The sequence below is a fragment of the Candidatus Merdisoma sp. JLR.KK006 genome, from assembly GCF_036941035.1.
Lineage (GTDB): Bacteria > Bacillota > Clostridia > Lachnospirales > Lachnospiraceae > Laedolimicola.
Map to the genome: position 1 here is coordinate 1 of NZ_JAYMNS010000025.1, position 57671 is coordinate 57671.

Annotated in this window: 53 protein-coding genes (1 of these 53 running past the window's edge); 5 read left to right on the forward strand and 48 right to left on the reverse strand. The window is 41.2% G+C overall.

Annotated features, from left to right (window positions below):
• Positions 1-39: 39 nt before the first annotated feature.
• The 3 genes from VSQ61_RS16605 to VSQ61_RS16615 all read right to left on the reverse strand — a co-directional run bounded on the left by VSQ61_RS16605 (position 40) and on the right by VSQ61_RS16615 (position 3370).
• Positions 40-564 (reverse strand): VanZ family protein, encoded by a 525-nt coding sequence (locus tag VSQ61_RS16605; protein WP_334345510.1) that lies wholly within the window; start codon positions 562-564, stop codon positions 40-42.
• 369 nt (positions 565-933) lie between these two features.
• The gene (locus VSQ61_RS16610; RefSeq protein ID WP_334345565.1) at positions 934-2049 is read right to left on the reverse strand and encodes a slipin family protein; all 1116 of its coding nucleotides are present in this window, start codon (positions 2047-2049) and stop codon (positions 934-936) included.
• A gap of 1138 nt (positions 2050-3187) precedes the next feature.
• Positions 3188-3370 (reverse strand): hypothetical protein, encoded by a 183-nt coding sequence (locus tag VSQ61_RS16615; RefSeq protein WP_334345511.1) that lies wholly within the window; start codon positions 3368-3370, stop codon positions 3188-3190.
• A gap of 156 nt (positions 3371-3526) precedes the next feature.
• Here VSQ61_RS16615 and VSQ61_RS16620 point away from each other — a divergent pair, with 156 nt between their 5' ends.
• A complete protein-coding gene (locus VSQ61_RS16620; RefSeq protein WP_334345512.1) occupies positions 3527-5233 on the forward strand; it encodes a methyl-accepting chemotaxis protein in 1707 nt (568 codons plus the stop codon).
• A 204-nt stretch (positions 5234-5437) separates the two neighbouring features.
• Here VSQ61_RS16620 and VSQ61_RS16625 read toward each other — a convergent pair whose 3' ends face one another.
• From VSQ61_RS16625 to VSQ61_RS16805, 37 genes are all read right to left on the reverse strand, one after another.
• Positions 5438-7684, reverse strand: coding sequence for a peptidoglycan D,D-transpeptidase FtsI family protein (locus tag VSQ61_RS16625; protein ID WP_334345513.1), 2247 nt, complete (start codon positions 7682-7684; stop codon positions 5438-5440).
• Positions 7685-7733: 49 nt separating this feature from the next.
• Positions 7734-8273, reverse strand: a complete 540-nt coding sequence (locus VSQ61_RS16630; RefSeq protein WP_334345514.1) for a cell division protein FtsL — start codon at positions 8271-8273, stop codon at positions 7734-7736.
• Positions 8274-8293: 20 nt separating this feature from the next.
• On the reverse strand, positions 8294-9229 hold the full coding sequence (rsmH, locus tag VSQ61_RS16635) for a 16S rRNA (cytosine(1402)-N(4))-methyltransferase RsmH (RefSeq protein WP_334345515.1): 936 nt from the start codon (positions 9227-9229) through the stop codon (positions 8294-8296).
• 61 nt (positions 9230-9290) lie between these two features.
• Positions 9291-9728 carry a division/cell wall cluster transcriptional repressor MraZ gene (gene mraZ / locus VSQ61_RS16640; RefSeq protein ID WP_334345516.1) on the reverse strand — a complete coding sequence of 146 codons (438 nt, stop codon included), beginning with the start codon at positions 9726-9728 and terminating at the stop codon, positions 9291-9293.
• A gap of 322 nt (positions 9729-10050) precedes the next feature.
• Entirely contained in the window at positions 10051-10683 is a 633-nt protein-coding gene (locus VSQ61_RS16645; RefSeq protein WP_334345517.1) for a DedA family protein, read from the reverse strand.
• A 103-nt stretch (positions 10684-10786) separates the two neighbouring features.
• Positions 10787-11884, reverse strand: coding sequence for a redox-regulated ATPase YchF (ychF, locus tag VSQ61_RS16650; protein ID WP_334345518.1), 1098 nt, complete (start codon positions 11882-11884; stop codon positions 10787-10789).
• 639 nt (positions 11885-12523) lie between these two features.
• Positions 12524-12982 carry a hypothetical protein gene (locus VSQ61_RS16655; protein ID WP_334345519.1) on the reverse strand — a complete coding sequence of 153 codons (459 nt, stop codon included), beginning with the start codon at positions 12980-12982 and terminating at the stop codon, positions 12524-12526.
• A 485-nt stretch (positions 12983-13467) separates the two neighbouring features.
• Positions 13468-13680: a hypothetical protein gene (locus VSQ61_RS16660; protein WP_334345520.1), complete on the reverse strand. Its 213-nt coding sequence runs from the start codon at positions 13678-13680 to the stop codon at positions 13468-13470.
• A gap of 208 nt (positions 13681-13888) precedes the next feature.
• Complete coding sequence (locus VSQ61_RS16665; RefSeq protein WP_334345521.1) at positions 13889-15625, reverse strand: hypothetical protein; 1737 nt, start codon at positions 15623-15625, stop codon at positions 13889-13891.
• A 46-nt stretch (positions 15626-15671) separates the two neighbouring features.
• Entirely contained in the window at positions 15672-16814 is a 1143-nt protein-coding gene (gene wecB / locus VSQ61_RS16670) for a non-hydrolyzing UDP-N-acetylglucosamine 2-epimerase (RefSeq protein WP_334345522.1), read from the reverse strand.
• 9 nt (positions 16815-16823) lie between these two features.
• Complete coding sequence (locus VSQ61_RS16675) at positions 16824-18014, reverse strand: capsular polysaccharide biosynthesis protein CapF (protein WP_334345523.1); 1191 nt, start codon at positions 18012-18014, stop codon at positions 16824-16826.
• Positions 18011-19054, reverse strand: a complete 1044-nt coding sequence (locus VSQ61_RS16680) for a polysaccharide biosynthesis protein (protein WP_334345524.1) — start codon at positions 19052-19054, stop codon at positions 18011-18013. The genes VSQ61_RS16675 and VSQ61_RS16680 overlap by 4 nt, the downstream gene beginning before the upstream one ends.
• A 70-nt stretch (positions 19055-19124) precedes the next feature.
• Positions 19125-19841 carry a formyltransferase family protein gene (locus VSQ61_RS16685; protein WP_334345525.1) on the reverse strand — a complete coding sequence of 239 codons (717 nt, stop codon included), beginning with the start codon at positions 19839-19841 and terminating at the stop codon, positions 19125-19127.
• Complete coding sequence (locus VSQ61_RS16690; RefSeq protein ID WP_334345526.1) at positions 19807-20484, reverse strand: hypothetical protein; 678 nt, start codon at positions 20482-20484, stop codon at positions 19807-19809. The genes VSQ61_RS16685 and VSQ61_RS16690 overlap by 35 nt, the downstream gene beginning before the upstream one ends.
• 42 nt (positions 20485-20526) lie before the next feature.
• A complete protein-coding gene (locus VSQ61_RS16695) occupies positions 20527-21594 on the reverse strand; it encodes a DegT/DnrJ/EryC1/StrS family aminotransferase (RefSeq protein ID WP_334345527.1) in 1068 nt (355 codons plus the stop codon).
• Complete coding sequence (gene wecB, locus VSQ61_RS16700) at positions 21578-22693, reverse strand: non-hydrolyzing UDP-N-acetylglucosamine 2-epimerase (RefSeq protein ID WP_334345528.1); 1116 nt, start codon at positions 22691-22693, stop codon at positions 21578-21580. The genes VSQ61_RS16695 and wecB (VSQ61_RS16700) overlap by 17 nt, the downstream gene beginning before the upstream one ends.
• 19 nt (positions 22694-22712) lie before the next feature.
• Positions 22713-24167, reverse strand: a complete 1455-nt coding sequence (locus VSQ61_RS16705) for a lipopolysaccharide biosynthesis protein (protein ID WP_334345529.1) — start codon at positions 24165-24167, stop codon at positions 22713-22715.
• Positions 24168-24196: 29 nt separating this feature from the next.
• On the reverse strand, positions 24197-25297 hold the full coding sequence (locus VSQ61_RS16710) for a DegT/DnrJ/EryC1/StrS family aminotransferase (RefSeq protein ID WP_334345530.1): 1101 nt from the start codon (positions 25295-25297) through the stop codon (positions 24197-24199).
• A gap of 23 nt (positions 25298-25320) precedes the next feature.
• On the reverse strand, positions 25321-26250 hold the full coding sequence (locus VSQ61_RS16715; protein WP_334345531.1) for a glycosyltransferase family 2 protein: 930 nt from the start codon (positions 26248-26250) through the stop codon (positions 25321-25323).
• Complete coding sequence (locus tag VSQ61_RS16720) at positions 26237-27352, reverse strand: glycosyltransferase family 4 protein (RefSeq protein WP_334345532.1); 1116 nt, start codon at positions 27350-27352, stop codon at positions 26237-26239. Before VSQ61_RS16720 ends, VSQ61_RS16715 begins: the two co-directional genes overlap by 14 nt.
• On the reverse strand, positions 27349-28560 hold the full coding sequence (locus tag VSQ61_RS16725; RefSeq protein ID WP_334345533.1) for an O-antigen ligase family protein: 1212 nt from the start codon (positions 28558-28560) through the stop codon (positions 27349-27351). The genes VSQ61_RS16720 and VSQ61_RS16725 overlap by 4 nt, the downstream gene beginning before the upstream one ends.
• A 5-nt stretch (positions 28561-28565) precedes the next feature.
• The gene (locus VSQ61_RS16730; RefSeq protein ID WP_334345534.1) at positions 28566-29720 is read right to left on the reverse strand and encodes a glycosyltransferase family 4 protein; all 1155 of its coding nucleotides are present in this window, start codon (positions 29718-29720) and stop codon (positions 28566-28568) included.
• A gap of 41 nt (positions 29721-29761) precedes the next feature.
• Entirely contained in the window at positions 29762-30922 is a 1161-nt protein-coding gene (locus VSQ61_RS16735; RefSeq protein ID WP_334345535.1) for a glycosyltransferase, read from the reverse strand.
• Positions 30923-30942: 20 nt separating this feature from the next.
• Entirely contained in the window at positions 30943-31512 is a 570-nt protein-coding gene (locus VSQ61_RS16740; protein WP_334345536.1) for a serine acetyltransferase, read from the reverse strand.
• A 12-nt stretch (positions 31513-31524) separates the two neighbouring features.
• On the reverse strand, positions 31525-32301 hold the full coding sequence (locus tag VSQ61_RS16745) for an AglZ/HisF2 family acetamidino modification protein (RefSeq protein ID WP_334345537.1): 777 nt from the start codon (positions 32299-32301) through the stop codon (positions 31525-31527).
• Positions 32301-32927 (reverse strand): imidazole glycerol phosphate synthase subunit HisH, encoded by a 627-nt coding sequence (gene hisH, locus VSQ61_RS16750; RefSeq protein ID WP_334345538.1) that lies wholly within the window; start codon positions 32925-32927, stop codon positions 32301-32303. Before hisH (VSQ61_RS16750) ends, VSQ61_RS16745 begins: the two co-directional genes overlap by 1 nt.
• The gene (locus VSQ61_RS16755) at positions 32924-34078 is read right to left on the reverse strand and encodes an N-acetyl sugar amidotransferase (RefSeq protein WP_334345566.1); all 1155 of its coding nucleotides are present in this window, start codon (positions 34076-34078) and stop codon (positions 32924-32926) included. The genes hisH (VSQ61_RS16750) and VSQ61_RS16755 overlap by 4 nt, the downstream gene beginning before the upstream one ends.
• 18 nt (positions 34079-34096) lie before the next feature.
• Positions 34097-37126: a sugar transferase gene (locus tag VSQ61_RS16760; protein ID WP_334345539.1), complete on the reverse strand. Its 3030-nt coding sequence runs from the start codon at positions 37124-37126 to the stop codon at positions 34097-34099.
• A gap of 85 nt (positions 37127-37211) precedes the next feature.
• A complete protein-coding gene (gene loaP, locus VSQ61_RS16765; protein ID WP_334345540.1) occupies positions 37212-37736 on the reverse strand; it encodes an antiterminator LoaP in 525 nt (174 codons plus the stop codon).
• A 236-nt stretch (positions 37737-37972) separates the two neighbouring features.
• Entirely contained in the window at positions 37973-38479 is a 507-nt protein-coding gene (gene loaP / locus VSQ61_RS16770) for an antiterminator LoaP (RefSeq protein ID WP_334345567.1), read from the reverse strand.
• Positions 38480-38943: 464 nt separating this feature from the next.
• Positions 38944-39684 (reverse strand): RNA polymerase sporulation sigma factor SigE, encoded by a 741-nt coding sequence (gene sigE / locus VSQ61_RS16775; protein WP_334345541.1) that lies wholly within the window; start codon positions 39682-39684, stop codon positions 38944-38946.
• A gap of 46 nt (positions 39685-39730) precedes the next feature.
• Positions 39731-40522, reverse strand: coding sequence for a sigma-E processing peptidase SpoIIGA (locus VSQ61_RS16780; RefSeq protein ID WP_334345542.1), 792 nt, complete (start codon positions 40520-40522; stop codon positions 39731-39733).
• A gap of 177 nt (positions 40523-40699) precedes the next feature.
• Complete coding sequence (locus tag VSQ61_RS16785; protein ID WP_334345543.1) at positions 40700-42412, reverse strand: glycosyltransferase family protein; 1713 nt, start codon at positions 42410-42412, stop codon at positions 40700-40702.
• Positions 42372-43046: a uracil-DNA glycosylase gene (locus tag VSQ61_RS16790; RefSeq protein ID WP_334345544.1), complete on the reverse strand. Its 675-nt coding sequence runs from the start codon at positions 43044-43046 to the stop codon at positions 42372-42374. The genes VSQ61_RS16785 and VSQ61_RS16790 overlap by 41 nt, the downstream gene beginning before the upstream one ends.
• A 108-nt stretch (positions 43047-43154) precedes the next feature.
• Complete coding sequence (gene hisF / locus VSQ61_RS16795; protein WP_334345545.1) at positions 43155-43916, reverse strand: imidazole glycerol phosphate synthase subunit HisF; 762 nt, start codon at positions 43914-43916, stop codon at positions 43155-43157.
• Between the two features lie 3 nt (positions 43917-43919).
• Positions 43920-44537, reverse strand: coding sequence for an imidazole glycerol phosphate synthase subunit HisH (hisH, locus tag VSQ61_RS16800; RefSeq protein WP_334345546.1), 618 nt, complete (start codon positions 44535-44537; stop codon positions 43920-43922).
• Between the two features lie 133 nt (positions 44538-44670).
• Complete coding sequence (locus VSQ61_RS16805) at positions 44671-45225, reverse strand: hypothetical protein (RefSeq protein ID WP_334345547.1); 555 nt, start codon at positions 45223-45225, stop codon at positions 44671-44673.
• Between the two features lie 407 nt (positions 45226-45632).
• Between VSQ61_RS16805 and VSQ61_RS16810 the strand changes: the two genes are divergently transcribed.
• Both VSQ61_RS16810 and VSQ61_RS16815 read left to right on the forward strand, forming a co-directional pair.
• Positions 45633-46736 carry a YcxB family protein gene (locus VSQ61_RS16810; RefSeq protein WP_334345548.1) on the forward strand — a complete coding sequence of 368 codons (1104 nt, stop codon included), beginning with the start codon at positions 45633-45635 and terminating at the stop codon, positions 46734-46736.
• A gap of 78 nt (positions 46737-46814) precedes the next feature.
• Complete coding sequence (locus VSQ61_RS16815; RefSeq protein ID WP_334345549.1) at positions 46815-47777, forward strand: CPBP family intramembrane glutamic endopeptidase; 963 nt, start codon at positions 46815-46817, stop codon at positions 47775-47777.
• A gap of 104 nt (positions 47778-47881) precedes the next feature.
• Here the strand turns inward: VSQ61_RS16815 and VSQ61_RS16820 are convergent, their stop codons facing one another.
• From VSQ61_RS16820 to VSQ61_RS16855, 8 genes are all read right to left on the reverse strand, one after another.
• A complete protein-coding gene (locus VSQ61_RS16820) occupies positions 47882-48526 on the reverse strand; it encodes a cobalamin B12-binding domain-containing protein (RefSeq protein WP_334345550.1) in 645 nt (214 codons plus the stop codon).
• 159 nt (positions 48527-48685) lie between these two features.
• Positions 48686-49519, reverse strand: a complete 834-nt coding sequence (locus VSQ61_RS16825) for a dihydropteroate synthase (protein ID WP_334345551.1) — start codon at positions 49517-49519, stop codon at positions 48686-48688.
• Between the two features lie 45 nt (positions 49520-49564).
• Positions 49565-50041 carry a hypothetical protein gene (locus VSQ61_RS16830; RefSeq protein WP_334345552.1) on the reverse strand — a complete coding sequence of 159 codons (477 nt, stop codon included), beginning with the start codon at positions 50039-50041 and terminating at the stop codon, positions 49565-49567.
• On the reverse strand, positions 50041-51075 hold the full coding sequence (locus VSQ61_RS16835; protein WP_334345553.1) for a uroporphyrinogen decarboxylase family protein: 1035 nt from the start codon (positions 51073-51075) through the stop codon (positions 50041-50043). The genes VSQ61_RS16830 and VSQ61_RS16835 overlap by 1 nt, the downstream gene beginning before the upstream one ends.
• Before the next feature lie 13 nt (positions 51076-51088).
• Positions 51089-51388, reverse strand: a complete 300-nt coding sequence (locus VSQ61_RS16840) for a PTS sugar transporter subunit IIB (protein WP_334345554.1) — start codon at positions 51386-51388, stop codon at positions 51089-51091.
• Between the two features lie 249 nt (positions 51389-51637).
• A complete protein-coding gene (locus VSQ61_RS16845; protein WP_334345555.1) occupies positions 51638-52987 on the reverse strand; it encodes a PTS transporter subunit IIC in 1350 nt (449 codons plus the stop codon).
• Positions 52988-53074: 87 nt separating this feature from the next.
• Positions 53075-55285 carry an ASKHA domain-containing protein gene (locus VSQ61_RS16850; RefSeq protein WP_334345556.1) on the reverse strand — a complete coding sequence of 737 codons (2211 nt, stop codon included), beginning with the start codon at positions 55283-55285 and terminating at the stop codon, positions 53075-53077.
• Positions 55248-55931, reverse strand: coding sequence for a cobalamin B12-binding domain-containing protein (locus VSQ61_RS16855; protein WP_334345557.1), 684 nt, complete (start codon positions 55929-55931; stop codon positions 55248-55250). The genes VSQ61_RS16850 and VSQ61_RS16855 overlap by 38 nt, the downstream gene beginning before the upstream one ends.
• A 196-nt stretch (positions 55932-56127) precedes the next feature.
• On the opposite strand from VSQ61_RS16855, the gene VSQ61_RS16860 reads away from it, so the two are divergent.
• Positions 56128-57393 (forward strand): PocR ligand-binding domain-containing protein, encoded by a 1266-nt coding sequence (locus tag VSQ61_RS16860; RefSeq protein WP_334345558.1) that lies wholly within the window; start codon positions 56128-56130, stop codon positions 57391-57393.
• Positions 57394-57566: 173 nt separating this feature from the next.
• Positions 57567-57671: the 5' portion of a creatininase family protein gene (locus VSQ61_RS16865; RefSeq protein ID WP_334345559.1), read on the forward strand. The gene runs 621 nt beyond the window's last position; only the first 105 of its 726 coding nucleotides appear in the window; it begins with the start codon at positions 57567-57569; the stop codon falls past the right edge of the window.

Consider the following 57671-nt stretch of genomic DNA (forward strand, 5'->3'; position numbering starts at 1 on the left):
ATATTTATTATAAACGATAATTTACCGCAAAACAGCCTGTCATCTGGTTTTCAAACGCTCCAAGACCCAAAAGGTGACTGGCTTAAATATAGCATAAAGACCATAACCCAACACTCCGCCGATCACATTCGTGATCAGATCCGTGATATCCGATGACCGGTCAAAGAACGGCTGTAACAGTTCGATGCCTAAGCTCATCAAAAAGCAGAAAAACACCGTCACGCCAAATCTGGTCCTTTTGCCCCCTGTCAGCGGAAGCAGGAACCCGAAGGGCAGGGTCATGATAACATTCAAGAACACCTGCCTGAAAAAGTCCCCTCTCCCCAAAGAAACGTCGATAAACGGCACCAGATTCATGGGTTTATAGGGATGGTCCAGCATAAATGGTATGGCTACGACTACCGGCATCATAGTAAAATAGAGTACCAGCGAGAGGTAAGCATACATGAGAGTGTTGACAAGCAGTCTATCTCTGCCCTGGGTCCTCCACTTCCTGAAAAAGACGAAAACATACAGGAAAACCAACACTGTAAAATCTATGAAATATTTTATCAGGTACTTCATTGCATCACTTCTTTCCGCTTAACGCCCTATCCAAATTTCCATTTATATGCCCAGCCATTTGGAATTAATCTGTTGCCTGCCATAGCTTCTCCTTAAAGCCAACATTAGATTGTAATTGAAGCCGCAAAAATATAACTATCATATTCATTTTTTGCAAACGCCTTAACAATTGCAGATAACGCTTTCTTTTAAACATAAATTATAATATAAAACCGCATTTTTTCAATCCCTTTTCCATATCCTCTCACCAAACATCTTACAAGAATGTATAATTACACATCCGATCTAAAGAAAATATTTACAAAACCATTCCACCAACTACCTTCAACAACGTAAAAACGGGACTGGCACAAAATAGGCCGGGAAACCTCACGCATTTTTCCTTTCAGGCACCACCATCCCAGCCAACTGTTCCAAAATATTCCCACCCCCATTCACCGAGATCGATCCCACCTTATCACAGATCCTCTCCAAATACTCCAACTCCTTCAACCGATACAACACCGGATTCTCCTCCATCAGCTTCGCCGTATTCAAAAGACTTCTGGTGGAAGCCACCTCCTCCCGACGCATAATCACATTGGCCTGTGCTTTCTTCTCCGCCACCAGAACCGTATTCATAATATCCCGAATCTCCCCCGGCAGAATGATGTCTTTGATCCCCACATCCAGAACCTCCACACAGTATTCCTCCTGCACCTCCAAAAGCCTCTGCCCCAGCACACGTCCAATCTCCTCCTTCTGAGCCAAAAGCTCATCCAGACGAAACTGTCCCACATACTCTCTTGCCGCAAGCTGAACCCGGGTATACAAAAGCTTGGAAGCTCCCTCCATCTTCTTCACCAGCTCCAAAGGCTTCGTAATCCGATAGCTGCACAAAATATTGAGCCTGATTCCCACCTTATCCGCCGTCAAAATCTCCTGGCCGGAAATATCCAGCTGCTGCACTTTCAGATTAAAGATCTTACAGGACACCTCATGAGCATAATTCCAGTAATAATAAGTTCCGCAGGCAAGCTCCCTGTCAAAATGCCCGTCTATGTACAAAAGCCCTGTCTCCCCCTCGCCAATGACCACCTTCTTATAGAGCCGTGTAGGAATCAAATGGCGGTACATTCCGGGCACCTGCTCTTCCGTCATTTCCGTACCGGTCACATCCACCAGCCGAACCTCATTTTCCTCAAACACATTCCAATAGAGGGCCTCCCCGTCCATCAAAACCTGCTTGTAAATACCGTCCACCATATGAATCCCGATACAATGATCTGGAATACGCACCCGCACCACACGCTTTGCAAACTCCGGCTGCCGCATCAAAAGCTCCACGGGAAGCTTCTTCGTATCCACCTTGCCCATCATAGATACAATCCGAAGCTCATATCCAAGGAAAGAAAAAATCTGATGCTTTCCGGCAAACAAAAGTCCCTCCAAAATTCCATTCTTCAGCAGATATCCGCATTCCTGCTCCTTAATCAAATACTTCATTTCTATCCCCTCTTTCTCACATTTTTCTAAACCAAATGCATACATCTTAAAACGCATTTGCCTTACATTCTTCATAGGGAAGTGCGTCTGCTTTTCCCACCGCCGAAATGGGGATGGCTCCTTAAGAAAGAGTTCTGCCGGGAGGATCCAACCCCTGAGAGGCAGATTGTCCCTTTTGATCTGCTTTCGGTATCCAAAGCCATACTGCCTTTCTGCGGCCGGAAGTCCTGTTCTATCCGAAGAAATGGAAATCTCCAAATCTTTGATATCCCAGGCTCCCCGGGAAAAGCCAAACACCTTCTTCCGTCTTCTGGTTTTGCAATTGACAGTTGCAAATAAATTTTACGATCGCTTTAACCACTTAGCCACCCATTCTCACATGGGGGAGGATTCGAACCTCCGAACATCGTTTTTTTGCATCCATTCCGGAATGCCATCGGCTTAGAAAGCCGCCGCACCGCTCAGGCTAAAGCCTGAAAGCCATGGGATATGGACACACTCTATATCAAACCGGCCTTTGCCGGTAGATATCAATCTTGAAAGCTTTGAATTCTCTTTCCTGTTACAACCATATCATACAAAAAAAGGAAGCCTGAATCATATAAAAAAAGTTGCGAACTTTAAAAATCTTTTTTATTACTTCTAGGGGATGATTGCGAATGTCTAAATATCGCTGAATATCTGATATTTTTCTTGACAGAACTAATTAGATTTGTATTTATGGCATTTCTTATTCGCCAGGCACGGTATAGAAGTGAATAAATGTTTTGCTATGCAGTAATCGACACAAACGTCCTTGTTTCCGCATTGCTTTCAAGTCACGATGATACTGCTACTGTTCTGGTGATCAAAAAACTATTCTCCGGAGAGGTGATTCTGCTTTTCAATGATGAAATTCAATCATATAATCACCCTCCGTTTCCTGTTCGGCATAGGTTAGTTTATGCCAACCGCCATCTTCAATAAATGCGGCCGCTTTTTGTCAGCCGCTGCCAACTGATTTTAAGTATATCTATCCGGTATTCCATTGTCAATAGGATATGGATTCAGCGATCTTTCGCACATTAGCATTCTTATTTTCTTTTTGTTGTAATATTTCATTTTCTTATATCATCCCTGATAAAAATAACAGCATCATCTATTTACTGACACGCATTATGCCGTCTCCTGCATTTACCTCATCAGCGCCGATCCTTTCCGCAGCAGCAAACTGATCCGTATTGGTAACTGCCATAATCACTGTTGCCGGATGGCCTGGCCCTGCTTCGCCATAGCCCAAAAGCCCTCTTTGTTCATCTCCGTCGTATCCACGCCTATGCAAAGCACCTCCACTGTCATTTTTTTTGTCTATTTTCTAATTTTACTTATCAAACAAGCAAAAAATGTCGATATATTTTGGAAAAGCCATATGAAAAATAACAATTATTTTTCGAATCCGGCAATTATGAGCAGCAGAAAATAAAAGGAGATTAGAGACATGATTAACTACATACGAAATTTAAAAATCAGACTAAAGCTTTATATCCTTATAGGAGTTGCGCTGGCTGGCATGCTTATTATCGGCGGTATGTCATTTTATCTTATGGGCCGAATGAATGATATGACAAATGATATATCAACAAGCTGGCTTCCCAGTGTTGATACGGCAAGAGATTTGACCGCTACCCTTTCTAATATTCGTCTTAATGAACTAGGATATCTTACCGCAATTTCGGATGAAGTGGAGGAATCCAGCCTTCGCTACCTTGAAAGTGAAAAACAAGAGATGGAGACCCTCTTAGCTGCATATAAGGGATTAATTGACGAAGAAGAACAAAATTTCTATAATAATGCAAATAATCTCTGGACACAGTACAATGAAGCGGACGAAGAAATGATGGCATTAGCCAAACAGGGCCGCACGGAGGACGCCCGTGCTATCCTGGAGGGCGAATGTGTAGGGCTCTATGATTCTTTAAACAGCGCCTTTAATGATATTATCACCTACAATACGGAAGGCAGTGATGCCGCAACAGAAGAAAGCCTTTTCCTCTACAGAACTGCCACCGGCCTTATGGCAGCGGTAATCATTGTTATAATCCTTGTGGGCGTTTTCTTCTCATTTGTGATTATACGCCTGATTAAGACTCCTATTTCCGAGATTGAGGATGCTGCCATAAAAATGGCAGAGGGTAATTTGGATGTAGAGATTTCCTATACCTCAAAAGATGAATTGGGTGTTCTCGCTGCACAGGTACGCAGATTAATCCGTAAGCTTCAGGTAATTATTGATGATGAGAATAAATTCCTTGCTAAGATGGCTGCCGGAGATTTTACGGTGGATTCTATCTGCGAACAAGAATATACGGGAGGCTTCTATCCTCTGCTTGTCTCTTTCCGGGGCATTGCGGAAAAGCTCAACGACACAATGCAGCAGATTAGCCAAAGCTCCTCTCAGGTTGCAAGCGGCTCAGAACAGGTATCCAACGGAGCACAGGCCCTTTCCCAGGGAGCAACCGAGCAGGCAAGCTCCGTGCAGGAACTGGCCGCCACCATTAATGAAATCTCCAACAAGGTAAATCAGAATGCGGACAGCGCACAGCAGGCAAATGTAACCGCAGGCAGCGTCAGCACGGAAATGAATGTGAGCAACGAAAAAATGCAGCAGATGATACAGGCAATGGATGATATCAGTAACTGTTCCAATGAGATCGGAAAAATCATTAAGACAATTGAAGATATTGCTTTCCAGACCAACATTCTTGCCCTTAACGCTGCCGTGGAAGCCGCCCGGGCAGGCACTGCCGGAAAAGGCTTTGCTGTAGTGGCCGATGAAGTCCGCAATCTGGCAAGCAAAAGTGCGGAAGCCTCTAAGAACACCTCTGTTTTGATTGAAAATTCATTAAAGGCCGTAGAAAATGGAACTCAGATAGTCAATGAGACAGCCCAGTCTCTGCTCCAGGCATTAAATGCCGTAAGTGAAATGACAGAGATTATCGGACAGATTTCAGAGGCCAGCAGCACTCAGGCTGATGCGATCTCTCAGATTACAATGGGAATTGATCAGATTTCCAGTGTTGTACAGACAAACTCCGCAACTGCGGAAGAAAGCGCAGCTGCAAGCGAAGAGCTTTCCAGCCAGTCACAGCTTATGAAGAGCCTTGTGGGAAGGTTTAAACTGAAAGGCAGTCCTCAAATGTTTTAAGCAGAATATCGCCTGAATCAAAAGAAATATATTGCAGTATACAAAGAAATGCTGCAAAAACTCTCTCCTGCCTTTCCGTTTTTCTTATCATAACGAAAACGAGACTTCATTAGAAGTCTCGTTTTGTTCATCATTTATATCTTCAGTCCCGCAGGGTATGCATTAGGATGCCCTGTATCTGTGGTTTCTGCTGCCTGGCCAGTCTTACGGTTCTTCGGGACTCTCTGGGCTTTCCGGGCTCTGCTCTCCACTTTCCTCATTTCCCAAAAGAGGGCTCTCGATACCACCAAGGACGCCTTCATCCTCCTGCCCCTCTAAATCTTTTTCTGTAGGCATCTTAACCTGCTCTCCTGTATTCGGATCTGTAAGCACGCCTTCCGGAGCCGGCTCATCTCCTCCCATATCTTCTTCTCCTTCCTCGCCGCCTTCTTCCCCCTCCTGTTCTGCTTTCTGCTGAGCTTTGGCAGCATTTTCCGCATCTACCTCATCCTGCATGTCCGCCGGAATCTCTTCCGTGGGGTATATATTCAAGTAAGGCATAGCTTCTTTCATAATATTCTTAAAAATCTCCTGAGCAAAAGAACTGCTTGCCTGGGTCTCTGAACTTGCCGCATTGGGCTCATCCACCACCACATAACAGACCACCTGGGGATTATCCACCGGTGCAAACCCAATAAAGGATACTAAATACTTTCTTGCAGAACGGGGAATCTTCTCAGCCGTTCCCGTCTTGCCGCCCATGGCGTAGCCTGCCACTCTTGCCTTTTTTCCCGTAGCATTATTTCCGTTGCCGTCTGCCTCTCCGTACATGGTGTGATACAGGTACTGGCGAATCAGGGAAGAGGTTTTCGCCGACACGGTCTGCTTTACCAAAACCGGGTTGATATTTTCCACCGTACCGCCATTGGAATCCAAAATCTTCTTTACCACATGAGGTTTATAATAGTATCCGCCATTGATTACGGAAGAAAAAGCACTGGCCACCTGAATCATGGTCATATTATAGCCCTGGCCAAAGGAGCTGGTTGCAAGCTCCGTAGGACCAATGGTATCTTTGCTGAATACGGTAGACGCATTGTTCGTCTCACCGGGAAGATCAATATTCGTCTTCAATCCAATATTAAAGATCTGCTGGTATTTTAAGAAGTTATCATATCCTTCCATAGCAGCAATCTGCATCAATGCATCATTGCAGGAAAACATAAGGCTTCCTTCCAGCGTAATGATTCCATGTCCTGCTTTCTTTGCACATGTGATCGGCTTCTGTCCTTCCACAATCACCTGTTTGCCATCGCAGAGGAAAGTCATAGAATCATTAATTGTTCCCGTCTCCAATGCTCCCGCCACCGTAAGAGGTTTTACGGTAGAGCCCGGCTCAAAGCCGTCACTGATACAGAAATTCCGCCACATCTGGTTTTGGAGAAACAGAACCAGATTTTCCTTATCCAGCTTACCATTCGTTTCTAACTGCTGATATTCCCGCTCCAGCATATATCCCTGATCTACAAGAATATGAGGATTGCTTTCAATTGCATCATAAATTTCCTGAGGTATGTAGCCATTCTCCACCAGATCGTGAGGATCATTCAAATCAAAATCCACATCTCCTGCCATGGCAAGGATTTCCCCTGTCTGGGGATCCATCATAATGACACCAATATTTTTAGCCGCTGGTCCTTCTATATTTTTATTCGTATAGTCCTCTATAAACTTGTCAATGTACTTTTCTACAATTCCCTGAAGAGTTATATCTATGGCAGATACCACACTATTGCCGTCCGTAGCAGCTTTCACCGACTTTGATTGCTCCAAATCCTCATTTAAATAATTGTAGCTTCTGCCGTTGGTTCCATTTAGAATATTGCTGTACTCTTCCTCGATTCCTGTCTGTCCCTGATTGCCCGTTACCGTATAGCCTACCACATGACAGGCCAGAGAATTGTTAGGATAACGGCGAATATAGGAATCCTCAAACCAGACTCCTTTGATCTTCGTCCCCCGTTCTTTATCCTCCTGAATCTCCCGAAATGCTGCTGTCTCATCCTTGGTCAACTGACGCAGAAGGGGTACATAGCTGCTGTCCTTCTTCTCACTTAAGGTTGTGCGAAGCTCTGCCTCGTCAAGCTCAAAGCATTCCGTCAAAGCCTGTATGGTTGGTTCCACGCAGTCTTTTTCTGCATCCTCATCCTTATTTTGCAACAGTACTTTGGGATCCAGTATCAGGTTGTAAACCTTCTCACTGGTAGCCAGAATTGTGCCGTTCCGATCCAGAATGTCACCCCGTCGATAGGGAAGCAGCGTGCTGGCCGTGTCCTGCTGGGCCAAAACCTTCTTCGTGTACTTATCTCCATTTGTCCGGTTGATATAGGCCAGCCTGACATTTACACCAATTAAAGTAAGCACTATTATGGTAAATAATAGTGCCAGCTTTCCTTTCATGCGATGTTCCATTACGGCTTTTCTGCTCTGCCGCCTTTTTTGTACTGATTTTCTCACATTCTCACCTGTCTTTGGAACCAAGAATCCCCTTCAGTCCATTGTCTGCCTTGGGAATCTCTCCATATTGTCTTACATAGTCACTGCCCTGGCCGTCATACAGTATCACCTGATCAGCTCCCGCATATACCATGCCCAACTCATTGATCGCAATTTCCCGAATCTCCTCCAGATCCACGGAGGAAGTGACCCGGTTGTATTCATCATCATTTTCTGCTTTCAGCTCTGACAGTTGTGCTTCCAATGTTGCAATGTTTTTCATTCTGGCCGAATTATCCGCCTGAAGCTGTAGATAACCAGCACATACCCAAAGGGCTACTATTGATGCAGCGGTCAGAAACAGGGAATATCCAATGCTTAGATACCGCACCTTTTCCCGTCTGTAATGATGTACCCGGGGGCGATGCGCCTGCCTGTCTCTGGAACCTTTTCTTGGCTCTTCTACAACTTGAAGCTTACGGGCTGCTGTGCCATTAACATAAGTCTGTCTGCTTTTATTGGAAGCTTTTCTTTTGTCTGTATACATGCTTCTAATTTCTGCCATTTGCTTCTCACAATTCTCACTCAGATCCGCTCAAAAACTCGAAGCTTTGAGCTCTTAGATCTTTTATTTTTTATCAATTCCTCCTCACTTGGAACAATTGGCTTTTTAACAGCTAACCTGCCCTTCGGTTTGTTACCACACACACACACAGGAAAATTAGAAGGGCAGGTGCAGGGATTTTCATTTGTCTTAAAAATGGTCTTTACAATCCGATCTTCCAGGGAATGGAAGGTTATAACACAAATTCTCCCCCCCGGCTTCAGCAGATCGATCATATCATCCAATGTACTTTTCAGAACTTCAAGTTCTCCATTCAATTCTATCCGAATAGCCTGAAAGGTCTTTTTCGCCGGATGGCCGCCGTTCATGCGCACCTTTGCAGGAATGGCGCCCCTGATAATCTCCGTAAGTTCTCCGGTAGTCTCGATGGGTTTCTTCTCTCTGGCCGCCGCAATATGCTTGGCAATGTTCTTTGCAAACTTGTCCTCGCCATAATCCCGAATGATGCGGAATAATTCCGGCTCCGTATATCCGTTCACAATGTCTCTTGCCGTTCTTAGCTGCCTTTGATCCATCCGCATATCCAGAGGCGCATCTTCCCGATATGTAAAACCGCGCTCGGCAGAATCCAACTGGTAGGAGGAAACCCCCAAATCCAGTACAATTCCGTCTACTCTGTCTATGCCAAGCTTCTGTAATTCCTGACGCATATTGCAGTAATTGCTGCGGACAATGGCAACTTGATCTCCAAACTCCCGAAGGCGCTCTCCTGCTGCCTTAATGGCATCGGCATCCTGATCGATTCCTATCAGCCTGCCCTTTTCCCCGAGACGCTTACACACCTCATAAGCGTGTCCGCCTCCGCCCAGGGTCCCGTCCACATAGATCCCGTCCGGTTGAATATTCAGCTGTTCGATGGTCTCTTCTAAGAGAACCGACACATGTGCAAATTCCATTTAAGCCTCCCGCCTGCCTCGTCCGCTGCCGGATGAGGCTTGTCCATCAAAGCCAAACGAATTAAATATCCAACCCCAGATCTGTCAACTGACCTGCAATCTCATCCATATCAATCTCTTCGTAATTGTTATTCTGATTCCACTTCTCCTCGCTCCAGATCTCGATCCGGTTCAGAAGTCCTGCCAAAACTACATCCTTCTCAATCTCCGCAAACTTGCGAAGGGTTGCAGGAATCAGAATCCTCCCCTGCTTGTCAAATTCGCAGGAAGTGGCGCCTGCAGTAAGAAATCTTACGAAAGAACGGGCGTTCTTGTTAGTCGTGGGAAGCTTCCTCAGCTTCTCCTCGTATTCCTCCCACTCTTTCATGGGAAACACAAAGAGACAGCCGTCCAGTCCTCTGGTTACAATAAATTCTTCCCCTAACTGCTCCCGAAACTTGGAAGGAATGATGAGCCTGCCCTTGGTGTCCACCGAATGGTTGTATTCGCCGCGGAACATAGCGCTCACCCCTCTTTCGTTCTATTTTAGGTTTGATTCTCCACTATTTTATACCTAAAAACCACTTTCCACCACTTTTCACCACTTATGAATTAATAGTATCTCACTTTTTTGCAAAAATCAAGCATTTTTGGAGGTAATTTTAGAGGAATTTTTAAGAAATTTCCCCGAAAAAAAGAGGACTTCTATATCTTGTGGCGGCATCTGACGTGATACCTAGATATAGAAGTCCTCTTTCTAAGTTGTGATTTATGTTTTTCTGCCAGCTTTCTGTCAGCGGCAGTTTCTGGTATAATGTACTATCGTCAGGAACTGCTCAACCTTATTTTATGCTTGTATGCCTGCCGTCCTTTGGGTGCGTCCGATAAAACCAGATAATTCCGCTTACAGTGCTGATAGAGATTACAATCAGCATAATATGGGAATATTCCCCCACCAGATAAGCAATTCTCCCCCACGATTCCCCTAAGACGGCTCCTAAGGAGACTAATGCCGTATTCCAGAGAATGGTTCCCACTGTGGTATATGCCAGAAAGATTCCCATAGGCATCCGGCTCATACCGGCCGGTATGGAAATCAAGCTGCGTACAATCGGGATAAAACGGCAGAAAAATACGGTTTTTGTCCCCTTCTTAAGAAACCAGCCATCTGCCTTTGCCACATCCACAGGCTTTAAACAGAGCACTTTTCCCACCGGGCCTGCCACTAGCCGCATCAGACGCTCCCGATTAAGAAGCCATCCCACACCATAAAGAACCAGGGCTCCTGCCAGAGAACCTAAGGTGGAATAAAAAACCACTCCAAAAACGGAGAGCCTGGTATATGTAGTCAAAAAACCTCCGAAAGGCAGGATGATCTCTGACGGAATAGGGGGAAAGATATTCTCCACTGCAATCAGAAAGAAGATACCCGGATAGCCGTATTGTTCCATAAGGGCCATAATCAGTTCTCGCAATTGCCACCTCCGCAAATGCTTTATATTCTGTTTACAGCCTATGCAGAAAAAGGGCAGAAAATGCTTTTCTGCCCCTTTCTTCTATCACAATATCCTCTGTATATTATACATTAAACCGGAAAAGAATTACATCCCCATCCTTCACTACATACTCCTTGCCTTCCAGTCCAACCAGCCCCTTTTCCTTGGCGGCCGAATAAGAGCCGCAGTCTAAGAGATCCTGATAGTTCACCACCTCGGCCCGGATAAATCCCCTCTCAAAGTCAGAATGAATCTTTCCTGCCGCCTGAGGAGCCTTGGTTCCCTTTTTAATTGTCCATGCCCTGGTCTCTGTCTCTCCGGCTGTCAGATAGCTGATTAAGCCAAGAAGGCTGTAGCTTGCACGGATCAGCTTCTCAAGTCCTGATTCCTTTAATCCCAAATCCTCCAGGAACATGGTCTTTTCCTCATCATCCAGCTCCGCAATCTCCTGCTCTATCTGAGCACAGATGACAAACACTTCATTCCCATATTCCTCTGCAAAGCTGCGTACCTCCTGTACATATGTGTTAGCTGCTCCGTCATCTGCCAGATCATCCTCTGCCACATTTGCCGCAAAAATCACCGGCTTGGCAGTCAGGAGATTATATCCTGCCATCCACTCCTGCTCGTCCTCATCCTCAATCTCAAAGCCTGCTGCCATCTTTCCCTCTTCCAGCCATGCTTTGATACGTTCCAGAAGATCTAGCTCTTTTGCCAGTGTCTTATCATTGCGTGCTCCCCGAACGGTCTTGGAGATTCTCCGCTCCAGAATCTCAATATCGGAAAAAATCAGCTCCAGATTGATAGTCTCAATATCACGCAAGGGAGCTATACTGCCATCCACATGGACTACATTGGAATCCTCGAAGCAGCGAACCACATGAACAATGGCATCCACTTCACGGATATTTGCCAGAAATTGATTGCCCAGCCCCTCTCCTTTGGAGGCTCCTTTTACCAGACCTGCAATGTCCACAAATTCAATAACTGCAGGGGTAATCTTGGCCGAATCGTACAGAGCCGCCAGAAGTCCCAGACGCTCGTCCGGCACTGCCACCACGCCTACATTGGGGTCAATGGTACAAAAAGGGTAATTGGCAGATTCCGCGCCTGCCTTGGTCAGTGAATTGAAAAGGGTGCTTTTTCCCACGTTGGGGAGCCCTACGATGCCTAGTTTCATAGTGGTCTATTCTCCTTTGTTCTATTCTTTTTTATATCATTCTTCTAAATTTCAATGATATTATAATTCATTTTCGGAATAGACACAATAGATCTTTTTTGTGTGTTTTTACTCATATCTTTTAGTAAAACGAAATATGGAATATGATATATGGATTTAAGAAAAAAATATGAATTTTGAATAATTTCTTCACTGAAAAGAAATAACAGAAATGTTTTTCAATGATGGAACAGGGCTCTTTTCCATCAGATGATTCGGCCGTTTTCCTTATACAAGTACTGGAAGTTTATTTTTTATTGTCTCATCATACTCTAACTCTGTAAATGATTTTCTGCTGCTTACTTCTATGTTCCATACCGTATAACAATGCTCCCAAAATATACCTTGCACTTATGTATAGCCTTAATACACTTATCAAGGGAAGTTTCAGGTATTCCTCCCTTTTCTCTTTTGTTGAACTCCAATAGCATTTATAACCCTTCTGCCGGAAAAGAGTCCCTAATCTTTTTACCCTAAAAGGACATAAATTATGGTATACCTGTAGGATATAACCAGACGGAACAAGATCTGAGGATGAATTCATCATACAACTGCCTTAGGTAATCTTGCAAACTCCACTCCTTCCCCAAAAAGCTCTTGTTAAAAGAGTGCGTCATAATCATAAGTTGTATAAAATTTATAAACATTATCACAATATTCCTCATAATTCTCTATAAGCAAATGCTCCTTATGGCACATCCTTAAAAGAATTTGAGAATTTATATTTTCTCCATAATGTCTTACATCTTTATAATTATTCAAATCGCAAATCATATTATATTCATCTAAAAAGGCAAACAAATACACATTGTCATAAGCTAATAAAGTCTTAATAGCCTCTTTTTCTAATTCAAACTGTCTATTTAACATTCCATTTTGATTTAAATTCTCCTGTAAATTCCGACAATCCTCATCTGTCATCTTTGCTGTTATATCTAATTTTTCGCATCTTGCATATAAAGCATCTAACACATCTTTCCCCAAAATATAAGATGCATTCCAATTACTATAGGAATCAAAATCTGTTGTTTTATTGCCTGCCTTTGTATATTCAAACACAGAATAGGTGTCATTCAATAAAATTGCTTTATTAAAGATATACTTCACATCATTATACAACTGTGGGTGCAAATTTCTTCATTTTTTCATATGTATTTTCAAAACCCAGAATCAGTAAAAATGCCAGTATCAAGAATCCAGCCAGAAAAATCACCCAGGTGACATTTATAAATGAAAATGTGATAAGCCAGTTTAATGCTGGATGCAACCTTTCAATCTGTGTTTTATATCGCCGTGTTATTACAGAGAAAACACCATGGCAGGCCCCCTAAAATAAAAGTCCAATTTGCTCCATGCCATAACCCACTCAAAAGAAATACAACCATCACATTCACATAAGTCTGTATTGCCCCCATTACCTCCAAGGGGTATATATTAGAAAATCCCCAATTAGCAGCATTTCCAAAAGTATCAGCCAGCAGTACTTTTTTAGAAAGGCCAAAGGTAAATATATAAATACCCTCTGCGAAATTGTCCTGTGAAAATCATTTTTTAGATTCATCCATAAACTTCGGAATCAGTTCATCATGAGTTACAATCGGGCCTGCTATCAGTTGTGGAAAGAAGGTTACAAAAGAAGCATAATTGATAAATCCATAATTCGGTATTTCCCCCTTATACGTATCTATCACAAAGGGAATCTGCTGAAATGTAAAAAAGCTGACGCCAAGAGGCAGTAGAATTGTCTTTAAGGGCAAATCCTGTTTCCATATTGCATTTATATTTTCAAGTAAAAAATTATAATACTTAAAATAAAACAAGATGCCAGCATTTTCTGTCTCAAATGATTCAGTGAGAAGTATCCCTAAATACATACTGGCAAAAAAAGAAAAACAAATATATATGAATTAAAAAGCATAGCCCAGCCTTTCTATAAATCTATTTTGAAGAAATATAAAGCAGCATTCATATCCTATTCTTCTTACAAAAGTAATTTAGCAAAATAACAGGCATTACTATAGAAATGCACCATGAATACCTATACGAAGACCACCCTAATGCAATGAAACAAAATAAAACATGAGCTGCTACAGGAAGAAAAGCTACCATGTTCTTCCTGTCCCTTATACTTAGAACTAAAATGATAAATATTATCTGAAAGCTTAGTCCTACCCTCCAAAAAAAACCTTTAAACACAGGCAGCATGGTAAGCCCGCCAATTTTATCAAGCACTAGCTCCCCATTATTGTACTTATGTATTGGAATAAATTCTTCCAGTGCTAGTTCTGTCGGATTCTCATATTTGACAGGCAAATGACTAAGTGCCTCAACTCCCTCCATACCCACATATATATCCCAAATAGAATCATTTCGGCAAAGAACTAATTTTACCATCATTGCCGGATTCTTAATAGCTGTTTTTATATACATAGATAAGAAATCGCTAACCTTCATATTATCCATTCTTTCTGTTAATGTATATTCCCAGTCCACTGCATGGTAAGGTGTATATTCTGCACGTAATTTATCATCTGCCACTTCATCAATCAGATCAGAGACTTCCTTATCCAAATTCCCTCCATTATGATAAACCCCATACAAATCTTGAAATAATCCTACATATTTATATCCATTAGGTGTAGGAATATACTCTGCTTCCGTTAAAATATTAGCCATAATGCCAATGACTATAAAGGATATTATATAGGTTTTTAATACGTTTTTATCTTTTAATAAAAATAATGAACATATGAAAACAAATGGTACAACAACAAGCCCATTTTGTCTAATCAATGCAACCAGAACTATTGATATGGAAAATTCAACATAGATTGATTTTTTTATCAATATCTCCTTGTCTGATAAAATGCATAGGCAGACTGTCATCCAGGTAATTGCCAAGGCGTATGGCACATCTTTTGAAACAAATGTCAGCATTATTGATATATTGGGGGATAACAGAATTACCAGATATAGCACAATCAGCCATTTAATAGATACTTTGGTTTTTAGGTATACATAATATAATATTTCTGCAAAAATATATGCAAAGAATATATATTGCAGATATGATACTACAACAATATTTGAAAATAAAAGATAAACTATTCTTAAAAAATAAATATAAAACAATCCAAAATACGCTTCTACATCTAGTAATCCCATGGCCTCAGCACTCTGTCTGTATGCGTCATAAGATACATTAGTTGGATTATATATAACCACATATAAACTACAGACAATTAATGCAGATAAAGTACAAAACAATACAAAATCTGCCTTTCTATACCTCAATAGCCTTACCTTATTAACAGATTCAAAAATATTCTCTTTCAAAATAAACACAGATAGATTTTCAATCAGATATACTAATGTTCTTACCAACGGCAGAAAAAATAAAACATCTATTAAATATTTTACTAAATTTCCTAATTTTATGCCCTGAACAACAGGCCAAATAAACAATGCATTCCCTATAAAACCAAAAGAAAATATCAAAGTACATATTATTGTGCAGCGATCATATTTTAGTTTCCTGGTATAAACTATAACATTTGAAATTAAAACAAGGATTGCCCAAAACAAAAAAAGCTGAAAGTCCCATACATGTTTTGACACATATAGACTATATCCTCCAGCAAGATATACTGCTGCATTACCCCCCAGTATTATTTTCTCCTTTTTTTGTTCAATTAATAACATTGTTTCATCCACCTGACATCCCTTTAATTTTTGAACCTTTCTGCTTTCAATCCTTCCGCCATACTACCTTATTTATAATCCCCGTATAGCTCTGTATTAACTTTACGACTTTTACACTGACATTTTCATCTGTATAGCATGGAACTTTTGTCCCGTTATCTCCATTTTTAATCATTTCAACTGCCGCGCCCACAGCCTGCAGCACCTGTTTGGAAGAAATTCCTGCAAGGACAAAATTACCCTTGTCTAAAGCTTCCGGCCGTTCCGTACTTGTCCGAATACACACTGCCGGGAACGAACATCCATGAGCATTAAAAAAGCTGATCTCTTCCGGCAATGTTCCACTGTCACTGACTACTGCAAATGCATTCAACTGAAGGTGATTGTAATCGTGAAATCCCAATGGTTCATGCATTCTCACTCTCTCATCCAGTAAAAAGTTTCTTTTCTCTATAAAATATCTGCTTCTTGGATGGCATGAATAAAGTACCGGAATATTATATTCTTCTGTCAAAGCATTCACCGCCGTAAATAAGCTTATAAAATTCTTCTCTGTATCAATATTTTCTTCCCTGTGAGCTGATAATAAAATATACTTTCCTTTTTCTAATCCCAGTCTGTTCAAAATATCACTGGACATAATTTTATCCCAATTCGCCTGCAATACTTCTGCCATAGGAGACCCCGTCACATAGGTTCTCTCTTTTGCTGTTCCCTCTGCATTAAGATATCGCCTTGCATGCTCACTGTAACACATATTTACATCCGCTATATGATCTACAATCCTGCGGTTCGTTTCTTCCGGAAGACATTCATCAAAGCACCTGTTTCCTGCCTCCATATGGAAAATAGGTATATGCAGACGTTTTGCACTAATTGCACTCAGGCAGCTATTGGTGTCACCTAATATCAGTAAGGCTTCTGGTTTTATCTCTGACATAAGCCTGTAACTTTTAGCAATGATATTTCCAATGGTTTCCCCAAGATCTGCTCCAACTGCATCCAAATAATAATCCGGTGCCCGAAGTCCTAAATTTTCAAAAAATATCTGATTTAAATTATAGTCATAGTTCTGGCCGGTATGAACCAGAATCTGTTCAAAATAAATATCACATTTTTTAATCACTTCAGAAAGACGGATAATCTCTGGTCTTGTCCCTATAATAGTCATTAATTTTAGTTTACCCATTCTCTTATACTACTCCTCTACCTTTAGTCTATAGGTATCCAGTCTTTCCGGATCAAAGCATTCACTGCTCCACATAAATGTCACCAGGTCGCATTCTCCTTCGTTAATAATGTTATGTGTATAACCTGTTGGAATATCCACCAATTCCAGTGTTTCACCGCTGACATGATATTCTATAACCGGATATTTATCTTTTGTGACTGGATCGATTCCCACTTTTCTTAAACGTATCAGGGCCTTCCCACTTACTACTAGAAACTTTTCATGCTTTGTATGATGCCAGTGCTCTCCTTTTACAACACCAGGTTTTGAGATATTAACAGAAAACTGGCCTTTGTCCATAGTACGCAGAATTTCTGTAAAGGAACCTCTTTCATCTGTATGCATGTTCAGGCATGTAGAAAATTTATCCTCTGGCAGATAGCTGATATAAGTTGCATACAGTTTTTTGGAAAGACTTCCTTCCGTCATATCTGCCACAATTCCTTTTTCTCTGCACTCTTGAAAAGAATAAATCATATCCACAAGCTCTCCTAATGCGGCATGATGCTCCACTGGTACATAGCAGTAGCCTTTTTCATCCATTGTGGCGTTTCCATACAGCGCCCGGATTAACTCTTCCACCACATCATCAATATATACCAAAGTCATTTTTACATTTCTGTCATGCACACAAATCGGTTCCCCACATGCAATATTATGGCAAAACGTTGCTATTGCACTATTATAATTCGGTCTGCACCATTTTCCGAAAACATTGGGAAAACGATAAATATAAATAGAAGCTCCTGTTTCTTTTCCATAAGAAAGCACTAAATCTTCCCCTGCTTTTTTGCTTTTACCATATTCACTGTCTGCATACCTCCCCTCAAGACCAGCTTGTATAGAAGACGAAAGCATTATCGGACATGTATTATGATACTTTTTTAATGTATCAAGCAACACTGAGGTAAATCCAAAATTCCCTTCCATATATTCGGATTGATTATGCGGTCTGTTTACCCCTGCAAGATGAAAGACAAAGTCTGCCGATTTGCAATATATCTCCAGCAGTTTTTTATCTGTATCCTGATCAAACTCAAAAATATGAAAGTCTATATCTGTCTGATCCCGTTTACCCTGTATATCACGAATATTCTGAAGCGTTAAAACTAAATTCTTTCCAATAAATCCCTTTGCCCCAGTGACAAGTATATTCACGCTCTTTCCTCCCACTTCATCAATTCACTGCGGATATAATCTAATGATAACAGCTTTTGTTTTACCTGTTCTACCGTTAACAGCTCTGTATTGTTTGAATTAAACTCTGTCAACAGATTGCGGCCAGTATCGCCATGCTTAAAATACTTATCATAGTTTAAGTCTCTCTTGTCCGCCGGTACACGATAGAAATCTCCCAAATCAACTGCATGCGCACATTCTTCATTTGTTAACAGCGTTTCATACATTTTTTCGCCATGACGAATACCGATTACCTTCATTTCACACTCAGAATGAAACAGTTCTTTTACTGCCTGTGCAAGAATTTCTATGGTGCAGGCCGGCGCTTTTTGGACCATTATATCCCCCGATTCTGCATTCCGGAATGCAAAAACCACTAACTCCACAGCTTCCTCTAAACTCATAATAAATCTTGTCATTGATGGTTCTGTTATGGTCAGCGGCTTCCCATCCTTCAGCTGATTGATAAATAATGGAATTACGGAGCCACGGGAACACATTACATTTCCATAGCGTGTACAGCAAATAGCCGTTTTCTCCGGTGCTACGGTACGTGCTTTTGCCACAATTACTTTTTCCATCATAGCCTTGCTGGTTCCCATGGCATTCACTGGATAGGCCGCCTTATCTGTTGATAAGCAGATTACTTTTTTAACTCCCATTTCGATAGCAGCAGACAAGACGTTTTCAGTGCCCAGCACATTTGTCTTTACCGCCTCTACCGGAAAAAATTCACATGACGGAACCTGTTTTAATGCTGCTGCATGAAAAATATAATCCACTTCATGCATAGCATTACGAACACTTTGAATATCACGTACATCGCCAATATAGAATTTTAACTTATCACTATATTCTGGATATTCTTTCTGATAAAAATGCCGCATATCGTCCTGTTTTAATTCATCACGGGAAAATATGCGGATTTCCTGAATATCAGTCTTTAAGAAACGATTCAGGACAGCATTTCCAAAGGATCCTGTCCCTCCTGTAATTAAAAGCGTCTTCCCTCGAAACATACAAAACCTCTCTTCCCAAATTCTGTACAAAATATAAGCCTCTCATATATGAGAGGTTATTCCAGCGTTCTTATAAGCTTTCAGAAAATTCTACTTCCTTAAAATAAAGTCTGTTTCCTGCATGATCTTCTATATAAATATTAGGATATGGGTCCGTCAACGCACGTATTAAATTGTATACCTTCTTCAAATCCATAGTACTCAGCAATTCCCAGGTCACCTTACTGTCTTCCGGTTTTCTTCTTTCATAATAGCTCCCTTCCTTCAAGTTTTGCGGTACAGGAGACAAGTCATAAAAGTTATCAAAAAAATTCTTTAGCAGTTTTACCGAACTGTCTTTGAGATGTTCAAATATCACTTTCATGGTATTCCCTGTCATATCCCATTCCTCCTTTGCCCAGATGTCTCCAATATCCACACCATTTTCTGAAATCGTCATCAGAGAAATTTTTGTCGTTTCCAGACCATTTATGATTTGATGCTGAATAGGGCTTCCCCCTCTAAACATGGGTAAGTCAGATGGATGAATTCCTACACATAAAAAACGTTTTAATATATCTTCTGTGATAATCCAACTCCACCCCAGCAAAACAATGCAGTCCACATACCCGTCTTTATATTGAAGAACCTTTTTTTGATACTCTTCATTGCTTTCAATAAGATCTACAACCTCTATTCTGCAAATCTGACAAACCTCTTTTATAGCTGTAAGCGCCCAAGAACGATAACCCAGAAATGTAACTCTTATTTTTTTATTGTCCTTTCTTCTTATATCTGACTCTTTCAATATATAAACATCCTTTCTCATCCTCTATATATCCGTTGGGATATGGAGCTTCTAAACATCTGAAAAAATTGTATAATTCTTCTGTGTCCATATTCGCCAAATCTTCTTTACTCAAACAGCTGTCTTTTGGGCTTCTTTTGGGACGGATTATGTCCTCTTCCGGCCAGCTTCTCCATACATTATTCGGATATTCATCCAAATATTGATTAAATAAAACCTTACTTGTAGCTGTAAGCTGCTCACAAATATCTGACATATTCCCCGACAAATCCAGCACCACTTCATTTGCATATAACCTGTTGTGCGTATGTGCCCTTTTTGACTCTTCATCGTAAGTGAAACTGAAAATTCTATGTTTTGTATATTTTATCCCGTCTAATATCTGCAGTTGGATGGGTGTGCCATAAGAATATCTGTCTAACTCTGCACAATGAACTCCTATAGCAGTAATTCTGGATACAATTTCTTCACCAAGTTCTTCACTTAATCCGCAAGTCAGCAGCAAATCAAAATCTTCCAACGGAAGTTCAAGTACCTGTTCCCTCTTCTTACAAAAAACAGCTTTTTCTATTCTTGGATGACGTTCAACTGTTTCATACACATCAATTCCCCACTGGCGGTATGCCCAAAAAATCACTTTCATAGCTTCCTCCATTCTGCCAGTATATCTGGCCTTATCTTTTTATTAGATCTTTTTATATTCGTCTATCCACCATCCACACGGCAGCGCAACAAAATGCTTATAAAACTCTTGTACCCCCGGCAATGTTTCTTCTTTTCCAAATACGGAATATACATTATTGTTTAAATGAACTCCCGATGCATACCAGCCCTTTTTCCTATAGGTCTGGATACATTTCCTCTTATCGGACGCCAATATTCCGAAAACCCAGTAATTTGGATTAATATCTCTTCTTTGCAATATCCTGATATCCTCCTCATCTATCAGTTCTTTTCTCCATAGCATTGCCTGCTGACGCTGAGCTTTCAAAATTCTCTCCATACTTCTCATCTGTTGTAAACCAATATAGGCGTTTACATCACTCATAGTCGCACTGTATCCGGTCAGTGTAATATCGCATTTTGCATTAATCTCACCCAAATCGTCCCGAAATTTTTTTCTGTCAATTCCGCAATCACGAATCAATTCCGCTTTTCTATACAGATCTGGATCTTTTATTACGATAGCTCCTCCGTCTACTGTATTCGGAATTCTTACTGCATTGAACGAAAAAATAGTAATATCCGTTCCGCAGTTTCCGACTTTTCTGCCTTTATATTCGCTTCCGAAACACTCTATCCCATCATCAATAACCGGAATTCCATATTCTTTTCCAATTGCATTAATTTCATCTATATATCCCGGATAGCCACAGAAATGATTGTGTACAATTGCCTTTGTTTTTGCATTAATCTTCTTTCTGATATTGTCAGGATTTAATGTCCCTGTATATGGATCAATATCCGCCCAGCGAACCTTGATTGCCTGTGATGCAAAAGGCTGTGTTGATGCCAGACACGCCATAGGAGACGCAATCACTTCATCAAACGGATGTATTTCCAACAATGAAATTACAACCGAAATTGCCATATGAAAAGAATTTGTTGCCCAGACATGTGCATCCTTCCCCAAAAACTTTTCAAGGTTCTCTTCAAAGGCTTTTGCGTATTTTCCATATGCCAATTGACCAGAATATAAAATATCATCCAGTTCTGGCAATGGCGGCATGTGTGGTTTATATAATGGAATCATCGTGAACTCCTTTCAATAAAATATCTGCTATTCTTTCACATGCATGGCCATCTCCATATGGATTTGATGCTTTGCTCATTCTCTCATAAGCTTCTTTGCTTTCAATTAATGTTTTAAAAGCTGTATATATTTTCGCTTCATCTGTCCCGACCAATTGTAAAGTTCCTGCTGCTACTCCTTCCGGCCGTTCTGTTGTATCTCGCATCACCAGAACAGGTTTTCCTAAGGATGGAGCCTCTTCCTGAATTCCTCCGCTGTCTGTTAATACAAGATAACTTCTCTCTAAAAAATTATGAAAATCCAATACATCCAGAGGCTCAATTATTTTAATTCTTTCATCCCCTCCCAAAATTGAATTTGCTGTTTCTCTTACCAGTGGATTCATATGAATCGGATAAACTGCCTTTATATCCGATGTTTCGTCTACAATTCTTCGAATTGCACGAAACATATTTTCCATCGGTTTTCCCAGATTCTCCCGCCTGTGAGCCGTAATTAAAATAAGACGGCTGTCACTGGCCCATTCCAAATGTTTATGAGAATACTTCTTCTTTACTGTTGTTCTCAATGCGTCTATTGCTGTATTTCCTGTAACAAAAATATTTTCTTCTTTTTTTCCCTCATTCAGCAGATTCTGTTTCGCTGTTTCTGTTGGGGCAAAATGATATCTGGCAATAATTGAAACCGCCTGTCGGTTAAATTCTTCCGGAAACGGCGAACGCAGATTATATGTGCGCAGTCCGGCTTCCACATGCCCCACTGCAATATTCATATAAAAACATGCTAAGGCTGTAACAAATGTTGTAGATGTATCTCCATGAACCAATACAACATCCGGCTCTTCCTTTTCCAGAACAGTTTTTACTTTTTCCAATATATTCTGCGTAACGTCAAACAGCGTCTGGCTGGCCTTCATAATATCTAAATCATAATCCGGAACAATACGAAATATCTCTAATACCTGATGCAGCATTTCCCTATGTTGCCCTGTAACACAAACCACTGTTTTCACATTTTTTCTTTTCTTTAATTCGTTTACTAATGGACACATTTTGATGGCTTCCGGCCTTGTTCCAAAAACCAGCATAATCTTTTTCATCTAAGTTTTATCTTCTTTCTCACTTTTTCTTTAAATATTCCGACCCTATTTTCAAAACATAAAAATAATTTTTATTTTTACCTATATAAGACATTAATATATAAAACCCTGCTCCTATAAATAATTGAAGCAGGAAAATAAAACCTGTATTCAACTTCACCGTCCCTACACCAGCTACTATACATCCCATAATAAAAGACATAAAAAAAGAAGCCCCAACGTCTTCTAACTGTTCTCTATACTGATATCCAAAAATTTTCTTATTAGCTGGTATATTTACTACTGTTGATACAATCTCAGCCCCTAAACTTCCTATAATAATTGCCAAAACACTGTGAAAAGAAAAAACAGTAATTAACAATATAATCGTCCCAAATACCTTCTTAATAATTTCAAGCTTTAAATATAAATCACTCTTCCCCAAAGCCTTCATTGCCTGTAAACTGGCTGTTTGAATCGGCTGCAATAAATAAACCAGGCACATAATCCTTAAATAAGGAACGCAGGGCATCCATTTGGAGGTAAGAACAACTTCTACAAATGTATCCGCTATTGCTGCAAATCCGATTAATATTGGTGACAGTATATATGATCCAACACTAATAGCTCTTCTGGTTATTTGTTTCACTTTTTCCAAATCATCCTGGCTTTCTGCTATTGCCGGAAATAAAACCTTCGATATAGAAGTATTTACATTTGTAGAAATCAGGCTCGGAAATTGCCTCCCTTTATTGCTGTACGCCAAATCCTCAGAAGAAAATTTCTTTCCAATTATTAAATCCTGAATGTCTACATATAAAGTAATCATCAAAGAAGTGACAAGTATTTTCCAACCATATGAAAGCAGTCCTTTCATTCGTCTGGCTGAAAATTTTCTTTCCGGCCTCCAGCGAACAGTCATCCATAATATCACTGTGTCCATCAAAGCATTTGTTAAATACTGTGCAACCAACGCCCATACACCATATCCCTGATATGCCAATAAAATTCCTATAATAGCCGAAAAAACTGTCCCCCCCAGAGTGGCAAAAAAGAATTTCTTAAACTCCATTTTTTTTGATACAAATGCCTGTTGTACAGAATTTATCCCTGCCACTGGTATACGCAACGCCATAACCTGCAATACAGGCTCTAAGACTTTCATTCCATAAAACCATGAAATAGGCTTTGCTAAAATAAATATTATAATATAAACAATCAAGGAAAATACAATATTAAAATAAAAAACAGATGAAAAATCAAGCTGATCTGCATCCTTTTTCTGTATCAAAGCATTTCCAAGCCCTCCAACAACAAAATTGTCTGCTATTCCAATAAAAATAGTGACAATTGAAATGACTCCATACTCTTCCGGCAAAACCATCCGGGCTAAAATAATTGTCACAATGAGACTAACAAACTGGGCTGCCACTCGCTCTGCGTAAGTCCAGGCTAATCCGCCAATAACCTTTTTTCTGATATTTTTACTGTCCATATACTCCAAATCCAATCAGCAATAAGATTTTACCAGCCTCTTTTTATAATATCTGCAATTCTTTCCCTCTCTTCTTCACCTACCCACCAACCGCAGGGTATATGAACAAATTCTTCATAAAATTTATCTAAATTAGGCAGTTCGCAATGCGATGATTTAAATACACTGTGTGTATCACTTCTATGATGTAAAGGAGAGGCTGTAATTCCTTTATCCTCCAATGCTTTCATAAACTCTGTTCTCTGTTCAACTTTTAATGTATACAGCCAATAAGATGGTTCTGTATATTCATAATATGGGATTAGTGTAATTCCTGGTATTCCCTTTAGCTTTTCATCATAGTATTTGCCATTTTCTATATGTTTTCCAATAATCGTTTCCATATGTTTTAGCTGAACCTTCCCCATAGCAGCAGTTACATTATTCATTCCGTATTTATAACCAGGACGTTTTATATCATTCTTTAATCGGCTGACAGACTTGTCCAGCCCAAACCATCTGAGTTTTTTTGCTTCTTTAAATTCATTTTCTCTCTTTAAGCATAATGCTCCCCCATCTACAGTTGTCATATGCTTTATAGCTTGAAAAGAAAAGCATGTATATGGAGAATAGGCTCCTATCATTTTCCCTCTATATTTACCTCCCAAAGCATGTGCTGCATCTTCAATGATTGGAATATGAAATTCCTCTGATATTTTATGAAACGCATCTAAATCGCATACCATTCCTGCATAATGTACTAGCATAATTGCTTTTGTCTTTTCCGTTATTTTGCTACGGACATTTTCTGGAGACAAAAGTCCTGTATTTATATCTACATCTCCCCATATAACCTTTGCTCCCGTTAATGCAATTGTAGTATTCGTCGGTTCAGCTGTCATTGCCGTACTAATTACTTCATCTCCTCTGTCTACACCAATAAGTTCCAAAGCAATATGCAAGGCTGCCGTCCCTGAATTTAAACACAGTAATAAAGGATTTTGTACAAAGCTTCCAAACTGCTCCTCAAATTGATAAACTTCTTCCCCCTCTGCTATATATCCACTATACAGTATCCTCTCAATCTCAGGCATCATCTCGCTGGCCGGTGCAATATAAGGTTTCACCAATGGTATCATTTTTTTCATCATCAAATAGTCTCCTTCTTGTTTAATTAGATCCACAAACCTTGCGGCAATGTCATTTTCCCTCTGAACCCATTTAATGCTCCCTTTATTCTCATCTTAGCATTTTGAATCTGTTCAGATTTAAACCCACTTATTACTACTATGCGTAATGAAGACAATATTGTATAAGACAGCATATACATTCCACGCCCTATCCCATAATGCTTTCTGGCTATGTATGTATTATTTCTGTCTATCAAAAACGGAACATAAGGGGAACGTACACTGCGCCCTGGTTTATTAATATGCTGATGCCACGCCAATGCATGTGTATCCACTGCAATCTTATAACCTTTTTTGTGTATACGGATACTTGTGTCAACCTCGTCAGCATACATAAAAAGCTTCTCATCCTGCATACCCAGTTTCCTGTAGATACTGCATGGAACTATATTCATACCTCCAGCCATAGCTTCGGTTTCAATTATTTCCTCCATAAAATTATTCTCATTGTATTGTTCACCGGCACAAAATCCATGCATTGCATAATGCTTATTAAAATGGTATCCGACACCATCTATGATCATAGAATCTTTTTTGAGAATCACTGGCCCAATCATTGCAATTGAAGTATCTTTCTGTAATACTCTATACATTCGAAGAACATCTTCCGAACGAATCTTCATGTCATTGCCGATTAGCATAATTGTATCCGCCAAATTATTTTTTATCACATACTTGATTGCCTCATTATATGCATGTGTAGATCCCAAATTAATGCCTAATTCCAAAAGAATTGCTGTTGGGAAATAGCTTTTTACTTTTTCCAAAAAGGCGCTTTCTGAACCATTATCTGCAATAACAAGTAAATCAACTGCATCTTTATAAAACTGGTAGTTGTCATACCATTCCTTTATTTTATAATCATCATTATAACTAACCACAATCGCTGCAAGTCCCACATTATCTCTTTCCATCTGTGACCTTCCTTATCACTTTTAACCAATTTTCTTCCCATTTTTCATGTGAAAAGCTTTCCTTTACAGTAATATAAGCATTTGCTGCAAGCTTCTTCCTCAAATCCGTTTCCGTGAGCAGTTTTATCATTGCTTCATAAAGCTCATCTGCATCTGGATCAATCATCAATCCATTGAATCCATCCAATATAATATTTGTCATGCCACCTATATTGGTTGCAATAACGGCACATCCTGATGCCATCGCTTCAAGCAGTGATAATGATGTTCCCTCTGATCCAATTGTGGGAACAATTGCAATATCATGCTGTTTATGAATTTTAATGCTGTCATCCGAATTATAATTTGTAAAGGAAATACTTGTACATCCCTTAAATTTTTCCTCCAGCCATGCTTTATCCGGCCCATCTCCTGCTATAGTAACAGCAATATTTTCCCTTTTTTCCAAAATTCTTTCTAAAGCATCTGCAAACAATTTTGTTCCCCTATATTCAACAAGTCTTCTTGCAAATATAATCTTAACTACATCAGAATCAGCATCCTTTTTTGTGAAATCAGGAATCTGGGTAAAATTAGGAACAACGTAAAATCTATTTGATATATATTGCACCTTTGTCCGATACCAATTGATGAAGTTATAGTCAACACATACCAGATTTTTACACAGAGAATATCTTCTGAGTTTAACAGCAATCCGCACAATATCTTTCAGAATATGAATAAAATTGCCTATTCTATTATCTACACCATATGTCACAATATCCCAGCTTACCCCATGTTGTATTCCTATAACTTTTTTGTATGCAGTATTTACAATATCGTAATCTGTAGCAAATATAAGCAGATCAACATTTACATCACCGTCATCTTCCGCAAATTCTACAAGCTTTGAAATTTTGTTTTTTGCACACCATTTTCCCTTAACTTCTATCCCATCCTTTTTTATGTGAAAATCCTTATCAGCAAATTGATATACAATTGCCTCCATTTGATGTTTCATTGTTAGATAACATAGATTCTTTATATAAGTTTCGATCCCTCCTATAACATACTCTTTGCCATCTGATGTTAAAAAATTTCCAAATATAATTCTTATTTTCATATATGTGCTTCTCTTTTCATATTGTTTACATTCCCTATGCTCATATAATATCCTATAGCAAACCACAGACCAAGGCACTGTAAATAGTAGCCTGAAAACAGACCCTCGACCAAACTGATTAATAAAATCAAATTAACAAAAACAGCTTCTTTGTCATTGTTTAATCTGATTTTTTGTTTCATCCAAAATGCCAGCAGCATAAATATAAACAAGCCTGTTAACCCCATCTCACAAAGTAAATCAACAAAGAAATTATGAGAATAAAATCCTATCTTATACCAGACGCTTCCTACTCCATTTCCCAATATCGGATTTTCAATAAACGCTGAAATTCCTTCTCGATATAATCTTCCTCTGACCTCCCCGTCTAATGCAAGAGAAGGGTTTGTAAAAAACACAAGTATCGTCTGATAAATTCTTGTATTTACTATTCTGGTAATAATTTTCGAAAAATTGAACACGAAAACCACTAAAAATGCTGAAATTAACAATATCTTCTCTTTTTTGTTCTTGGAGTAAACCAAAAAGTAAATTATGAATAATCCCGCTAATACTGCTCCCCCTCTTCCATTGCTTCTTATAACAAAAAAAGAGTTTAATAACATTCCCAATATACATATCGTTTTTGATACACGTTTATTACGTAAAATAAAAAAATTGCTCTCTCTGTCATAATTCATATATACATAGCCAAAATATATCAAGGCTGTAGCTGATATATACGCCAGCTGCTGATAATTTGAACCATAAATTTCAAAAAATGGTGCATTGGAAACTATAACAATCAAAGAAGAAATTGTATACAGAATCCCAACACCTATAATGCAGGATTGTAAACGCATGTTTCTTTTTTCCAAAGCAAATATTGTTCCATACAGACCGGCCGGGACAGCAAAAATCAAGAATTCAATTATAGCCTGTATTGCACCGCTGCCTGATTGATTGCTATAGAGAAGAATTGTAATCAAAATCAATATTGGGATTAACATGATTACTGCAAAAAAAACAAGCGTTCTTGTCTTATGATATTTTCGAATCACATATAAAACAGCCCATAATGCAATTCCAATCAGTCCAATTCTGTATGGTATTGAAGTATTCCCGTCTGACAGTCTTAAAATCGGCATCCAGCTTAAAACAAAAAAAGCAGGATTAGATCCTGCAATAATAAGTATTTGCTTAAAGTAAAAATTATTAATCATTCTCATAAAAATTATCCATTTAAACTTTCATATGCAATTGCACTATACAAAAACTTGTTTTTATCCTCAGAGCATGCAGCTTTGCTCATACTACTGTATATATGCTTATTATTTACAATATCAAAAATTGCTTCTGTTATTTCTTCTTCACTGTCTTCCTTCAAAAACCTGACATTTCCTCCCAAGTCAACATGATGGGTGCCCTCCCAGTCCTTGACTACCATTGGGATCCCCTGCGCTGCTGTCTGCTCCCAAAATACAGAATGCCTTCCCGGAAATACAGCTAAATCTGCCGCCGCAAATATTCCATATGAATCCTTCGAATCAATCCATCCTATATATATGATTTTATCTGGAACAAGTAATTCAGAAAATGATTGCATAAGCTCATCAGCAACTGATCCAAATATTAATAATTTCAGGTTCTTAATGTTCAATTTTAAAACGGACTTCATTAAAAGGATTGTCTGAGCTTTTGCTTTGTCAATCTTTCCACCTGTTACAATAAGAAAATCTTCTTCTCTAATATTATAATTCTTTCTGACAGCTTGTCTTGAATCTCTGGCTGTTGCTACCATTGTGTCATCGGCCCCCATCAGAAGAAGCTTACATTTGTCAGCAGGCAAACGATACATTTTTTTCAAGAAATCAACTCTTGCAGGTAATACACCGTAGAAGGAACTAACATATTTGTTTAATCTTCTGGCAATATACCTCCATATAATCCCATGCAAAATATTTCTCGACAACCAGTTAGTTCCGCTGTTAGAAAAATCCGCATGGCAATCCGCTATTAATTTTACACTAGTATGCTTTTTCATATATTTACATAAATCAATAGCAGAAAGGGTTTGAATATCATGTAACATAATAAAATCCGGATGGATTTCTTCTATTTTCTCATATACATTTCGCGCATATCGCATCCTTTTGGTAATAAACTCATTAAATATATTTACGAAATCGATCCGTTCTAATATTACGCCGTCATCCATTTCCTTTTTTACCGGCATGACATGGATGAGTTTCCCTTTATCCCAGGCATAACACACAGTAAGCATATATACTTCATGCCCCATTTTTTTATGATAACCTGGCAATAAATTTTCCTGATAGCTCATACCCTCTGTGTAATTCCCAGCTAATTGAATATGAAGAATTCTCATGCTGTCCTCCAAAAACTGCACTTTTAATGTGAATGTATCTCTTATCTGCTAATAACTGCTTCTCTTAATTTTGTATAAAACCATTTTCTTTTTTTCTGAAGATGACTTTTCGTATATTTACTTGAAACCTTCAAATTATCCATACTCATTTTCATCAATTCATCTGTTTTTTTTACCAAATACTCTATTTTATCTGCAAAACCTCTGGCATCATCTGTTCCAAATAAGTATTCCTCATCTATCAGTTCCGGAACTCCGGCAGTCGGCGAAGACAGACAGGGTAATCCTACAGACATCGCTTCAATAATAGTTCTTGGCAGCCCTTCCATTTTTGTAGGCAAAACCATTAAATTGCATGTTTTTAATGTACTCATTAATTCATCACGTTGCAGCTTACCCAAAAATTTTACTTTGTCCTGAAGACCAGTTCTTTCTACATATCTCTTATATTCCACGGCTTTGTTGCCATCACCAATAATAACAAGTTCTGCATCCACACCCTCTTCTATTATCAGTCCAAAAGCTTTGATAAGTGTATAATGCCCTTTAATATCTGAATTAATTGCATTACTGACATGAACAATACGAAATGTACTATCTGGGGAATACACAACCGGCTCTTTTTCTATGTCACTTTCATTAAGCTCAACAGATGAATAATATGTTGTAAATGCTCCTTTTGATGGTTTATAAATTCTTTGCAAATATTTTTCTGTTACATAGGATACCCCAGATGCTCTCCTGATAATTAATTTTGACATGAACACCGAAAAAATCCTCATATAACAAGGCATATCAACAAATGTATTCGGATCATTAACCATCTCCACCGCATATGGAATATTTTTTAAGTTACCAAATATGAATGTGAAAAATCCTTCAATCTGTGCCAATCTTAGTATGGCACAATCACAATTTCTGCATGATGCCCTATATATGCGGATCAGCTTGTTTAGGACAGACAGCATTTCCTTAAGTCCTTGATAAAAAGGTAACTCAATTACTGTAACTCCTCTTCCGTTTACTTTACTATATGCACCAGCTTCCGAACTTTTTATATCTTTTACCTTCGCAATCAGGCTCACTTCTTCAAATACGTTTAGATATCTTTTTATAAATTCATAATTATATATACTTGGTGCAAAGTAGTTCCCACTTTCGTCTTTATACAAATGAACATTATCCACCAGCAAAAGTCTCATTTTCGTCTCCTAAAACCATCTTAATCCAAAACTGGCAGGTAATCCTTTGACGGATTCTCTTTACTTCTAATCATACCTGGATTACCAATCACAACAGAATTGTCTGGCACATCAAAATCTACAAATGCTCCTGCTGCAATCAGCACATCATCACCAATCGTAATTCCTCCGACTACAGTAGCATTACAGCATATTACTACTCTCGATCCAATCTTCGGAGTACCCTCTCTTTTTCCGCTCCTAATGCTGCCAACAGTTGCCCCCTTAAATATTGTTAAATATTCACCAATTACAGCCTTTTCATTAATATTTATTCCATTTCCATGTGCAATCTGCAAGCCACCGCCTATATTTTTAAAACCAATTTCTAATCCATATCGGCAGACATATTTTCTTAATTTTATTCTGCAAATCCATTTTATTATATTTTTCTTTGAACAGGAAAATCTTCCATATAACATATACCTTAAATCTTTATTTGTTAAAATATGAAGCACCCCCCCTAACCTCCATTTTTCCTGGTACATCATATAATAATCCATAAAGAATTTGTTTAATTCATCTTTCCTGTTTTTAAATGCATCTCCCATTCTCCACACCGTCTATTGCATATCATACACTCCAGCCCCTATCAGTTCTTCTTCCTTTGGCATATTGATAAGCACTGCTCTATTTCGTCCATAAAATACAAACATACTCCCTGCGGCTGCAGCATCCGCATGGCCCTCTTCCAATACTTCCCTTAAATCTTCTACATGCCCCGCTCCTCCGTTCGCAATAACTGGAATATTCACGGCATCTGTTACACTTTTTACAAGCTTGATGTCATAACCATTCATGCTCCCCTCATTGCTGATACTGGTGAGCAAAATCTCTCCAACTCCCAGTTTCTCCGCATGTCTTGCCAACGCCACAGGATGAAGTGTTATCCGTTCTCTGCCATCTTCAATATAACAGACTGGTTTTCCAAAGAATTCGCTCTTTACATCTATGGAAGCAACAACACTCTGAGAACCTGCATAACACACTGCTTCTTTAACCAGCTTAGGATTTTTAAGCAATGCAGTATTAAATATCACTTTTTCAAATCCACAGCGAAACAATTTTTTTGCCTGCTCTATCTTGCAGATGCCGCCGCCATAGCTTAGAGGCATAAACGCTTCTGTTGCAATATCGTGAAGGAGCTCTGTATCCGGAGCTTTTCCATTTCTCGTCGCACTGATGTCAAGAATACACAGCTCGTCTACACCTTTATTATTAAAAATCTTCACCGCATTCATGATATCACCAAGATAGCGAGGCGCTTTAAACTTCTTTGTCTTTACCAGCATTCCATCCTCAAGAAGTAAGGTGGGTATAATCCTTGGTCTATGATACATCAATTACACCTCTCTACAAAGTTCTTAAGAATCCGAAGACCAAAATTGTGACTTTTCTCTGGATGAAACTGTACGCCATAGATATTTTCATTTCTAACTGCTGCTGTAAACTTATGTCCGTATACACAGGAGAGAATACTGTAACGCTTTTCACAAACAGCATAATACGAATGAACAAAATAATACCTTTGAGGAAACCGTATTCCCTGTGATAAAGGGCTTTCGTTTACTACTTCTGCCATATTCCAACCCATATGAGGAACCTTCAGTTTCTTCCCTGTATCACAGTCTATTGGATTATGAAAACGCTTATATGTTACTGGCATGAGAGCAAGTCCCTCTTTTTCTCCTTCTTCACTGGATATTCCTAACAGCTGCATGCCAAGGCATATTCCCAGAATTGGAATACCCTTCTTAGCAATATCCTTAATCACTTCAGCCAAGTTTCTTTCTTCCAGACTATTCATCCCCTGATCAAAGCTTCCAACTCCGGGCAGAATTAAGTGTGTTGCTCTATTCAATTCATTTGGTACATTGATTACTTTTGTCTCTGCACCTATCTTTTTAAGCATATTAACAATGGAGCCTACATTGCAGACTCCATAATCGATTACTCCAATCATCATCTGAATTTCTTCTTTTCTATCCCAAGCTTACGCAGTATCATTGTACCAATCTGTATCATACCCCAGGAATTTTTATAATCTTCAAAGGTTTTGTTCGGCCCGTCAATCATTCGTTCAAATTCTGTAGTACTAATACCTAACTTCTTTGCAATATATTCCTTATCCTCTTGCTGCATTTTAGGAGGATATGGATCTTGTTCCAACTCTTTTAGCGCCTCTTCTCGTGTGAGAGTACCTACTAAAATCTCATTAGAAAAATATACACGGCGCTTATCATAGCCAAACTTGTAGGGAAGATAATACCCTTCATACCAGCGAGTAAATACATTTTCATAATGCTTATTCTCATAAGCCTGCCAACCAAATTCCTTTTGTAAGAACCTTTTTACCTTCTCCTTATCATATTTTACAAAATTCAAAGGCGCTACGCGTTTCATCCCCCTAAGACATGTATAGTAACCACGGTACTTAAGTATACTGCACATGGGAAAAGTTTTTAATGGAACTGTACCAAACTTCCTGTGAATATCCTTAATAAAGGTTAAATCATTTTGATAAACCCACTCAATGGGTGGACGAATACATTCTGTAGCATTGTTCGCTCCGGTAAGCACATACTTTATCCCATTCTTCATCGCATAATTATAGAGTCCTGCAAAAATGGCATGATCCTGAGGCAAATCCTGATAAGGAACCTGTGCCTTGAAAAACGCAATCTGCAGATCACGCATTTCCCTCCAATCAACAACTTCGGTGTACATGTCAAGATCGAGAGCTTTTACAATCCGCTCAATATTTTCTACCGCTACATTAAGGTTCCATCCCGTATCTACGCAATAGATCAGCGGTCGAAGATGCATGATATTTTTTGCGATATAACAGAGATAAGAACTATCTACTCCTCCGCTCATTCCTATAATGCAGTCGTACTTCTTTCCTTTACCTGCTTTTCTGATTTGATATGAGATACGTTTTAGCTCATCTTTTCCCACAATTCCTTGTTTCCAATTTGGAAGGATGTTGTCAAAATAATCACTACAGAAATCGCAAGTACCCTTCTCATTAAATGTAATCCTTGAATCTGACGTGTCCATAACACAGTTTGTACATATCTGGTATTTTCTGTGATTATCCTTTACGCCTCTTGGCATTATCCTTTTTGGCACCTTTTAAGCCTCCAATTTTTTCTTATATTTTTCACTTTCTACTTGGAAATTGAAATATTTATCCATCTCATCCATAAGCTCTGTTTTATCATAATGCTTTTTTGCATATACCCTGCTGTTTTGGCTAAACTTTTCCAAACCTGAACTTCTCATAGATTCTATAGCTCTTACCATTCCTTCAACATCGCCAATTCTACAGCACACACCACACTTTGCTTCACGAATCACTCTTTCAGTTTCACCTTTTGCAGCAGCTATGATGGGCATTCCACATGCCATATAGCTCTGCAGTTTTGCTGGTATCGTCATCTCCCAAAGTTTTGTATTGCTAAAAGAAAGAAAGGCCGCATCGCAACCAGCAAGAAATAATGGGATCATTTCAGCCGGTTGTCGTGGAATTATAACAAATTTATCTTCCACGTCTCTGTCTCTAATGTCTCTCACAAGTTGTTCCTGATAACGGCCGTCTCCTATAATAACAAAGAGAACATCGTCTAATTTTTCTGCAATTTTAGGCAATATATCCAACCCCTGCGCTGTGCCAATATTACCAGTAAAGGCAATTTTAAACTTATCGTCTTCCGGAATAAAATCCGTATAGGTTGCCGTTCTAACCGCCTGCCTGTCCAGCGGTTTATAAAACTCCTCCGCATACTGTGACCAATAATGGACCTTTGACTTATTTACACCTCTCTTAACAATTTCTTTCACAAAGGTTGGACTTGTTGTAAAAATTTGCTCCGTATGGCTATAAATGTAATTTACCATAAAGTTTATAGGCTTAATTACAGCCGGATTGTGAATCCCTGTTACTGTCTCTACATTCTCTGGCCATAAATCCTGTACATAGAGGAAATGTGGTATATGATGTTTTTTTGCATACCAGCATCCAATGAGAGCTTGTGTCATGGGTGATACTTCAAAAGTGAATACGAAATCAGCTTTTACATCATTTTTAATATTCCACCACCACCCACTTGCTACAAACGAAAAGTAATTTGCAACCATGCCAATGCTGGTATTTCCTCTTGGAATAAGAGGAATTCGTATGATTTCCATTCCGTTCCATTGTTCATGTCTTTTATGTTTATAATCGTACCCCTCAAAAAATTTTCCCATTGGATAATTGGGTATTCCCGTCAATACTGTAACCTTATACCCTCTTTTTACCCACTCAGCTGCCATATCATTAATGCGGAATGTCTCAGGATGAAAATATTGGGAGATTACAAGAATATGTGGTTTATAGTTGTTCAAATTTTCTGCCTTAGAAGGATTTTCGATTTTTTTAATACTTTCTTCTAAAGAAGTCTTCTGATAATGAAGGCCTTCATATCTGCTTAGACTTTGACTATATACGCTATTTCCAAATGCCTTATTAACAAGACCTCCTATTTTTCCGTGAAGTCTCCCTGCAATCTTCACTACGGGAGATAGAATCCTTATATTATAAATCCTTTTTTCAGTTGCGTTGCTAATCAACTTTACAATTTCACTTGTATTGCTGTACTCCCTGTTCTGTGGGAAATAGATACCACCCTCTCCAGTTAGAATCAGTTTTGCAACAAACTCACAGAAATTTTCAATATAGAGCATGGAACGACAATTCTCAACTTTTGGAAAAAAAGGCAGTATTCGGGAAATTTTTTCTAATATTTGATAATTCCCTTTACTTCCCCGTCCATATATCATTGGAGGCCTAAGGACAGCAACCTTGAAACTCTCACTTGCAAGTTTTCTAACTCCTTTATCAGCCTGCCATTTTGAATCTCCGTAGAAATTTGCAGGGGAAGGTATCGTGTATTTATCTATTATCCTGATTTGCCCAACCGGAGCAGAATCGCCGTAGATAATCATGCTGCTCATAAAGATGAACTGCTTTACCCCTTCTATTTTTGACTTCTTACACACCTCAATGGCAAGATCTGTATTTACCTCATAGTACTTTTTCCGTTCCTCAGGACGCACTCTTCCTACATCAGCATGAGCTATTCCAGCAACATGAAAGACTGCATCATACCCTGAAAAGTCCTTCTCTCTCCACAAACTGTTAATCATGTCCACAGTTTCTATGGTTATATTAGGATAATGAATAGCGATGTAGGATGCAACACTCTCTCCAATATAAGAACCTGCCCCTGTAATCAGAACCTTCTTTTTTGCAGTTTTATTTACACAGAAGTGCTTATAGCATCCGTAATCCTCAAAACCAGCCTCTGAAGGCGTTACTGCCTCCACCGTATGGACATCTATGTTCAGCATTCCTGTGCCACCTTCGACAACTCCATCCTTCCGAAGAACTGACCCCACAGTACAAAAAAAACACTTTATATCTTGAAAAAAGGCTTTCCACCCGCCTTTGCGCAGACGTATAACATATTCCCCATCCAATCTCGCCTTTTCTTCTATCTCCAACTCATCTCTTCCATTAATCTGCGCCCACCCAGTCAACCCGGGCTTTACACCATTAGCCCCATATTTTTCTCTCTCAGCCACCAGATCCTCCTGATTCCAAAGAGCCGGCCTTGGGCCTATAATGCTCATATTTCCCACAAAGATATCCCATATCTGCGGAAGTTCATCCAGAGAAGTTTTCCGCAATATCCTGCCTACTCTTGTAATATATTGTTCCGGATCGGAAAGCAGATGCGTTGGCACATCATGGGGCGTCTCCATCTTCATACTGCGAAACTTATGAAGTAAGAAAAAATGATTATCTTTTCCTACCCGCTTCTGTGTAAAAAGAATAGGCCCCGGATCATCAAGAAAAACCGCAAGGCTTATAACCCCCAATATCGGTGACAGAAGCACAAGGCCTGCAAATGATAGGACTTTATCAATCAATGGTTTGAATCTCGATTCATACCATCCTCCATTATTTTGCAATTTAGAGCGGTTATCTTTTAAATACTCATTGCCATCGTCTATATTCTTTATATTTCTTTTCTTTCTCCCTATATAATTAAGAAAAACAAAAGCCCCCATAAGAGCTGCTATTCCTGTAATTATTTTCTTTCGACTGTTTTTAGCCATGATTTGCAAATCTCCAAACATTAAAATAAGCCGCAGATAACCACGGCTAATTCCTTTACAATTTTTATGTTGACTCTTTTTGCTTCTATTCCTTTTTTCCAACAATCTCTATTCCAAGATAGAGTGTTGTTTTTCGATTCATAAAATTTACTTCCACCTCTGCAATACGTTTATGAAGATTGATTTTCTTAATGTATCCTTCCATATTTTTCAAAGGTCCTGATAAGATCATTACGGCATCCTGTTCTGCTACTACCTGTGACAATCCCACCTCATTGCTTTCCCCTGTTTTACTTCCCATAAGCCGCTCTAACCAGTTTATTTCCTCTTCGCAAAGAGCTGCGAATTGCTCCCCGTCCTTTCCTAACAGCTTTGTAAGCAATGGCACTTTCCGCAATTCTAAATACAGCTCTTGAATAAAGTCACTTATGATAAATACATACCCTGGAAGCAATTTTTCATATTGCTCCTTCCATTCCCCATGAAATTTCTTTTTTACATGACGTATAGGATGAAAGCATCGTTCATATAATCCGCTTTTTACCCTTTTCTGAATCAATACCTCTGTTTTTTCTTCCATTCCCGGAGCCACTTGAATTACATAATACAAAGCTCTTCCTCCCATACATGCTGCATCTGAAAACAGCCTAAGGCATGCTTCGCCATCCACGCCTTATGGAACAACTCTCCATTGCCGCAGCAGCCTGTCTGAAAGTCCCCTAAAATGTTTCATGTGCATGAATAAGAACATTCCAGACATTAAATATGTCATACTTTAGAGACCCAGGTGCCCATGCTGCAAGAGTCCTCCTCCGTAATCCTAATTGTTGCTTAATGCCAAAGCTTTTAACTCTTCGAAACAATCTCCAACCCAACCTGTATCTCCCGAAAGCGTCCCATAGACGGCATCCCCACCCGGGCAATTCGCTTATGCCGGTCAATCTTTCGGATCAGGTTTTCTCTTCCCTGTAAAGGTCCCTCGGTCACTATGGTTTGTCCGTCTCTGATATAGCCGCGTGACATGCGTGAATGATGACATTCACCGCAGAAGGTTCGAAGAAGTTTCTCTTCTTCTGGTTCTACTTTGACCAGTTTCCCATCATTTTCGAATACAGAAATCACATTAGAATATCCCTTTAATTCCTCCATCAGCTGCTTTTCGTTCCTGCTTTCCAAAAACAAGTAATGAGGAAACAAAAGCTGGCGCTCCGTATGCCATGTACCACCATATCGCCGCATGCGATCATAAGTGAGCACAAAGGCATCCTCCAGTGCTTCTTTTGTCAAATGACGTCTGCACGCCTGAAGAAGTTCTTCCTCTTTTTGATTAGGACAATAGAGTACGTACCAGATACCAAGGACTCCTTTCTACCCAAAACAGATTGCTTTGCATAAAAATCCGTCTTAAATGGTGCTTTTTTCGTAGAGCATCTTACTCTACGTAAAATAGAACTACAGGTTCTCATTTCAACGTTCTTTATTATAACCAAATTCCTTGGATATTTCAATATGAATCGTAATTTTCTTTACTTTTGATATAATAAATGGAATTATATTACATTTATTTACTTTTCTGCAGTCTAAAATAAAAGGAATATTCTGAATTATTTGTAAAAATTCTAATTTTTATCCTGATTTTTCCTATTTGTCTATCTTATTTTTTCGTAGAGTAAGATGCTCTACGAAGAAATATCTCCCCCTCGGGGCAGACAGACTTTGTCCGGTAAGGTATATTATAATCTAAGAATAGGGAGATGTGATATATAAAAATCACTTCTCCCTACAATTTTAAAGCTTGCTATTATTCTTCATACATGCTACTCATACTTCAGAATCTCCTTCTTCAACCTCCGAATAATCTTCTTCTCCAGCCTGGATATATAAGACTGCGAGATTCCCAACAAATCCGCCACCTCCTTCTGAGTCATCTCCTGTCCCATCGGGTTCTTCAGTCCAAAGCGCAGCTCCACAATAGTTCTTTCCCGTTCCGAAAGCTTCTCAATTGCCTTGTCAAGAAGCTTCCGCTCCATCTCATTCTCAATGTCCCGGTAAATCACATCCTCATCCGTTCCGAGAATATCTGACAAAAGCAGCTCATTCCCGTCCCAGTCCACATTAAGCGGTTCGTCAATGGATACCTCCATCCGGGTCTTGTTGTTCCGGCGCAGATACATCAGAATCTCATTTTCAATGCACCGGGAGGCATAAGTAGCCAGCTTAATATTCTTCCCGCTGTTAAAGGTATTGATTGCCTTAATAAGCCCAATCGTCCCAATCGAAATCAGATCCTCCACGCCCACGCCCGTATTGTCAAATTTCTTTGCTATGTACACCACTAACCGGAGATTATGTTCAATCAGAAGCGAACGGGCCGCATTTCCTGTCTCGGTCCCCAACTCCTGAATGGCTCTTGCCTCTGCATCTGCCTCCAAAGGGGCCGGAAGGACCTCCGCACCTCCGATATAATGAACGTCATTCTGTTTTCCCATAAACATCGTGGAAAAATTCGGGACTAATTTTAACTGCACCTGGTTTGGAATTGCCACTTTAATCAGCATAATTATTTGTTTCCTCCTAAAACTGTTCTTGCCTTCCGGATATTCTTCAGTCCAAAACTTCCGGATGTAATATCATGTCATATTCTTTTTGGGAAGAAAGTGGTTCTTTTGTAATCCCGATAAGGGGCCGCTCAACTCGCTTTTCACTGCCGTCCTTCCTACGTATAGACAGGTAATCTGCAAAAAAAGCAGGAAGCATGCCATTTTGTTCCCCAATGCTGTGAAAGGGAACCATCTGATACATTGGTTCTTCTTCGCCGCAGAGCTCCCGCTTCCTGTTCGCTGTAAGAATACATACTGGCTTTTTAAAAATAGGATCTCGCAATTGATTGCCTGTGTCCAGGAGACCTTTTACAAGAATTTTTCTTCCATGAAAGCCTACCTCTGTCTCCAGAATATTCTTAAGACGGCTTCGGACTTCCATCAGCCATCCCATACAGGCCGAAAGCATCCAATAACTGATAAGTGTAAAGCCTGCAAAAGGATACAAGGGAAGCTTCACCTGATTCTGTACCCACTGAAAAATGCCTCCTAGCAAAAAGCTGCTTATGTACAACAGGATTACGGCTCTTCCACAGGTACGCCAATCCCTGATTCCAAGTCCGATCTTAACCATAACTGTGCTGAATATCACGTAGATGAGTAAACGTCCCACAAAGGCGCTCTCTATGGCAAATAGATATAATCCGCACACTCCTGCACTGCCGAGGGCCGCCCCTGCAAGCCTTCTTAACCGCCCTGCAGGACATTTGAGAATCCTTTTCAGGAGACTTAAAAGCAGGTAATCCGCCAGAAGATTCTCGAGAAATAATACATCTAGGTACAATTCATAGTACACAGTCCACCTTCTTTCTGTCCTTCATTATAGGGAAAAGCCTCTGCAAAATATGTCAAATACAGGGCATTCTCCGGCTGATTTGTCCTTGGTTTTTCGACAAAAAAATCCCTCCATAACTGAAGGGAAAAGTGGTGAATCTATATAACAAACGGAATAACGCAAAAAACAAGAGCTGTCTTACTTCTCGACAGCCCCTGTTTCATTGGCAAACAATAAAAGGCAAATAGGAACCACAATCACACTATTAAAATGAAAAAACCGATAGGTTGGTCCGCAAAGCAACATCATTGTGCCAAAACTATAAGTCAGCAACGACAGCGGGATGCACATAGCCTTCCATCTCTTTCCCTTTTTTATAAATACAAACAAAGTGCATAAAATCATTGCCAGAAGGTGCAATCCATTATAAGAAAAGAGAATATCAAAAGGACTATTCATAACCCAATTATCAAAATCATTTAAAACTATCTGCAACGGCCGGCGGTTCTCCACATAAGAAAATCCCCATTCATTTTCATGAAGTTGAAATTCCAAATCCTCATGCCATGGAGTAGCTCCCCGGATATCCCATGCCATACGAGTTACCTGATAGAATGCTTGTAAAGAAAGTCCCGGCGCATTGCCTATGGTGCGAACCATAAGCTTTAAAAAATCTGCTGGTTGTGTCTCACGAACAACTATATTAGCATTTGATACAAATTTTAAAGAATTGTAATTTCCCATTTCATAGGTCTTCCAACGTTCTTTTGGACCAATGGAATCCAAAAGCTCTGCTGCTTCTGGCGGAAGGCTCTCCGGAGCTGTCTCATGAATATTACAGAGGATCGTCATGGGAACGCCAACCCTCTCCGCATAAGTCTGTTTGGGGCGACTGGCTTCTACCAGATCATATACTGGATATTTGATTACCAGCATCCCAATTAGCATAAGAACCAGAGAAATCACACTCTCCCTACGTATTTCCCGAAAAAAAAGAATCGTAAGTACCAAAAAAGGAATGGTAAATAGAATGCTATTGTGGCGTACCATAGAAATGGAAATCAACACCAGAATCCAAACCGTCAGATTTCTTCGTTTTTTTAACCATGCCCCATTGCTTAGCCAGGTATTCAGCAAATACACAGTAAACAATAGCATAAACAAAGTTAATGCACTGTCTTTCCACATAAAAAGCAGAAGTCGATGAGTCTGGGGATTTGCTGCCAAGAAAAATTCTGTCAGTAACAGACTCCAAACCGGAAATCTCCATTTTGCCATAGTTACAATCAGATAACCACAGAGCAAACTATAAAGAAAAAGCTGCATAAATACGGCAAAGCCATAATGATTCACTATTTTTGTAAAAAAAGCAATGATAAGCGTGTGAAACACCGGATGCCAAGTATCATATTGACTGTTCTGAATCTGCCACCATTGATCCAGATTATCCAAATCAAAGGAGCCTGGAAAATAGGTATAATAGTATACCATCAGCCAAAGGAAGGTCACACCGGCCCCCATCAAAAACCATAACCTAATCAGTCTTAAGCACTGCTTTCTCTCTTCTGTTTTGCCCCCTCCTAAAAGCCTGTTCTCTGTAAAGCCTTCCCATGTTCCAGTCGTAATCTTCACTAAAAAACAGCGGTAAGCCCCCCACAATAACAGAACATAAACAGGAGCCAGCATCAAAAGAGCCGTCAAAATCTTGACCTTCCAATACTTTGTATCCATAGGGATGGTCTCCATCATCTCTGGGAGCATCCACAATAAAATCACTATGTAAAGAGTAACTACAGCAGTCAAAAGCAGGAATATAACCCGTATTCCCTTCTTTTGCCCAGCCAGCCACTGCCTCACTGCCCGATACTGATTACACATTCTCAATCTGCCAATCAATAGGCGTAAGCCCATTCTTCTCCAGAAAATCATTGGTCTGACTAAAGGGTTTGCTGCCAAAGAAGCCCCGGTAAGCAGACAAAGGACTTGGATGGGGCGCTTTCAAAATCAGATGCTTCGGGTTATGCAGCATCATAGCCTTCTTCTGGGCCGGACTTCCCCACAGAATAAAGACAATCGGCCGATCCTGATCATTAAGAATCCGGATAGCTGCATCTGTAAATTCCTCCCATCCCTTACCCCTGTGGGAGTTAGCCTGATGAGCCCGTACTGTCAGTACCGTATTCAGCATCAGCACACCCTGCTTCGCCCATTTGGTCAGATACCCATTATTGGGAATATAACAGCCCAGATCATCATGAAGCTCCTGATAAATATTTACCAATGACGGAGGAATATCCACATCCGGCTTCACAGAGAAACAAAGCCCATGTGCCTGTCCGTCATTATGGTACGGATCCTGTCCCAGAATCACTGCCTTTACTTCACTGAGAGGCGTCAGATGAAAGGCATTAAAAATATCATCCGCAGGAGGAAATACCTTCCTTGCAGCATATTCTTCCTTCACAAATTGAAACAGCTCCGCATAGTAAGGCTTACGAAACTCCGGGTTTAAGGGCTCCAGCCAATCATTTTCAATCATTCCCATAATCTTTATCTCCTGTTCTTTCCTGCAGTTCTGCAATCATACGACTTGCATACCTTTTGTACATTGCTGAATTTATTACGATTGCCGCATTACACTCATATGCGTTCACTATATCCGCACCGGAACCTGGTGCTCCCTCAAATACTCCTTCAGCTCCCGAATCTCCAGCTCCTTATAATGAAACAGCGAAGCCGCCAGCACCGCATCTGCCTTCCCCTTCGTCAGAGCCTCCAAAAAATGCTCCTTCGTTCCGGCTCCCCCGGAAGCAATCACCGGTATGGACACATGCTCTGCAATGGTACATGTCAGCTCAATATCATAGCCTGCCTTTGTTCCGTCACAATCCATACTGGTCAGCAGTATCTCCCCGGCTCCCAGCCGCTCTGCTTTCACAGCCCACTCCACTGCATCCATCTCCATATCTACCCGGCCGCCGTTCTTAAAGATGTTCCAACCGCTTCCATCCGCTCGCTTCTTGGCATCAATGGCCACTACCACACACTGGCTTCCGAACCTGTCCGCTGCCTCACTGATAAGCTCCGGCCGCATAATAGCTGCCGAATTCACGGAAATCTTGTCTGCCCCTTCCCGAAGAAGCACCTTAAAATCCTCCACCGTCCGAATACCGCCGCCAACCGTAAAGGGAATAAATACTTTTTCGGCCACCTTTCGGACCATATCCACCACGGTATTGCGGGCATCGGAACTGGCCGTAATATCCAGGAATACCACCTCGTCCGCACCGGCCTTATCGTAAGCCGCCGCAATCTCCACCGGATCCCCGGCATCCCTAAGGTTCACAAAATTAACACCCTTTACCACCCGGCCGGCATGTACGTCCAGACAGGGAATAATTCTTTTTGTAAACATCTTCTAATCCTCCAGCTCCGCAAAGTTTTTCAAAATCTTAAGCCCCGTGCCGCTGCTCTTCTCCGGATGGAACTGGCAGGCAAATACATGGTCCCTCTCCACGGACGCATGGATCTGAATCCGGGTTCCATACTCCGTCACTGCCTTTACAATCTGTTCATCCTCCGCTTTCAAATAGTAGGAATGAACAAAGTATACATAGGGTTCCTCCTCCAAGCCCTGAAACAACCTTCCCTCATTCTGAAGCATTAAAGAATTCCAGCCAATGTGCGGAATCTTAAGTCCCGGCTCCTCCGGAATCCGAAGAATCTTCCCCTTTAGAATTCCAAGTCCTGGAACGCCGGGGGCTTCCTCACTTTCCTCAAAAAGCAGCTGCAGACCCAGGCAAATCCCCAAAAACGGCGTTCCCTTTTCCACCACATCCCTTATCACTTCATCAAGTCCATAGGATTTTAACTTTCCCATGGCATCACCGAAGTTTCCCACCCCCGGAAGAATCACTTTATCCGCCTTAAAAAGCTCATTCCTGTCTCTGGTTACCACGGCTTCCTCTCCCAAAAACAGCAGGGCTTTCTCTACGCTCTTTAAATTACCTGCATCATAGTCAATAATTCCAATCATTTATCACATTGCTCCTATTTTAAGTTCCGTAATATTCTTCCAGTACACGCCTATATAGATCAATTTCCGGACACAACCCCTGCGTCCGTAAATCGATCTGTGCACTGAAAGAATATTACTGATTTAAGTTCCTCTATCCTTTTACGTCAAAAGGCAAAGTCTCCTGTGTGCCTGCTTCTTCCGCCCTCCGGCTGTATGCATAACTGCTCACAGCTTTTGCACGCTTGATTTTCTGCAGCTCCAATTCTTCGTCCTGATCTTCGTTTTCCTCTCCTTTTGTCTCCCCCATATTCTCAGCCTTATCCGGAAGTTCTTCATACCCGGCACTTTTCACAAATTCCTCAATGACCTCTTCCATAATAGAAAGCTTGGTATCCTTAAACATGGTGTATTCCAATTTCTTCTCCAACGGAAGTACCGGGTTACTTTCTACCAGACTAATTCCTAACAACAGACCGTCCTCATAAGACTCTTTGAGTTCCTGCACTTCCTCTTTCGAACTGCAGTTTTTCAGCTTTTCCTTATAAATCACAAGTTCTTGCTCCAGAGATTCTACCATCTCATAAAGCTCCGGATTTTTTTCTTTCAAATAGGCTTTGTCCTGCTCTGGCAAATGCTTTTCTCTCTCAAGCTTTTGAAAAAAACCCTGATAGACTGCTCGATCTCCGCCCTGGATGAATTCCTCCATCTTAAGCTCTCCTTTCTATCTTCTGCCAAAGCAGATACAATTCTTTCTCAACATCTTTCATTAGTTTACCATATTTTTTACCGCTTGACCATAGAGTGAAACCAGATATCACATTATTTTCACATTGCAGGCAATAGCAATCGTTCGGGCGGGCAGCGGCAGGGGCAGACGGGCTTTTCCATATCGGTGTTCGGGCGGTTCATCGTACACTTTGTCTGCTCTGTTCGGACATTGCCAAAGCAATATCCGTCCATATCAGACAAAATGTTCGTGAACAGCCGGACACCTGATATTGGAAAAGCCCGTCTGCCCCTGCCGCTGCCCGCCCGAACGATTGCTATTGCGTAAGGATTTCCTCAGTGGTAAACTAAGTATTATGAAGTATTCACATGGAGGGGATGAAATTTATGACCTGGATCTATCAGATGAATTTTCAGACTGTAAAGGAAAGTAATGCCGCTTTAAGAAGAATAAAGGGAACATCCGCCCGAAAATCATTTTATTTCCAGACGCTGTTCCCTCCTGCTATCGTTTTATTTGTTGCCTTTATCCATCCTGTAATCGACGGAGATTTTAACCTGGGTTCCAGTCTTTTTTCTGCGGCATTCTTCTATCCTCTCTTATTGGTCATGATACATTTTGGCAATAAAAGAGTATTAAAGAAACAGCTTCCTGCTTTCTATCAGGCTGCTTTGGCGGACGGCATGCTGACGGAAGAGATTTCCCTGCGGGATGGAACGGTCTCAAACGCACAGCATCCTCTGTCGGATCTTCTTGAAGCAGTGCCTTTTCGTGGCGGCCTGTTGCTACGCTTTTCCGGCCCTGTGGCTCTTTTTCTCCCACAGGCAGCTTTTAGCACAAGCACTCCCCAGCAAAGTGCTGTTTTTATATGGAACGCTGCATCCATGGCTGGAAGTGAACTTCCCCGCACGGATTCTGAACTTCCCAAAGAGACCGATGAAGCCCCTGCATACGGCACTCTGTATTTTGAACTTCCGGAATCTCACGTATATACTTTATACAGGCAATGTAATCTGTATATAAACCGGAAGCCCTTTTTTCTATATGGCCGTGCCCTGAGAAAAAGGCGGGGTATTCTCATCTTTCTGGCTGTTTCTTTTGCCGTGTCGCTCCTTTGGAATGCCTTTTACGCACCCCGGCTCATTCTTCCTACGCTTTTAAGCATTTTCCTGTTTTTTCTGAGCATTCACATGATTACTCTGCTCATGGTACTTCTTGCCTGCTACCGAATAAAGAAGAGGAATGGACTTGTGTCCTTATGTGGACCTCAGTACATTGCTTTCTACGAAAATTACTTATTCCTGCAGCGGCGGCAGAATTCTCAGAAAATCTATTACCGTGAATTTGACAGGCTTTATGAAGCAAAGGATGTCTATTTTCTGCTGCAAAAAGAGATCTCCGCCCTCATTATGATTCCCAAATGGGCATTTACGTCTCAGCAGGAAGAGACCATGTTTGTTCGAACCTTGAAAGAAAGGCTTCTCCAATAAGGATTGAGATTTTATTGCATACAGGAAAGAGTTTTGATAAAATATTAGAAAAGATTTTTTAACCGGAGGTTTGAATTTATGGACTTTGAAGAAGAAAGACGCCGCCTAAATCCTCTTTACGGAATCGGTTTGTTTTTGATTGTTATGGTTTTATTTATCTTTGTTTTTGCTCCCCTGCAATACCACTTTGGCATGATGGGGCTTCTTCTGACAGAGCTGGGCCTTTTGGCCGTGACTCTTTTAGCCGTTCGTTTCACCGGACAGAGCTTTCGGGAAGTGTTTCCCATATATCGTCCCCGCTTCGGACAGATTCTGGGAACCGTTCTTCTCTGGGCCGGATGTTTCCTGTCCGTTATGCTGGTAACTCTAGTTTCCATGTACTTTTTCCCCGAGGGATTTCTGGATGTAAGCTCCAGTATGAGTTCCATGTTTGCATCCATCCCTGCCTTTTTTTCCTTTTTGATCGTGGCAGTTTCCCCGGCCATCTGTGAAGAGGCCATGCACAGGGGCTTTATTATGCATACCTTTCGGGGGATCCATAAGGACTGGGTAGCAGTGATCTGTATTGGGCTTATCTTCGGGCTCTTTCATCTGGATCCCTATCGCTTTCTGCCTACGGCACTTTTGGGTATGGGGCTTGCTTACATTATGCGAAAGGCCAATAATATGCTGCTCCCGGCTCTGTTTCATTTTATCAACAACAGTCTCTCTTTCGTGTCCAGCCTGGGTGCTTCTTCCGTTGAAATAGAACAGCAGTCCGCCCAGTTGTTATCCGATCCGTCTTTCCTGCTGCTGAGCCTGGGTTCTTACCTGATCATAGGTTTCTTTGCACCCATTCTTCTCTTTACAGGAAGCTACTTTTTACGCAAGTCCTCCGGCTGCCTTAAAAAATACTCTGAGCTGCGGCTGGTCCTTACGATTGTTGGAGTAGTCTCCCTAAGCTTCCTGATGTTAATTATCGGATATGCCATCATCCTACTGAATATGGACACTGCCATGGATATGGAGAATATCCAGCAGTTTCTCTGTCTTATTGGGTAATGAAACTCAAAATACGGGGATGCCGGAAAAGCTTTCTGCCTTATTTCCCTGACACCCCCGTATCTAATACATTCTTGTACTAATTCATATGTTCTCCCAGATTCTTAAGAAGCTGCCGCCAGTTCTTTCGCCAGGATGGCTGCTCCTGCCGCATCCGCCGAATAGCCGTCTGCACCAATCTCATCTGCAAAGGCCTGGGTGATAGGTGCACCTCCCACCATAATCTTTACATCATTTCTGAAATCTTCCTTGCTCAGAGCCTCCACCGTCTCCCTCAGATCCGGCATGGTCGTAGTAAGAAGTGCGGACAATGCAATAATCTTGGTCTCCGGATTCTCCCGATAACACTCAATAATCTTTGCAATCGGCACATCAATTCCCAGATCCAGCACTTCAAATCCGGCACTTTCAATCATCATAGCCACCAGATTTTTTCCGATATCATGGAGATCATTCTTTACGGTAGCTATAATCACCTTACCCAGGGCACCTGTAGATCCTGCTGCCAGATGGGGCTGCAGTACCTCCACGCCTTTCTTCATAGCTCTGGCCGCCACCAGCATCTCCGATACAAATATCTCATTCTTTGTAAACTGCTCTCCTACCTCAGACATAGCCTCCACCATGCCCTGGTTCAAAATCTCAGAAGCGTCACAGCCTGCGTCCAAAGCTGCCTGTACAGCCTTTCCGACCTTTTTTGCACTTCCTTTCACCACTAAAGCCTTTACTTCTTCTATCTCAGGTCTCATAATCTACCTCCTATTTTAAGTTCCGCAATACCCTTCCAGCACCTCTTATCTAGAACAATTTCCGGCCACAAGAACATGTGTCCTTAAATTGTTCTGGCACTGTCAGGGTATTGCTGTTTTAAGTTGCTACGCAACAGTACGAAAGGGTAAAGTCACTTTCTATTTCTTTGATGCCCCAAAAAGCCCGTCCTTGTAGGCTTCTATATATTCCATACAATAGCCGTCCTCGTCAAGTCCCAACAAAGCCTCTGCCGCATAGATAACACCCAGCATCCCCTCATTCAACGGATCCAGGATGCCGCTGTCAAGTCCCGCTTCCAATACCAGTGCAGTAAATGCATAATTCATAAACTTACGGGCCGGCAATCCATGTGAAATATTGCTGATGGCTGAAGTTATGTGAATGGTCGGATATGCCGCCCGAATCGCCCGGATCACTTTCGTATTAATGGCAATTCCCGGTCCATCCTCCCGATCCGGATCCATCAGAGCAGCCGCTTCAATAATGGGATCAATATGAATTCGGGAGGGATCGATTCCATACGCCTTTGCCTTTTCCATGATCGCTTCAAATACACGAAGACGATCTGCTGCAGATTTGGGAATTCCTGTATCATCACAGAGCATGGCAATTACTTCCCAGCCCGGATTCTCCGCCATAATCTTGAAGATCCCGTCAATCTGCTTTTTGCTCTCCATAGATACGGAGTTAAACATCCCCGGCCGTTTGCAGAATTGATAAGTCTTAGCCAGCACCTCTGTGCTGGGGCTGTCAATACAAATCGGTACATTGGTCACACTCTGAACCAAGTCGATCATCCAATGAAGCGTTTCCACCTCGCCAATCTCTACCGATGCACATACGTCAATAAAATCGGCTCCCGCATCCGCCTCTTTTTGTGCTATCCCCTTAATCCATTCTTCATCACGTCCGGCAATGGCTTTGGCCATAGAGGGAATCGTTCCATTCAGCTTTTCGCCAATAATAATCATCTTTTCTCTCCTCTTTCCATCGGGCAGTACCGTTCTCTTACTCTGTCAGCTTATTTTCAGAGATTCCTCCAGCATCACCCTGGGATAATATTTCTGTATCTCATAAACCAGCTCCTTAAGCCGGTACTTTGGAAAAAACAGCTTATAGCTCCGTTTGTTGGCAGAGCACAAAAGCACCAGCTTATTCATCTGATAGGAAGCAATCTGAATCCCCGTAATCTGTTCCCATGGAACCACAAAGCCCAGCTTTTCAATTCCCCTTTTGCTGATTCCCCGCTTTACGCCTATAGAGAAAAAAAGTGCCATAAGTATTAAGGTATTGCGTAAGCTTTCCACCAGTCCCGCTTCCGTACTTGGCCGCAAAAACAGCATGGCAAAGAGCATTACCAGACAAAGGGTAAAGTAATCATCCTTTCCCTTTACCTGAATGGTCCGATTACGCCTGGCAATCAGATAAGTCTCTCCTCCAAGTGCAAGAAGTGCGAGAATACAGAGTGCATAGTTTAAAATCAACGTCATCATTACCCCTGCTCTTTATACGTTCCATACTTCTCAAAGCATTCCAGTTCAAAAAGCATGCTTTCTTTCGTTGTTCCGATTGCGTCCAGATAACCGTATTCCACTCCGATGAATCCGCCCTCTCTGGTGCCCCATTTTTCAATCAATTCTCTGGCTTCTTTCTCAATCCGTTCCCTGTCACCGGTAGGCAGTGTAGTCTGAATATCCACAGATGCCTCAAAGCAGATACGCCCCTGGGCAATCTTGGAGATCTCATCAATCCCTACCAGATTCGGCTGATGAATATTGATAATATCCACACCCAGTTCAATCAAATCCTCCAGAATGTCATTAATCTTTCCGTCTGTGTGGAAACGGATATCCATGCCGCACTCATGAGCCTTGTCAAAAATCCGCTTATACTGCGGCTTAAAGATCTCCCGAAACTTCTTTGGGGAAATCATCAATGCCTGCTGGGTTCCCCAGTCATCTGTGGTGTCATAGCAATGAATTCTGCCCTTTCCCAGGCGATAAGCCTCCTCAATAATTCCTATCTGGTAATCTGCCAGCTTCTCGGCCAGTTCCGCCGTCTCATCCGGCAATTCAATAATGTCACAGAGGGTATCCTCAAAGCCATGGAGAAAATGCATCCGTTCAAAAATACACTGGGGACTGTTAAGCTGCACATAGAGATTCTTCTCCTCTGCCTCCTTAAGGGCTTCCTCCAGGCCATCAAACCGTCCCTCTGCTTTGGGATCCGGAAATGCGAAGTCCTTCAGATCCTCTTCCAGATCCTCCAGGGCTACATTGCAGGGTTCTCCCATACTGGAACCCTTTCCATCACTTCTCCACAGACATCCCCACTCATCATACTCATTATCCCCGGGACGCACTTTCTTGGACACACTGTAGGTCTTACTGTTATCTCTTTTTTCTTTGGGCGGAAGCACAAAGATTCGGCATACATCACCCTTTCCAGCAATCCGGTCAAAACGAAGTCCGATTCGATCCGGATTCTGAAAATGAATATTGGCTTTCATAATCTCATAACTGGTCATATCAATTCCTCCGCTATGCAATCTCGTCCGGAAAATGTTCTTTCACCGCATCAACAAGCAGTCTTGTTACCTCTGCCTTGTCCATCAGATTGGTAGTTGCAATAATTTTCGCATCCGTAGCCGGAAGAAACTCTACAATCTCAGGGCTGGTCAGTACAATATCCGTGTTCATCAGAAAGCTCATTGCCTCCCCATGGGCACAGGCTTCAACAGTGGCACTGATTCCGTTCTCATTACATATATTTGTTACATTGATCTTTAACAGCATACTGGTTCCCATACCATTGTGGCATATACATAAAAGATTTAACATAGATAACCTCTTTTCTTTTTGAATCCGGGCCGGGGATGTCGCAAAATAAGACAGAAGACTTTTCCGATATCCAGTGTCCGGCTGTTCACGAACATTTTGTCTGATATGGACGGATATTGCTTTGGCAATGTCCGTACGAAGCAGACAAAGTGTACGTGAACCGTCCGAACACAGGATATGGAAATGGCTGATGTCTTATTTTGCGACATCCTATAGCCCTGTTTACTTGTTACATAACTGTTGCTTCCATCAGCCTGCTACCGGGATTCCCAGGGCAGAGCCAATCAGCTTAAAGATTGCAATAATTCCGACCCAGACAGTAGCATAGTCAGCACTTCCCTGCCACCAGGTCAGTTCCATCATGGACACTGCCAGCATAGATCCCATAATCTGAATCAATCCGTTAGCAATGCAGATACCTGCTGCCGCCTTATAGCCGCCAAACTTATTCGCAAAGATCGCAACGGTTGCATTATCAAAGAACAGCGGAATAAAACCAGGTACCAGGAAGATAGGGCTCTTAAATACAAGAAGCAATATAAGGCCCAGAATTTGTCCGACAGCACCGCAGATAAGTCCAAGAACTACCGACTTAGGTGCAAATCCAAAGATAGCGGCACAGTCAACACCGGCAACCGCACCTGGCAGCAGTTTCTCAGAGATACCCTTAAAGGACATCATAAGTTCGCCTACAAACATACGAACACCGGCTAAGAGCACCCAGATATTCGCTGTCAGTGTAATGGAGATCCACAAAAGGAATACCACAAAGTTTTTATAACCGCCCTGGTTAAATCCGTCTGCACTACGCAGCCAGTCTACACCGTCTTTTCCGATTACAAGCATAATGATTGCCGTAGAAATCAACATAACCAGCAAAGTGGCCAGAACGCTGTCCTGGAGAAAATTCAAAGACTTGGGCATCTTCTTCTTTTCGATGTCATCCTCCGGATTGCCAAGCTTCGGAGCCACCTTATATGCCACAAAGCTCATAAACATCTGCTGATGGGCAACGGTCAGGTCCGCACCGCCGGTAATCACTTTCGTCGGCTTAATCAAAGCCGTAGAACAAATGCCCCAGTAAAGAGCCGTAACTAAGGATGCGATCAGCACCGTGGCAATCATTCCGGTTCCTAAGAATCTCCATACAATATAAGTACTGATTCCGCACTGTACAATCATGGCATTTCCGGTCAGGTACACCGCACGGATCTTCGTCCATTTCCGCAGAGCAACCAATACCAGATTCATCAAGAAAGCTACTAAAAGTACATAAATGCCCCAGGTTGCACCGGTACCCTCTCCCAATATTGCATCCATCTTTTCATAACTGGCCGTCATGGTAGGATAAGTATTCAGTCCGGCTCCCTGAATGCCGGTAGCATTCTGAAGAGCAGTCAAAAGCTTTCCAAAATTAGTAATCAGAGCTCCGGATCCCATTCCCATAACAAGAATACCGATGGATGCTTTGAAAGCACCGATAATCGCTTTTCCAACTGTCTGTTTCATAGCAATATAGCCAATAAATACTACAATTGCCAGCAGCAAGAACGGCTGACCAAAAATCTGTTTTAATAACAGGTCAAGAATATAATCCATACATTCCCTCTCTTTCTCTTCTGTTCATGAATCGATTTTCAGCTTTTATCTGATATACAAAAGGCCGCATGCAAACCTCTCATATGATCATTCTTCAAAATACATTGCGTCTACATAACAATCCTGAAATTCCGGCTCCCTGGCCAGTGCCGTCTCCTGGCAAACCCGGCGTACTGCCTTAAGACGCTTTGGTGCATCTGAGTCTGTCAGGTACATTCTTGCCCCCAAAAGAGCCGTATTCCCTACGATCTCCACCCGTCCTAACAACGCTCCGGGCAATAATCCAATCCTGGAGGCCTTTCCCAGATCCATTCCGTATCCGAATCCTCCGGCCAGGAATACTCGGTCAATATCCTCCCAGTCAACTCCGTATTTATGTGCCAGTATGGTAAGCCCTGCACGAACAGCCGCCTTAGCCAGCTGCAGCTCCCGAATATCTTTCTGGGTCAAAAGAATCGGATCTCCCCCCTCTGTCTGTGCCAGAAGATATCCCTCCTTGTCATAAAGGCTTGAAAGTCTTCCCGTTTCATCCAAAAATCCATTTCTCACAAGCTCCGCAGAAGCTTCCACCAGTCCCGTTCCACAGATGCCTACGGGTGGCTTATTTCCAATGGTTTCTATATGACAGCTTCCATCTGTCCCAATCCTTACATGGCAGATAGCACCCGGGATACTGCCGCATCCGCAGTGAATATTTCCTCCCTCAAAGGCCGGCCCTGCCGCTGTGGAAGTCGTATAGATTCGTTCCCGGTTTCCAAGGGCCATCTCCCCATTGGTTCCCAAATCCAAAAAGAAGCTTACCTTTTCCCGTGTGTCAAACCCGCAAGTTAAAAGTCCGGCTGCAATATCTGCTCCCACAAAGGCGGATATCCCGGGAAGCAGGCAAACGGGCACATTGTAATCCACTCCGGCTCTTTCGATTCCTTTTCCAAGAATTTCCCCTGCTTTTCCTACAATCTCATCAATATTCACCGGGGCAAACGGCAGCCGTCCCAGGGTTTCGCAGGAATATCCCATCAAAAGGTGCCCCATCGTTGTATTCCCCGCAATGCAAATAGCCTCAAGCTGTTCTCTTGCCTCTTTACAATGCAATAGCAGCTTCTCAATTAGCTGCAGCAGATCTTCTTGAATCAACTGCCGTAATTCTTCCTTTTTCCCTGTGTTCGAAGCCTGAATTCGTGAAATCACATCCGCACCAAAGCTTCTCTGATGATTGATGGATACTGCCGTATCAATCACATTTCCATTAGACAGAGCAAGGAGCTGTGCCGCCAGAGTTGTAGTCCCCATATCAATGGCAATTCCATAGCCCTGCTTTTTTGATTCCCCAGACTTCCTGCCATTGCCTTCCTCATTTTCTCCATTTGTCAGGACCGCAAAGTCTTCTTCTCCAAAAGAAGCCTCCAGCTCGCACCCGGTCAGAGGATACGCCTTGCAGGAAAGTCTCCATCCGGACTCCAGTTCTTCCTCTGTAAAATAATCTCGATCCTCCGGGGACGGCGGCACCTGGCCATGCAAAATGCGAACCCGGCATTTTCCGCAGACTCCCCGCTTTCCGCAGACCGCACTATAATCAGGCCACACCCTCTGGAGGGTATCCAGGATGGTCTCCTCTCCCCTGTTTTCTATCAGCTCAAGAATCCCTTTTCGGTGTACCCGCAAAGTAGCCGGCTGAATCTGACGCATATTGCAGCTTCTGTTGCGGCAGGTACGACAATTATGTTCAATCTCAAAATGCTCGGCTTCATCACTGAGCAGAAATACATGGCAAATGCTTTTCACCGGATAAAACATATACCCTTCTGAAAGCCGCATACCGGGCAGTTCTTCCTCACCAATCGTTTCAAAAGCCGCTTTTTGGGTCTCCATTGGAAGATCCTGTGGAATCTCCAGGCGTCTTGCTATGCCCAGGCCCTTTTTCCTGCATTCTTCCATCACTATATGTCCCCAGCCTTTTTCCATTTCAAAAAGACAGATATCTGCCAGGGCATCCGCCAGCATTCCCTTTACGTAATCGCCCTCTTCAAAATACTTCTCAATATAGCCGCTGATCTCGTCACCTACCGTAGTAATCACATAGACGACCCTGGTTCTTTCCGGATATTCCTTTGTAGCAACCTGTCCGGAAATTTCCCCGAAAGCCATAGCACCAAAAGGATGAAGCATTCTCTGTGCCTCTTCCTTAATCTCCAGCAATTCCTCCAAAAATTCATCATGAAGAGGCGAAGCCATGGTGCAATTCAGTTTTTTCAGAATTTTCTCATTGGACAGTTCCGTTTTCAGATTCGTGAACTTCATGCTTCCCTCTCTTTTCCAACATGGCTTTTCGTGCTGCCTGAGCACAACTTACCGCATCTGAGGTATAAATGTCTGCTTCAATCTCTTTCGCAAATCGGGCATTCACCGGTGCTCCGCCTATCATCACAATGTATTTATCCCGAATTCCCCTTTGTTCCATGGCTCGTATCACTTCCTCCATGGAGGGCATGGTTGTTGTTAGCAGTGCCGACATGCAGATAATATCCGCATGTATCTCCTCTGCCGTATCCAGAAACAGATCCGCATCCGCATCGTAACCGATATCCGTCACCTCGAAACCTACGCTTCGCAGCATCATGGATACCATATGCTTTCCGATATCGTGCCAGTCTCCCCGAACCGTTCCCAATACTACTCTGCCTACAAAAGGTTCGTCCTCTGCAACCAGATGCTTCTCCAAAAGGGTAAGGCCCACATTCATTGCCCTGGATGCAACCAGAACCTCCGGCACAAACACCTCATCCATTTTAAATTTATCTCCAAGAGCCAGCATTCCGGTCAAAAGCCCTTCATTTAAGATTTTTTGCGGCTCAATTCCTTCCTCCAAAGCTTTGGAAACCAGATGTCTGATATTTTTCGCTTTTCCAAGCTGAATATTTTCTGATATATCCTGAATCAATGACATTGCAAAACTCCTCTAATTCATCCCATGCACAATGTTATTCTAGTAAATTTTTTTGTCCTTTGATGGAAATATTTTTGGAAAACTTGTATTTTTTACAGATTTTATGGTATGATTACAAAAACAGTATCCCAATTTCCAAACAAATACGTTTATGAGGGTCTGTCGCAAAATAAGACAGACCTATGGGAGGATCACTATGCAGCCATATCTTTACACCATTATTAACAGCCAGAAGCTGAAAGAAATTTTAGAATGTTTCTATTCCTGCTTAGGTCTCCCCATTCAGGCCCTGGATGAGACAGGAAATACCTTATGCGGCTTTGGTACTGCTACAGATTTCTGTATGCAATTCAAAAAATTGCTTCCCGATTCTCCAAAACATCAGAATTCCTGCAGAGATATTCATGCAAAAGCCAGCCGTCGGGCCATGGATCTGGGAGAATCTTACATCTTTTCCTGTCATGCCAACCTAAATCATATCATATATCCATTGGTAAATAAAGATGCTCTGTTTGGGGCCATTTTGGTGGGCCCTTTTCTTATGGAAGCCGCCGATTCCATGATGCTGTTGGACATTGCAAAACGCTACTCCCTATCTACGGAAAATATTTTGGATCTCTATGAATCCACGGACAGCGTTCACATCATTACTCCGGAAAAGGCTACGCAAATCAGCCGTTTGCTTGCCTACACCTTCAATCATCTTATCCCTTCCGCCAACCGGCAGATGGATGAGAACCGAAGTAAAATCGTTCAGCAGTCCCGCATCAATGAGTCCATTCAAATGTATAAATCAGAAGAGCCTTTAGAGGAATCCTCCTACCCCTATGAAAAGGAAAAACTACTGATTCGAAAGGTTAAGGAACGCAATGTCCCCGAATCCAGACGGGTATTAAATGAGCTCCTGGGATATGTGTTCTTTCAGGGCGGCAGCAACCTGAGCAGTATTCGTTCCCGTTCTATTGAGCTCTGTTCTCTTCTCTCCCGGGCTGCTATGGAGGGCGGAGCCAATACGGAGGTTGCTTTAAAGATTAGCAACAATTTTCTTCAGGACATCAATTCCACCCGCAGCCAGGAAGACCTCTGCTGGCAGCTTCAAAGAACTGTAGAGTTTTTTATTGAAAGCATGTTTATAAAAGCCTCGGACAAAAACAGTGAGGTTGTTAAAAACGCTGTCCAATTTATCTCTCAGAATTACAATCAGCCTATCACTCTGGAGGATACCGCACGCCATGTTCACCTGAATCCCTCTTATTTTTCTACCCTTTTTAAGCAATCTTTCGGGTCCTCTTTCAAGGAATATCTGAATTATATCCGCATAGAGGAAAGTAAGAATCTGCTTACAAATACAAACTACTCTATCATTGATATTGCGATTGCTGTAGGTTTTGACAATCAAAGCTATTTTTCCAAAGTATTCAAAAAGCACACTGGACTCACACCAAAGCAGTACCGAAATTAACAATTGCAATTCGTCAATTCCCCTGAAAAAATTACTATTTTTATAAAATTATTTGTAATTTTGCCGTTTTAATTCGCTATACTTATAAAAAATAGTTGAAATCACCTAATAAGCGGACAATTGTGGGGCTGTGGGAAAACCGCATTTTCCGACAGCCCCGGGAAAGGAACATTATGAACTTTCAGAATCTATATGCCGGACATTTCACTGCTCCGGAATTCAAAGAAAAGGTCGCCCAATCACGAGGTGTTATTTTGGTGTGCGGCTCCTGTGAACAG

Bases quoted from the DNA above. Each gene is read 5' to 3' on its own strand.
- VSQ61_RS16605 (WP_334345510.1), bottom strand. From the start codon at position 564: ATGAAGTACCTGATAAAATATTTCATAGATTTTACAGTGTTGGTTTTC.
- VSQ61_RS16610 (WP_334345565.1), bottom strand. From the start codon at position 2,049: ATGAAGTATTTGATTAAGGAGCAGGAATGCGGATATCTGCTGAAGAAT.
- VSQ61_RS16620 (WP_334345512.1), top strand. From the start codon at position 3,527: ATGATTAACTACATACGAAATTTAAAAATCAGACTAAAGCTTTATATC.
- VSQ61_RS16625 (WP_334345513.1), bottom strand. From the start codon at position 7,684: ATGGAACATCGCATGAAAGGAAAGCTGGCACTATTATTTACCATAATA.
- VSQ61_RS16630 (WP_334345514.1), bottom strand. From the start codon at position 8,273: ATGGCAGAAATTAGAAGCATGTATACAGACAAAAGAAAAGCTTCCAAT.
- rsmH (WP_334345515.1), bottom strand. From the start codon at position 9,229: ATGGAATTTGCACATGTGTCGGTTCTCTTAGAAGAGACCATCGAACAG.
- mraZ (WP_334345516.1), bottom strand. From the start codon at position 9,728: ATGTTCCGCGGCGAATACAACCATTCGGTGGACACCAAGGGCAGGCTC.
- ychF (WP_334345518.1), bottom strand. From the start codon at position 11,884: ATGAAACTAGGCATCGTAGGGCTCCCCAACGTGGGAAAAAGCACCCTT.
- VSQ61_RS16665 (WP_334345521.1), bottom strand. From the start codon at position 15,625: ATGTTATTAATTGAACAAAAAAAGGAGAAAATAATACTGGGGGGTAAT.
- wecB (WP_334345522.1), bottom strand. From the start codon at position 16,814: ATGGGTAAACTAAAATTAATGACTATTATAGGGACAAGACCAGAGATT.
- VSQ61_RS16680 (WP_334345524.1), bottom strand. From the start codon at position 19,054: ATGTTTCGAGGGAAGACGCTTTTAATTACAGGAGGGACAGGATCCTTT.
- VSQ61_RS16690 (WP_334345526.1), bottom strand. From the start codon at position 20,484: ATGAAAGTGATTTTTTGGGCATACCGCCAGTGGGGAATTGATGTGTAT.
- VSQ61_RS16695 (WP_334345527.1), bottom strand. From the start codon at position 21,594: ATGATTCCATTATATAAACCACACATGCCGCCATTGCCAGAACTGGAT.
- wecB (WP_334345528.1), bottom strand. From the start codon at position 22,693: ATGAAAAAGATTATGCTGGTTTTTGGAACAAGGCCGGAAGCCATCAAA.
- VSQ61_RS16705 (WP_334345529.1), bottom strand. From the start codon at position 24,167: ATGGACAGTAAAAATATCAGAAAAAAGGTTATTGGCGGATTAGCCTGG.
- VSQ61_RS16710 (WP_334345530.1), bottom strand. From the start codon at position 25,297: ATGATGAAAAAAATGATACCATTGGTGAAACCTTATATTGCACCGGCC.
- VSQ61_RS16715 (WP_334345531.1), bottom strand. From the start codon at position 26,250: ATGGAAAGAGATAATGTGGGACTTGCAGCGATTGTGGTTAGTTATAAT.
- VSQ61_RS16720 (WP_334345532.1), bottom strand. From the start codon at position 27,352: ATGAAAATAAGAATTATATTTGGAAATTTTTTAACATCAGATGGCAAA.
- VSQ61_RS16725 (WP_334345533.1), bottom strand. From the start codon at position 28,560: ATGAGAATGATTAATAATTTTTACTTTAAGCAAATACTTATTATTGCA.
- VSQ61_RS16730 (WP_334345534.1), bottom strand. From the start codon at position 29,720: ATGAGAATTCTTCATATTCAATTAGCTGGGAATTACACAGAGGGTATG.
- VSQ61_RS16735 (WP_334345535.1), bottom strand. From the start codon at position 30,922: ATGAGACTTTTGCTGGTGGATAATGTTCATTTGTATAAAGACGAAAGT.
- VSQ61_RS16740 (WP_334345536.1), bottom strand. From the start codon at position 31,512: ATGGGAGATGCATTTAAAAACAGGAAAGATGAATTAAACAAATTCTTT.
- VSQ61_RS16745 (WP_334345537.1), bottom strand. From the start codon at position 32,301: ATGTATCATAGACCAAGGATTATACCCACCTTACTTCTTGAGGATGGA.
- hisH (WP_334345538.1), bottom strand. From the start codon at position 32,927: ATGATGATTGGAGTAATCGATTATGGAGTCTGCAATGTAGGCTCCATT.
- VSQ61_RS16755 (WP_334345566.1), bottom strand. From the start codon at position 34,078: ATGCCAAGAGGCGTAAAGGATAATCACAGAAAATACCAGATATGTACA.
- VSQ61_RS16760 (WP_334345539.1), bottom strand. From the start codon at position 37,126: ATGGCTAAAAACAGTCGAAAGAAAATAATTACAGGAATAGCAGCTCTT.
- sigE (WP_334345541.1), bottom strand. From the start codon at position 39,684: ATGCTGATTAAAGTGGCAATTCCAAACCAGGTGCAGTTAAAATTAGTC.
- VSQ61_RS16785 (WP_334345543.1), bottom strand. From the start codon at position 42,412: ATGGGCTTACGCCTATTGATTGGCAGATTGAGAATGTGTAATCAGTAT.
- VSQ61_RS16790 (WP_334345544.1), bottom strand. From the start codon at position 43,046: ATGGGAATGATTGAAAATGATTGGCTGGAGCCCTTAAACCCGGAGTTT.
- hisF (WP_334345545.1), bottom strand. From the start codon at position 43,916: ATGTTTACAAAAAGAATTATTCCCTGTCTGGACGTACATGCCGGCCGG.
- hisH (WP_334345546.1), bottom strand. From the start codon at position 44,537: ATGATTGGAATTATTGACTATGATGCAGGTAATTTAAAGAGCGTAGAG.
- VSQ61_RS16805 (WP_334345547.1), bottom strand. From the start codon at position 45,225: ATGGAGGAATTCATCCAGGGCGGAGATCGAGCAGTCTATCAGGGTTTT.
- VSQ61_RS16810 (WP_334345548.1), top strand. From the start codon at position 45,633: ATGACCTGGATCTATCAGATGAATTTTCAGACTGTAAAGGAAAGTAAT.
- VSQ61_RS16815 (WP_334345549.1), top strand. From the start codon at position 46,815: ATGGACTTTGAAGAAGAAAGACGCCGCCTAAATCCTCTTTACGGAATC.
- VSQ61_RS16820 (WP_334345550.1), bottom strand. From the start codon at position 48,526: ATGAGACCTGAGATAGAAGAAGTAAAGGCTTTAGTGGTGAAAGGAAGT.
- VSQ61_RS16825 (WP_334345551.1), bottom strand. From the start codon at position 49,519: ATGATTATTATTGGCGAAAAGCTGAATGGAACGATTCCCTCTATGGCC.
- VSQ61_RS16830 (WP_334345552.1), bottom strand. From the start codon at position 50,041: ATGATGACGTTGATTTTAAACTATGCACTCTGTATTCTCGCACTTCTT.
- VSQ61_RS16835 (WP_334345553.1), bottom strand. From the start codon at position 51,075: ATGACCAGTTATGAGATTATGAAAGCCAATATTCATTTTCAGAATCCG.
- VSQ61_RS16840 (WP_334345554.1), bottom strand. From the start codon at position 51,388: ATGTTAAATCTTTTATGTATATGCCACAATGGTATGGGAACCAGTATG.
- VSQ61_RS16845 (WP_334345555.1), bottom strand. From the start codon at position 52,987: ATGGATTATATTCTTGACCTGTTATTAAAACAGATTTTTGGTCAGCCG.
- VSQ61_RS16850 (WP_334345556.1), bottom strand. From the start codon at position 55,285: ATGAAGTTCACGAATCTGAAAACGGAACTGTCCAATGAGAAAATTCTG.
- VSQ61_RS16855 (WP_334345557.1), bottom strand. From the start codon at position 55,931: ATGTCATTGATTCAGGATATATCAGAAAATATTCAGCTTGGAAAAGCG.
- VSQ61_RS16860 (WP_334345558.1), top strand. From the start codon at position 56,128: ATGCAGCCATATCTTTACACCATTATTAACAGCCAGAAGCTGAAAGAA.